Raw genomic sequence first — 54,647 nt, forward strand, 5'->3', positions numbered from 1 at the left:
GGCGGCGCCCCTGATCACTGCAGCGGGCGATGATCAAGGAACAATCCAGGGTCCGCTCGTCTCTGGTGCGACGACGGATGACGCCATACCAATCTTCTCAGGAACAGCAGAACCAGGTAGCAGCGTTGCGTTGTTTGATGGGGGCGTCAGTCTGGGCAGCACAACCGCTGCGGCTGGTAATGGGTCCTGGAGTTTGACGCCAGCAGCGGCGTTAGCCGATGGCAGCCATAGCGTCACGGCGATCGCAACGAATGCCGTTGGCTTGAGCAGCGGCGCCTCCTCAGCGTTTCTGCTCACAATCGATACGATCGTTCCAGTATCGCCACCGCAGGAACTCTCCCCGGTCGAGCCGCTGGGGCGAACCATCAGCGGCACCGAAGGGCCCGACTTCATCGCGTCCGGCGATGGAGATGATGTGGTTGATGGTCGCTCCGGTGATGACGACCTACGCGGTAATGCTGGCGATGATCTTCTCCGGGGCGGTGATGGTGATGATCTTGAGCGCGGTGGGAAGGGGCGAGACACATTGGAGGGTGGGTCTGGCAACGATCGGTTGCTGGGCGACAGGGGGTCGGATACGGTGATTGGTGGGGAGGGCAATGACATCCTCAATGGAAACATCGGTGCTGATGTGCTGATTGGAGGTGCGGGAGCTGACCAGTTTCTTCTCTCGAAGGGAGATGATGTGATTCGTGATTTTTCCTTTACAGATCCTGATGTGATCGCGATCCTTTCTGGTCAGGCTTTCTCCTTGCTTGAGGATGCGGATCGCAATACGGTGATCGTTCGTGAGGGCTTCGGTACGACAACCCTGTTGGGTGTTTCCCTGTCGGCTTTTCAGCAGGCCAATCCCATCCTCTTTCTCTGAGGGCGGCAGCCAGCTTTGCCTAGCCGCCGGCCCTATGCCAGTCCAACTCCGGCGTTCTGCCCGAAGGCAAAGGCCAGGGCGCCGGTCAGGCCGGCGTTGTAATCCAGGGCCACCTCGTTGCTGATGTAGTCATCGCGGCGGTCGGTGTAGGCGAAGTCGTTGGCCTGGTTGGGGCCGCCCACGAGGGCGCCGGTCAGAACGTGGGCATTAGGCTGGCCATTGCGAAAACCATCCCAGCCCACGCCGGAGGCGGCGCGATGGTGCGGCTGTTGGGGATAGGCGTTGCCGTAGCCCACCATGTAGCTGAACTGGCGGGGGTTGTCGCCGAGGATGTAATCCACCGTGTCCGTCGCCAGTTGTCCGTAGCCGCCCTCCGGGTCGATCACGGCGTCGGCGTAGAAGCCGGCCATCAGGGCGGTATTGGCGGCATAGCGGAGTGATCCCCAGGGGCTGATGAAGCGCAGTCCGCCGTCGGTGATGCTCACGCCGTTGCGGCCATCCACCCAGCTGTCCAGCCAGCCCTCCACATCGCTGCGCACTGTGGCGCTGCCGGTGTCTTCCGCCAACAGCACGGCAGTGGCGTAGGAGGCGTCATCCCAGTTGTGGGTCCAGCCATTCGAGAGGCCACCGACCTTGGAGGTGTAGATCGACATGGCCTGGTTGCGATAGTCGCTGCCATCGCCGCCGGCCGCTTCCACAGCCCGGGCCAGCCAGGCTGCGCTATAGGCGAGTTCGTCCTGGTATCCACTCCAGGAGTTGTAATAGTCGCGCACCTCCGTGATCGCGTCGGAATACTTGCCCTGGTAGCGATTGGCGAATGCGTCGAGCGCAATCGCATTGTCGAGCAGTTCATCGGCATAGGCCGTTTCGCCGTTCTCGCGAAATAACACCGAGGCCGAGGCCAGGGCCGCTGCCGTGGCCCCTGCCAGATCCGATCCCGGCTTATCGGGGGTCACCACCATGGCGGGTCTGGCGATCGTCTGGACTTCCGGTGCGCTCCAGAGGGCGTGGTCCGCCGCCACATCACCCACCTGGGCCACCAGGTAGGTGGTCTGGCCGGAGGCATCGCGGCCATGGGCCTTGAGCAGATAGTCGGTACCCCAGCGCACCGCCTCCATCAGGTCGTCGAGCTGGCCGGTGGCGGCGTAGCTCTCGTTGAACTGAATGCCGCCCCAGGCGAGAGTGGAGAGGCTGGAGGCCAGGGGCAGGCCGAATTTGCCGTGATCGCCGGCATCGTGGTAGCCGCCGCTCAGGTCGAGGCTGAGACCCGCCTGGAAGTTCTCGGGGCGCCGATCACCGAACCAGACCCCGTCGCGGCCATCGCCCAGACCGGAATCACCGCGCCAGGGCACACGGTTGCTGGCTTCATCCAGATCGCCGGAGCGGTTGGCCTCGTAAAACAGAAACGAGAGCCCGAGGGCCGTGCCGTAGTCCGGCGCCGCATTGGCTCCGCCCGTCGTTCCGCCATCCACCCCACCGGTTGAACCGCCATCTCCAGGAGCTCCAGGATTCCCGTTTCCCGGTGGTGTGGGGTCGGGGGTCACCGGATCGGATGGGGGGGTGGGGTTGGGGCTGACGGGATCGGATGGTGGTGTGGGATTCGAGGTCCCGCCTGATCCCGTGGTCGTTCCAGGCAGGAGGCTGTCCTGGCGGAACAGCAGCGAGGCATCGAGCGTGCCGGAGTTGCCAATGGGTGTGCCCTGGGTGCCGTTGAATCCCACCGTCACGGATCGGCCGGCAGGGATCGCCGCGGCCCAGTCACGGCCGCTGACGGTGTAGCGGGTCAGGCCGCCGCCCAGATCGGTGGCTTCAACCCCAGCTCCCCAGGGATCGCCGGAGATCCGATGCACTGTCTCGAAGCTGAAGCTCCAGTTCGGCAGGGCCTGGCCGGTGGTGTTGGTCACCGTCAGCTCGGCCGTGAAGCCATCCCACCAGCGGCTGCCGCCGACGCTGACCGTGAATGGTTGGCTGGTGGTCCCAGTCCCTCCTGTCTGCGGTGGGCTGGGATCCGTGGGGCCCACAGGGTCAGTGGGGTCCATGGGATCCATCGGGTCCATGGGATCGGCGGGATCGTGGTTGTCGTGGTCGTGCGGCTGGCCGTGCCCGCCCGCGCTGCCGTTGAACGCATCTCCGCCGATCGGTGTCAGGCCTGTGCCCCTGCGGCTCTGCAGTCCGTCGGTGACCTGGCCGGCCGGCCCCTGTGGGGTCAGCAGCCCGGCGCGGCTGACCAGGCTCACCTGATCCACTCGCACCCCGAAGGCATCCTCCAGCCGGTCTTCCACCACCTGATCGTTGTGGAACTCGAGGTTGGCCGGGATCAGCTGGCCGCGGCGGATGCCGACCAGCAGGAGGCTCTGGCCGGTGGGTTCCACCGCGATCAGCAGACCCTCCGCCGTGTCGGACACCGTGAGCCGTTCCCTGGTGCCGAAGTAGAGGAAGCTGAGCTTCATGGTGGCGGGGTCGAAGCCTTCGACCCGTTCCTGCACGCCGGTTTCATGGGAGCGCACATAGACGGTGTCTGCGTCCCGTTCGCCCACACCCTTTTCCCAGGACAGGGCCCCACCGATGTCCTGGCGCAGATGCTCGTTGGCAACGATGCCGAAGTTGGCGGGGTTCAGGTCTTCGAGGCCCACGCCCCGGATCACCTGGTCTTCGGGTGTCCAGGCCCAGGGATTGATGATCGTCGCTTCTCCGGCGGCGGTCTTGCCCACGATCAGGTTGTGCACCGACACGTCACCAAAGTCGAGCCGGTCCCGGGAGGGATCGAAGCCTTCGATGTCCGCCCCGGCCGGATCGGCCCGGAACACCCGTCCATCCCGCGGGGCCGGGTCCGGTTCCGTGGGTGAGGGAGAGGGTGTGGGGCCTGGGGTGGGCGTCGGAGTGGGTGTCGGTGTGGGAAGCGGGGTGGGCGTCGGTGCTGGCGTGGGTGCCGGCGTTGGGGTGGGTATGGGCGTTGGATCGGTCGGGATGGCGCCGCCTGCCCCCAGCAGCAGGGAGCTGTTGAGGGCGCCGCTGTTGCCGATCGGCCGTCCCTGGGTGGCGTTGAATCCCACGCTCACGCTTCCCCCAGCTGGCAGGCGGGTGGCCCAGCCGGCGCCGGTGAGGGTGTAGCGCCAGAGCCCGTTGCCCATGTCGATCCGTTCTGCCGTGGCTCCCCATGGCGTGCCGCTCAGCTGGTGGGGGCTGTCGAACACCACGCTCCATCGCTCCAGGGCCACCGCTGAGGTGTTGGTCAGGGTCAGCTGAGCGGTGAGCCCGTTCCACCAGACGTCGCCGGAGATGGCAACGCTCACACCGGGTGTACTGCTGAGGGGGGGACTGAGGGGGAGAGCGTCAGGCTGGGCCATGGGTCGGACTGGAGTTGATTCAGGTGTAGGCCTGGCCCTGGCAACTCCTCAATCCTTCAAATGACGGAGATCTGACCCTGTTGCCCGGCAATTGCTGTGGCCCGGCAAGTGCCATGGCCCGGCACGTGCTGAGGCCCCGCAAGAGAACCGCTGGTCATCAGCGCAGATAGCCAAGCCGGAAGGCCTCGACGGCGGCAGCGGCCCGGTTGGTGACGCCCAGGCGCCGCAGGATGTTGTGCACGTGGTCGCGGGCGGTGCTGGGGGCGATGTGCAGACGGGTGCCGATCTCCCGGTTGCTCAGGCCTTGCGCCACCAGCGCCAGGATCGAGAGCTCGCGGGGTGAGAGGGTTCCGCGCCCGCTTCCCGCCTCGCGACCGGGAAGCTCAGAGGAGTCCTCTCCTGTCTCCAGGCTGGTGGCGATCGCCGGATCCACGAAGGTCTCGCCACGGCAGAGGCGCTCGACGCCGTAGACGAGTGCTCCCCCTTGTCCCAGGCTGCCTTCCAGCACGATCACATCCGTGCCGGCCTCGATGGCGGCCTCGACCAGCCCCCTGCGGGAGTGGGTCAGCACCAGCAGACAGCGGTGCGGCAGGGTCTGGGCCTTGGCCAGCCGGATCAGGTCCAGCCCATGGCCATCGCCCAGCAGTTCAGTGGCCAGGATCAGCAGGGGCCGCTCGGCCTGTCGAACCAAGGCGTCTGCTTCGGCCAGGGAGGCGGTGATGCGCAGCCTCGGCGCGGTGTTCTGGGGGCGCAACCCGCTTTGCAGGGTGAGCACCAGCAGCCGCGGGTACATGCACACCAGCACGGGATGGGGGCGCAGCAGCACGCGCAACAGATCTCCGCGGGCCTGAAGCAGGGCCAGGGATCGATCGCCCCCCTCGTGTTCCGGAGTGCCCATCACGCCGCCAGGGCCGGCAACCGGGGGCAGGCGTCCACCAGCACGCGGGTGATCGCCGCCTGGGGATGCCGCAGCAGCTGGGCGCCCGGCCCCTCCTCCACGATCCGTCCGCCGTCGAGCACGATCACCCGGTGGCAGAAGCCGCTGGCCACGCTGAGATCGTGGGTCACGAACAGCAGGCCCAGCCCCAGGTCCGCCTGCAGCCGGCGCAGCAGGGCCAGCACGTCGGCCTGCACCTCGGCATCGAGCATGCTGACGCTCTCATCGCACAGCAGCACCTTCGGTTCCAGGATGAGGGCGCGGGCGATCGCCACCCGCTGCTGCTGACCGCCCGAGAGCTGGCGGGGGCGTCGATGCTCGAAGTCTTCGGCGGGGGTCAGCCCCACGGCCTCCATCAGCTCCCGGGCCCGCTGGCGGGCCGCATGGCGGCTGGCCAGGCGGTGGATCAGCAGCGGATCCGCGATTGCCTCCCCAACCGGCATCTGGGGGTTGAGGCAGGCCAGCGGATCCTGGAACACCATCTGGATGCGCCGGCGAGCCCGTCGCAGCTCCCGGCCGCGCAGCTGGCGCAGATCCCGCCCCTGCAGGCGCACGGCGCCGCCCCGCACCGGGGCCAATCCCATCAGGGCCCGGCAGAGGCTGCTCTTGCCGCAGCCCGATGCCCCTACCACGCCGATGGTTTCGCCCTCCAGCAGGCGCAGGCTCACCCCGTCCACCGCCTTGAGCCAGCGCTGCTGCCAGGGCAGTGACGGCAGGGGATGCCAGCTACGCAGTTCCTCCAGTTCCAGCAGCAGCGGGGCGCCCACGGGGCCGCTGCTGTGGAGGCCTTCGCGGGCACGGGCCTTGCTCACCAGGCGACGGGCCAGGGGGGAGGCCGGCGCCGTGAGCAGCTGGTGGGAGGGGGCCTCCTCCACCAGCCGCCCCTGATCCAGCACTGCAATGCGATCACACCAGCGGCCCGCCATCGCCAGGTCGTGGCTGATCAGCAGCAGGGCGCTGCCCGCTTCCTTGCAGAGGCCGGTGAGTTCGGCCATCACCTGCGACGCCACCGCCACATCCAGGCTGGTGGTGGGTTCATCGGCCACCACCAGTTTCGGGGCCAGCGCCAGGGCCAGGGCGATGGCCAGGCGCTGGCGCATGCCGCCGCTGAATTCGTGGGGGTAACTGCCGTAGCGGTCCAGGCCGATGCCCACGCGGGTCAGCAGCGCTTCGGCCCGTTGCCGCACGGCTCGGCGCCGCCGGGAGGCGCCCATCGCTGCCCCCGTGAGCCAGTGGGCACGGTGCGCCTCGAGGGTGTCGCTGAGGTGCTCGCCGATGGTGAGCAGGGGGTTCAGCCGGGTCATCGGGTCCTGGAACACCAGGCCGATCGCCTCACCCCGCAGCCGCCGCAGGGCTGGGCGTTTCAGCTGCCGTGGATCCACTCCTGCCACCTCCAGGTGCCCGCTGCAGGTGCTGCCCTGGGGCAGCAATTGCTGAACCGCCCGGGCCACGGTGCTCTTGCCGCAGCCGGAGGGGCCCACCAGGGCAAGGCGATCTCCCGGTGCCAGGCTCAGATCGAGGCCATTCAGGGTGGGGCGCTCGCTGAGGGGGTAGCGCACCACCAGGTTCGCGATCCGCAACACCGGTTGGCTGGCTGGCGGTGGTCCGGCAGGGGCAGAAGGCTCGTCGACCATGGGGTTGGACAGCTGGGTTGGACAGCGGCGTTAGGCAGCGGCGTTAGGCAGCTGAGTTGGGCAGTGGCGTTGGGCAGTGAGAGATGGCCGTTCTGCCCACCAGCTTGCTCGCTGATCCTGTCGGATCCTCTACGACCTGACGCAGGCTGCATACCATGGGGTGGATTGCGGGGATGCATGCCCAAGGCCGCCTCCGAACCGATGTCTCCTGTGGGGGCGGCAGTCAAGGCTGCAGCTGCGGGCGCGAGGCGGCCCAGCGGGCCGGTTGCAGCGGAGGTTGGAGGGCTGGTGGTGGACAGGAGCGGGGCTGTGGAAGCCGCGGCGGCCCGGCCGCGAATCCTCAGGCCGGCCGATTACGGCGTGCCCCTGCCCGAGTGGTTGCAACGCTGCATCGAGCACGTCCCCCCTGGTGTGGGCGATGTCTGCCCCACGGACGCCGAGGCCTTGCTGGCCTCGGCGTTTGACTTTGCCTACCAGCTCCACGATGGCCAGTACCGGGCCAGTGGCGAGCCCTACATCATTCATCCGATCGCCGTCGCGGATCTGCTGCGCGACATCGGTGCCAGCGCCGGGGTGATCGCCGCCGGCTTCCTGCACGACGTGGTGGAGGACACCGACGTCACCCCCGAGGAGATCGAGGCCCACTTCGGCCCTGAGGTGCGGGCCCTGGTGGAGGGCGTCACCAAGCTGGGTGGCATTCACTTCACCAACCACACCCAGGCCCAGGCGGAAAACCTGCGCCGCATGTTTCTGGCCATGGCCAGCGACATCCGCGTGGTGCTGGTGAAACTGGCCGACCGTCTGCACAACATGCGCACCCTCGGGGCGCTCAAGCCCGAGAAGCAGCAGCGCATCGCCCGCGAGACCCGCGAGATCTATGCCCCCCTGGCCAACCGCCTCGGCATCGGTCGGTTCAAGTGGGAACTGGAGGATCTGGCCTTCAAGATGCTCGAACCGGAGGCCTTCCGGGATATGCAGCAGCAGGTGTCCACCAAGCGCAGCGAGCGGGAGCAGCGGCTGGCGGTCACGGTGCAACTGCTGCGCGATCGTCTTGCCGCCGCCGGTCTGCAGGACTGCGAGGTGAGCGGCAGGCCGAAGCACCTCTATGGCATCTGGAGCAAAATGGAGCGCCAGCAGAAGGCGTTCCACGAGATCTACGACGTGGCGGCGCTGCGGATCCTCTGCCCCAGCCTGGAAGCCTGCTACCGGGCCCTGGCGGTGGTGCATGACACCTTCCGCCCCATTCCTGGGCGATTCAAGGATTACATCGGCCTGCCCAAGCCGAATGGCTATCAGTCTCTGCACACGGCCGTGATCGGTCGGCATCGGCCGGTCGAGGTGCAGATTCGCACCAGTGATATGCACCAGGTGGCGGAGTATGGGATCGCCGCCCACTGGAAGTACAAGGAAGGTGGGTCACCGGCCTCCACCGGTGGTGACACCGAACGCTTCAACTGGCTGCGCCAACTGGTGGATTGGCAGAAGGAGGATGGGGGAGAGGACAGCAGCGATTATCTGGCTTCGATCAAGGAAGATCTCTTCGATGAGGAGGTGTTCGTGTTCACGCCGAAGGGCGATGTCGTGGGGTTGCGCAAAGGGTCCACGGCGGTGGATTTTGCCTTCCGCATCCATTCGGAGGTGGGCAATCACTGCCAGGGTGTGCGGATCAATGACCGCCTCTGTCCGCTGGCCACGCCGCTGCAGAATGGCGACTTCGTGCAGGTGATCACGGCCAAGAACGCCCATCCCAGCCTCGACTGGCTCAATTTCGTCGCCACCCCCACGGCACGCAATCGCATTCGCCAGTGGTACAAGCGCAGCCACCGCGAAGACAACATTCAACGCGGCACGGACATGCTGGAGCGTGAGCTGGGCCGTGAGGGATTTGATGGTCTGCTCAATGGCGAGGCTATGGCCCGGGTGGCGCGGCGCTGCAATCTGGTCGGCACCGAAGACCTGCTGGCGGCCCTTGGCTTTGGCGGTGTCACCCTGCACCAGGTGCTCAACCGGCTGCGGGAGGAGATCCGGCTTGCGACCGAAGCGGCGACGCCCGTGCTCAGCAACGAGCAGGTGGCTGCCGGGGTTGGGTCCCAGGCAACCGCTGTCCCTCCGGGGCCAGGCAGCGGCGCCGGCAGTCCGATCCTCGGGGTGGAGGGTCTGGAATATCGGATGGGGGGCTGCTGCAGCCCCCTGCCTGGCGAACCGATCCTGGGCAGTGTGGCCCTGGGCAACCACGGCATCACCATCCACCGGCAGGATTGCTCCAACGTGGCCCAGGTGCCGCTGGAGCGTCGGCTGCCGGTGCGCTGGAACCCAGCCATCGATCAGGGCAAGCGCCGCTATCCCGTGCAGCTGCGCATCGAAGTGCTGGATCGGGTGGGCGTGCTCAAGGACATCCTCACCCGCCTCTCGGATCACCGCATCAACGTCAGCGATGCCCGGGTGCGCACCGCTTACGACAAACCGGCCCGGATCGATCTGCGGGTTGAGCTGATCAGCGCCGGCCAGTTGCGCACCACCATGGATCAGATCCGCTCCATGGCTGACGTGCTCGACATCTGCCGCACGGGCATTGGCTGAACGGCCCCATTCAGTTCCGGCTGGCCAGGCCAATCCCCTGCTGAGCCTGCCCTTCGAGCCCTCCATCGAGGGGCTCGGCCCTGAGTACTGGGATGTGGTGGAGGCGGCCCGCTTCCCGCGCACGACGCTGCGCTTCCGCAACGATGTCCTGCTCGAGCAGCTGGGCATTGAGCCCAGCGCAGTGGCCAACGCCCACCTTGAGGCCGCCTACGGAGGCTTCGAGGCCCGCCAGCCGCTGCTGGCGCTGCGGTATCACGGCTACCAGTTCGGCACCTACAACCCCTTCCTCGGCGATGGGCGCGGCTTTCTCTACGGCCAGCTGCGGGATCGCCACGGCCTGCTGCAGGACCTGGGAACAAAAGGCAGCGGCACCACCCCATGGAGCCGGGGTGGGGATGGACGTCTCACCCTCAAGGGCGGTGTGCGGGAAGTGATCGCCAGCGAGGCGCTGCAGCGCCTTGGCGTCACCACCAGCCGCACGCTCTGTCTGCTGGAAACGGGAGAAGCGTTGTACCGGGGTGATGAACCGTCGCCCACCCGCAGTTCGGTGATGGTGCGGATGGCGCGCACCCACCTGCGCTTCGGCACCTGCGAGCGACTGCTGCATCGGCGCCGCCCCGATCTGCTGGAGCGGTTGCTGCGCCATGTGGTGGCCGTCTATTACCCCGCCATCGCTGCTGCCCATCCGATCGATACCCGGCCGGGTGCCGGCTCGGACGCCGCTTCCGGCAATGCCGAACCCCAGCTGCTGGCGTTCTACGGCGAGCTGGTGGAACGGGTGGCGCGGCTCGCTGCCGAATGGATGGCCGCCGGCTTCACCCACGGTGTGCTCAACACCGACAACATGTCGCTGGCGGGTGAGAGCTTCGACTACGGCCCCTTCGCCTTCCTGGAGCGCTGGGATCCCGGCTTCACCGCCGCCTATTTCGACCACAGCGGTCTGTACGCCTATGGCCAGCAGCCACTGATCTGCCATCACAACCTGCGCCTGCTGCAGGAGCCCCTGGCCATGCTGCTGCCGCGCGCCGAACTCGAGGCCCGGCTGGAGCGCTTTGCCCCCTCTTACGACACCCACTACCGCCTTTGCCTGCTGCGCCGGCTCGGGCTGGTTGCCGCAAGGGCAGAGCTGCCCGACCCGGTGCTCCCCACCCTGCAGCTGTTGGCGGCCTGGCCGGTGGGCTACGGCAGCTTCTTCTCCGGGCTGGCCGCCCATGTGGCCTCCCACGGCTTGCCGGCGGGGCCTGAGGATCTGGTTCCCTTCCTGCCGGGGGCTCCCGAGCCGCCGCGATCTGAATGGCTCGCCTGGCGGGACACCTGGTGGAGCTGGAGCCACTGCGCTGACTCTGCTGGCGCGGGAGAGGCCGGCATGGGCGATGGCGGCAGCGTGGCTGCCCGGCTGCAGCGCTGGAACCTGCCCGAAACGCCCATCCGTCCGGTGATCGAGCGGATCTGGGAGGCGATCGATCAACACGACGATTGGCAACCGTTTCACACCTGGCTGGCCGGCACGTGAGCATCCCCCCACAGCATTCGGGCCGGGTGTCTGCCGCTACAGCCGCATGGGGTTGGTTTCCCTACAAACGGCCCATCAACGGGGTATCGGCCCCTCCGCAGTGTGCGACATGACCTCCGAACAGGCCGCCCAGCTGATCGATAACACCCTCGATCTGGTGCATCAACGTCTGCAGGATCTGCAGGCTCAGTCGTTGCCCCAGGAACAGCGGGCCCTGGCCGCCGAATTCCGCGAATGGCGCCATCCCAATGGCGGCCACATCGATCTGATGGTGTTCCCCGGTCTCACGAACTTGTGAGGTCGTTCAGGCTTGCCGGGGCGTTGCCATGGCGCTGCAGCCAGCGCCAATAGGTCCAGCCGCACAGGCTGGCCGCCACCAGCCCGATCAGCAGCGAGCCCAGCAACATCCGGTTCACGAAGGACCAGCCCAGCTGCCAGATCGCTTCGCTGCGCATCACCTCCAGCCCCGGCCATAACTTGCCGGGGCCGAGCAGCAGTGAGCCGATCTTGTAGTTGAGCCAGTAGAGCGGCACATAGGTGAAGGGGTTGCTGATCCAGGTGCCCGCCGCTGCCAGCAGGTGGTTGCCGCGCATCACGCTGGCCAGTGCAATCCCCAGAAGGGTCTGCATCCCGAAGAACGGGAAACAGCCGCAGAATACGCCGGCCGCCAGGCCGCGGGCCCGCTGGCCGGCGCTGCCCTCCTGATGCCAGAGCCAGAGACCGGCGCGCTGGATCAGGCGCACCAGGGAGCCGTGCGGTCGAAACTGGGAGAAGTGCGGCGCCATGAACGGTTGGACGGCGGACAGGGGAACGGCAGTCAGGGTCATGGCGTCGACACCATCGCGGCGGTGGCGACCGCGATCGCGGCGGGTCAGGGCAGCGTGGCGATCGTAAGAATGTCTGGACCCGAGGCGGAGCCGATCGGCCGGTCGCTGTTCCGGGCGCCGGGCCAGCAGACCTGGGACAGCCATCGGGTGCTCTACGGCCACGTGGTCGACCCGGCCAGTGGCGAGCGCGTCGACGAGGCCCTGCTGCTGCTGATGCGCGCTCCGCGCAGCTTCACCCGCGAAACTGTGGTGGAGCTCCACTGCCACGGGGGGCTGATGGCGGTGCAGCGGGTGCTGGAGCTGGTGCTGGCGGCCGGGGCTCGGCGTGCCCTGCCGGGCGAATTCAGCCAGCGGGCCTTCCTGAACGGTCGCCTTGATCTCACCCGCGCCGAGGCCGTGAGCGAGATGATCACCGCCCGCAGCCGCCGGGCCGCCCAGCTGGCCATGGCCGGTCTGGACGGGGGGCTGCAACGCCGCATCGCAGAGCTGCGTGAGCAGCTGCTCGATCAGTTGGCCGAGCTGGAGGCCCGGGTGGACTTCGAGGAGGATCTGCCACCCCTGGATGCCGCTGCCGTGGTCGCCGCCCTGGCGGGGGTGCGCGAGCAGCTAGAGGCCCTGGTGCGGGAGGCGCGCCAGGGGGAGCTGCTGCGGGAGGGTCTGCGGGTGGCGATCGTGGGCCGCCCCAACGTGGGCAAGTCGAGTCTGCTCAACCGGCTCAGCCAGCGGGAGCGGGCGATCGTGACCGATCTGCCGGGCACCACCCGCGATCTGCTCGAAAGCGAGTTGGTGCTCGACGGCGTGCCCCTCACCCTGCTCGACACGGCCGGCATCCGCCCTACCCAGGACCGGGTCGAGCAGCTCGGCATCGCCCGCAGCCGCGCCGCCCTGGCCGCGGCGGACGTGGTGCTGCTGCTGTTTGATCTGGCGGCCGGCTGGGCCCCCGCCGATCAGGAGTTGCGGGAGCAGGTGCCCGAGGGGGTGCCGCTGCTGGTGGTGGGCAACAAGGCCGATGCGGCCGATCTGGAAGCAGGTGCGATCCATCCGGGGAATCTGCCCACGGCGTCGCCTGCCGATGTGGCGATCAGCGCCCTCAGCGGCGACGGTTGCGAGGCCCTGGCCCAGCTTCTGCTGCAGCGCTGTGGAGCCGGTGAGGCCCAAGGCATGCAGGTGGCCCTCAATGCCCGCCAGCGGGATCTGGCGGCGGCGGCGGCGGCCAGCCTGGAGCGCAGCCTCGAGGCGGCGGATCAGCAGCTCCCGTGGGACTTCTGGACCATCGATTTGCGGGCGGCGGTGCGGGCCCTCGGCGAGATCACCGGTGAGGAGGTGAGCGAAGCGGTGCTGGATCGGGTGTTTGCGCGCTTCTGCATCGGCAAGTGAGGCGGCGGTGATCGTGCCCTGGGGTGATCGGCTCAGGCAGGCTTTGCCGATGCCGCTCCGCTGCCTGCGCCATGCCGCACCTGCCTGTCACGCCAGAGCTCGAGGCCCAGCTGCGCGCCTGGCTGGCGGAGGACATCGGCCGCGGTGATCTCACCGCACCGGCGCTGCGGGGGCGCCAGGGGCAAGCCCACTGGATCGCCAAACAGCCCGGGGTCCTCTGCGGAGCCGTGCTGGCGGAGGCCCTGTTTGGCCTGCTCGATCCCCAGGTGCGGGTGCGGCGCCTGGTGGAGGAGGGGGAGGCGGTGCAGGCGGGCCAGCGGCTGCTGGAGCTGGAGGGTGCGGCCGAGGCCCTGGTGGCCGGAGAGCGCACCGCCTTGAACCTGGCGATGCGGCTCTCCGGCATCGCCACCGCCACCGCCGCTCTGGTGGCGACGCTGGCGGGCACGGGCGTGCGCCTGGCTGACACCCGCAAGACCACCCCCGGCCTGCGGCTGCTGGAGAAGTACGCCGTGCGCTGCGGGGGTGGGCTGAATCACCGCCTCGGCCTCGATGACGCCGCCATGCTCAAGGAGAACCATCTCGCCTGGGGCGGTGGTGTGGCCGCCGCCGTGGAGGCGGTGCGCGCCCAGGCGCCCTGGCCGGCGGCGGTGATCGTGGAGGCCGAAACCGCCCGCGAAGCCGAGGCCGCCGTGGCCGCCGGTGCCGATGGGGTGCTGCTGGATGAATTCAGCCCCGATCAGCTGCTGGCGCTGGTACCCCGCCTCCGCGAACGGGCGCTGGCCGCCGGCTCCGCGGGCCTCGGGCGGGGCCGTGTGGTGCTCGAAGCCTCTGGCATCGCCCCGGAGCAGCTGCGGGCCTACGCCGCCACCGGCATCGATCTGATCTCCACCAGTGCTCCGATCACCCGCTCGGCCTGGCTGGATCTGAGCATGCGGTTTGAACCGGTTGTGGCTTGACGGAAAACCAGCCGATGCGTCTGACCTGCTGCTTGTCTCAGCCGTTTGGTGAAGAATCGCCCCAACACCCGCCGCCAGCGTGGCCAGGTGGTCCATCCCTCCCCACATTGGACAGTGGCCTCCGCTGCGCCTCCTTTTGCCGCGACCTCTCCGTTCCGGCCGCCGCCGCTGGCTGGCCCCCGCCGCTCTGATCCTGCTCACCCTTGCCTGGGCGCCGCTGGCCCGTGCCCAGACCAAGGTTCAGCCAGAGGGTGTCGTCGATCGGGTTGCTCGCACCGGAGAGCTGGTGCTGGTCGGCCCGTCGGATCTGGCGCCTCTGGTCTCCGTCGACGCCCAGGGCCAGCCGATCGGTTACGGCGTCGAGGTGGCGCGGCGCATTCAGGCCGAGCTGGCCTCCGCGGTGGGGCGCCCGGTGAAGCTGCGCTTCGAGGCGGTGGCGAATCCAGGCGACCTGGGCCAACGCCTCGCCGAGGGGAAGGCTGATCTGGCCTGTGGGCTGCCGTTCAGCTGGGAGCGGGACATGTGGATCGATTACTCCCTGCCGATCGGCATCTCCGGCCTGCGACTGCTTGCCCCCCCCGGGCGCCTGGATGGCTCGCCTGAATCGCTGGCGGGCCGACGCATCGGCGTGGTCAGCGAATCCCTGGCCGCGACTGAACTGCAGGGCATCCAGCCCGCGGCCAAGGCCGTGGACTTCCCCTCCCTCGCTGAGGCGGTGGCTGCGTTGAAGACCGGTCGGGTGGATGGGGTGATCGGCGATACGGCCCTGCTGGCCAGCCTCGCGGTGGGCGCGGCGTCTCCCCCCTTGGTGCTGACGCCCGAGAGCCCTTACGAAAACTATGCGCTGGCCTGTGTTCTTCCCGAGAACGATTCCGCCTTTCGCAATCTGGTCAACCTGGCGATCGCCCGCTTCCTGCAGGGCTACCTCGATGGCCAGCGTGACGCGGTCACGGCCGTCCATCGCTGGGTTGGCCCGGGCAGTGCCCTGAACCGCTCGCCTGAGCAGATCCGCACGTACTACGAGTCCGTGTTGCTGGGAGTGGAGGCCATCCGGCCGCTGCCACCGGCCAAGCCGTCGGCACAGCTTGCTCCCTGAATCAGCCTGCTCCCAACCAGGCCGTCCCCTGAGGTCGGCTGCCTCTGGGTCGTTCCTCCGTTCCTTCGTCAGCCCCTGCTTCGATGGCGTTCCTTTCCCGATCCCGTCTGTTCGGCCTCCTGCTGATCATGGCGTCGTTGCCCATGGACCCCGGGACGGCCCTGGCCCTGGGGTCCGGCAGTCGTCAGGAGCCGCTCGAGGATCCGCCGCCGCAGGGAAGCGTTGAGGCTCGGTTGCGCCGCATCGCCGCCGCTGTGCGGGAACGGGAGGGAGAGCTGATCGACACTTCAGCGACCTCCACCTCCATCCCAGAGGGGGCGATGTCGCAGGTGTTTCTGAACGCTCCCGGGATCGGCTGGGCCAATGGCGGCGGCTTCCGCAACGGCGGTTTTTATAACGGTGGCTTCCGCAATGGCGGTTTCCGTAATGGTGGCTTCGGCAATGGCGGTTTCCGCAATGGCGGCTTCCGCAACGGGGGGGGATTCCGTAACGGGGGCTTCCGCAATCACTGGTGAATCAGCCCTTGCATGAGCCGTTGCCGGGACGATTCGGCCCCGTGCGTCTGCTGGTGGTGCAGCCCACCCCGTTCTGCAATCTCGACTGTGACTACTGCTATCTGCCCAACCGCGACGACCGCAGCCGCATTCCCCTGGAGATCCTGGAGGCGGCGTTGGAGCGGGTGCTGGAGAGCCCCTATGTCGATGGTGGTTTCACCCTGCTCTGGCATGCGGGGGAACCGCTCACCATGCCGATCGCGTTCTACGACGCGGCCACCGAATGTATTGAGCGTGTGCTGGCGCGCCATGGCCTGCCGCCCGACACGATCCAGCAATCGCTGCAGACCAACGCCACGGTGATCGACGACGCCTGGTGCGATTGCTTTGAGCGCAACGGCATCCATGTGGGCGTGAGCATGGATGGTCCCGCCTTTCTGCACGACGCCCATCGCGTCACCCGCACCGGCAAGCCCACCCATGGCGCCGTGATGCGCGGGATCACCCATCTGCAGCAGCGCGGCATTCCCTTCCAGGTGATCTGTGTGCTCACGGCCGACGCCCTGGATCACGCCGAGGCCATTTACCGCTTCTTCACCGATCACGGCATCGAGGATGTGGGCTTCAACATGGAGGAAACCGAGGGCGAAAACCTCCAGTCCACCCTTGAACGCCCCGATGGGGAGCGTCGCTATCGCGTCTTCCTCGAGCACCTCTGGCAGCGGAGCCGGGCCGAACCGGAGCGGCTGCGTGTGCGCGAGTTCGATGGTGTGACCAGCCTCGCCTGCGCCGACGCCCGGATGGAACAGACGGATATGAACACGCCGTTTGTGATCGTGAATGTGGATGCCAGGGGCAACTTCTCCACCTTTGATCCGGAACTGTTGTCGGTCTCCACGGCGGAATACGGCGATTTTTCTTTTGGCAATGTGCTCAGCGGCAGCCTCGAAGCGGCGGTCGCCACCGACAAGTTTCAAGTGGTCCACCGGGAGATCGCCGCCGGTGTGGAACGTTGCCGCCAGGGCTGTGATTACTTCGGCCTCTGCGGCGGCGGCGCCGGCAGCAACAAATACTGGGAGCACGGCAGCTTCGACTGCAGCGTCACCCAGGCCTGCCGCTACCGCATCCAGCTGGTGGCCGATGTGGTGCTGGCCGGCATGGAGGAGGAGCTGGGCCTCAGGTCGCCATCAGCTCTTCTTTGAACCTCGCCCGTGCCGCAGGGCTATGCCGACGGCCTCGAGCAGTTCCTCCATCCGGATGGGCTTGGTGAGATAGCCGGTGCAGCCCGCCGCCAGACAACGCTCCTGGTACTCCTTCAGGGCATGGGCCGTCAGGGCGATCACCGGCACGGGGGGGCTGTGGCGGGCCCGTTCGTCGGCCCGGATCCTTCGGGTGGCCTCCAGCCCGTCCATGTTCGGCATCTCCAGATCCATCAGCACCAAATCACAGCGATGGGCGGCAGCCACGGCCTCCAGTCCGTCATGGGCTCGCTCCAGGCTGTAGCCCCCCTTGCGCAACACCGCCTTCACAACCGTGAAGTTCACGTTGCTGTCTTCGGCCACCAGGATGTGGCAGCCGCTCTGCGACTCCGGCCGGGAGCTGCCGCTGCCCTCCTCCCGCCGGTTGGGCTCGATGTCTGGGGCGGGCTCCGCCGGCACCAGGGGCAGGATCACCCGCAGCTCGGTGCCCGTACCGGGCTGGCTGTGGAGGTGCACCGTGCCTCCCATGGCCGACACGATCGAGCGCACGATGTTGAGCCCCAGCCCGACCCCGCTCTTGCGCCGGGTGGTGGAGCTGTCCCCTTGCTCGAAGGGCTCGAAGATGCGCGCCTGGGTCTCCGGAGCGATGCCCAAGCCCGAATCCCCTACGGCCAGTTCGAAGGCCTCAGGATGCCCCCTGCTTGCAGGCAGACGGCTCACCTTGACGCGCACATGGCCTTCATCGGTGAATTTGACCGCGTTCTCCACCAGGTTGGTGAGGATCTGACGCAGCCGGTCCCGGTCGCTGATCACGAAGAGCGGCAGGCTGTCATCCCAGTCAAATGACAGATTGAGGCCCTTGGCGCGGGCTTTGCTGGTCATGGGAGCCAGGGCCTCCTCCAGCACGAAGCGCAGCCGCAGCCGACTGGGTTCGATGTCGATCTGGCCGGCCTCGATCTTGGAGACGTCGAGGATGTCGTTGATCAGCCGCAGCAGCAGATTGCCGCTGTCGCGGATGCGCAGCAGATGGGCATTCAGGGCGGTCGGGTCATCCCGGTCCACCAGGGCCAGTTCGCTGGAGACGATCACCCCGTTGAGCGGGGTGCGCATCTCGTGGCTGATGGTGGCCAGGAAACGGGACTTGGCCTCGTTGGCTTCCTCGGCGCGAATCTTGGCTGCTGTGAGCTCGTCCTGGGTCTGATGCAATTCTGTGGAATCTTTCTGCACCGAGATGAACCGCTCGATCTCCCCAGAGTCATCCCAGACCGGGGTGATGTTCAGGTTGACCCAGTAGGGCTCCCCCGCTTTGGTGTAGTTCTGCAGCTCGCTTGAAAAGGAACGACCCTCCTTCAACAGTCTTCGGATGCCAGCCACGGCCTCTGGATCCGTGCCTGGCCCCTGGAGCACATCCCCGGGCTTTCGCCCCAGCATGTCATCGAGGCTGTAGCCGGTTCGCTCAATGAAGGCCTGGTTGACCCACTCGGTCAAGCCGTCGCGGTTGGTGATCAAGACCAGATTCTGGGTGTAGCTGGCCACCAGAGACAGTTTGACCAGCTCATCTTTGATTGCTTTGCTCTGGGTGATGTCTCGCATGGCCCCCACCAATCCCCCCTGGGGGATCTGGGCCACGGACAGATCCATCCAGGCGATGCTGCCATCGGCTCGAACGATGCGAAGGTTGGGATCGGCCAGGAGTGAACCTTGATGGGAGGCGTTCACTACGGCTATCCAGACCGGATGGTCATCCGGATGGATAAACGTGCCGATCGACCGGTTCAGGGAGGTCTTCTGCGGGTGGCCGGTGATGGTTTGCCAGGCATGGTTCAGGAAGACGAAGTTGTCTTCTGCGTCGGTTTCGAAGACCACTTCTGAGAGCATGTTGATGCGCCTGCGCATCCGCTCCTCCGCCTCGACCAGGGCCTCGGTGAGCCGGTAGGTGGCCTGGATGTGGAGATCGACAGAGTTGTGTGGCTCGTCGATGGGATCGGGCAGGGTCATCACACCCCGCTAGCTCACGGCCTGGGGAAGGGGGTTGAAATTGAGCTCGACGCTTGCGGCCACCTGGCCGTAGAGCGGGAAGACAGACTCGCAGAAGAAGGACTGCTCCGTGTTGGTGCGGGCCGAGGTGCAGTCCGAGAGGATCGTGACGTCGTAGCCCCGTTCGTAGGCTGCCCGTCCGGTGGAGTCGATGCAGAGCGAGGTGACCATGCCGGCCACCAGCACAGTCTTGATCGAACGGCGAGCCAGTTCCTCTTCCAGGGATGTGTTCGAGAAGGCGTTGAAGCCCACCTTGCCACTCAGATAGAGGATGCGCTCACCGAAGGGCAGCAGCTCGGGGATGGTGTCGGCCCCGATGCTGCCTGCCTTGAAGGCCCCCGATTCCTTGATCGTGTGCAGGATGCCCACCGGGCTGGACAGGGCGCGGTAGGTGGGCTCCAGCACGATCGGGGTGCTGATGATGGTGGCGGCCGTCGGGGCGAGCCGCTGGATCAGCGCCAGGGTGTGATCCAGCACCTGATCGATCCGCTCGGGGTCTTCCACCACCCCCCGCAGAATGCCGTCGTGGGCGAAGTAGTCGTTCTGGTACCCGACCAGAATCAAGGCGGTGGTCCGGGGATCCATGCGCGGGGCGCGACGACTGGCTGGCTCACTGCAAGCCTAGGAGTTTGGTGCCTGCAGGCCAGCAGGATCGCGCCTCCAACGCCGAAGCGGCCCCCTCCCCTGGTCCGTCAACGGCATCAGCACAGACAGGGTGGCTGGTGCCTTGATCAGCGCCAACGAAGCCTATGGCGACTGGGTAGAGGCAGCGTCGAGCAGCGCCTCGGCTGCGTCACGGGCGTCGTTGGCGGCGCGGGGATCGCGCTCCAGAAAGGTGAGCACCAGGGCGCCTTCGAGCAGCAGGTGAAGCTGGCGGGCCAGGCGGGCCGGATCGGGGATGGCGAGGTCGCGGCAGAGAGTCTCCAGCAGCTCGCGACAGCCGGCCTTGAAGGCTTCGGCCGCCTGGCGGGGCCGATCGCCCGGCTCGGGGTATTCACTGGCCGCCTTGATGAACAGGCAGCCGTGGTACGAGGGTGAGCACACCCAGTCCGCCAGCCAGTCGAACACCGCCAGAACCTGGCCGCGGCTGCCTCCGCTGGCGGCCGCCAGCCTGGCGGTGAGCGATGTGCCGATCTCGCCGGCCAGGCGCTCCAGCACGGCGGCGATCAACTCCTCCTTGGAGCCGAACTGCTTGTAGAGGGTCATCTTGGCCACGCCGGCCTCGGCCAGAAGCGTGTCGATGCCCACGGCCCGGTAGCCCTGGCGGGAGAAGAGGTTGTGGGCGGTGCTGAGCAGGGCATCCCGCTTGGCTGAGGCGGGTCGGGCGCGCGGGCCCCGGCTGCCGGTCATGACTGTCAGATCCTTGCGTCGAGCCTAGTCCGTAGACAGAACGGTCTGCTATCTTTTGGAAGGCAGACGGGTCTGTCTACTGCTGAGTGCCCCGGCCTTTTCTTCTTTCTGTCTTCTGTCTTCTGTCTTCTGTGCTCTTTGCTCTGTGCTCCGTGCTCCGTGCTCCGTGCTCGGCCCACAGCTCACAGCTCACGTCCCAAAGCCCACAACCCTTTCGCGCTTCACTGCCATGCTTCGTCTCCACGGCCACGAACTCTCCGGCAACAGCTACAAGGTGCGCCTGCTGCTCGCGTTGCTCGGCGTCCCCTACGAATGGGTGCGCGTTGATCTGATGCAGGGGGAGCACAAGCAAGCCGCTTTCCTGGCGCTCAATCCCTTCGGCCAGGTGCCGTTGCTGGAGGAAGACGGCACCACCCTGTCCGATGCCCAGGCGATCCTCTTTTATCTGGCCGCTCGCCAGGGCGATGGCCAGTGGCTTCCCGCCGACCCGCTTGAGCAGGCTCGGGTGGTGCGGTGGCTCTCCACCGCCGCCGGTGAGGTGCGGCAGGGCCCTGAGAGTGCCCGCCTGCACCATCTGTTCGGTGTCAAGGCGATTCCGATCGAGCGTGCCCAGGAGAAGGCCGCCTTCATCCTGGATCAACTGGAGCGGCACCTGGGCGATCGGGATTGGCTGGAGCTGGATCGCCCCACCATCGCCGACGTCGCCGTGTTCCCCTATGTGGCGCTCGCTGGTGACGGCGGCATCGATCTGGCCCCCTACCCCAACGTTCTGGCCTGGATCGACCGGATCCAGGCGCTGCCGGGCTATGTGCCGATGAAGGGGCTGGACGCCACCGCGGAGACCCAGCCATGAGCCAGCACTACCTCCACCGCCATCTCACCCCTGCCGTGGGGGAGGCCCAGGAGCAGGCCTATGGGCAGAAGATCTACGGCGTGCCGGACGCCCCGGAGCCCGATCGTCTCGGCGCCAAGGAGATCGCTTTCATCGGCGCCCGTGACAGCTTCTATCTGGCCAGCCTCACCGAAACTGGGGCGCCTTACCTCCAGCATCGCGGCGGTCCGGTGGGTTTTCTGCGGGTGCTCGATGAGCGAACCCTCGGCTTCGCCGATTACAGCGGCAACCGCCAACTGCTCACCACCGGCCATCTGCGCCGCGATCCGCGGGTGGCCCTGTTCCTGATGGATTACCCCAACCGCCGGCGCCTGAAGCTCGATGGCATCGCCGAGGTGTTGCCGCTGGATGCTGATCCTGCCCTGCGTGCCCAGCTGCTGCAGGAAGATCCAGGTGCGGGTGCGGTGGAACGCCTGTTCCGCATCGCGGTGGACGGCTTCGACTGGAACTGCCCGCAATTCATCACGCCCCGCTTCACGGCGGCGGAGGTGGAGCATGCGGCGCAGCCACTGCGGCAGCGCATCGCCGACCTTGAGGCCGAGCTGCTTCGGCTTCGATCTTTCGACCGCAATGGGGAGCCTGTGGATGGGGGCTGACGGCTCGGTGCCAGCGGTTGGGCCTGGCTGCGGAGGACCTACGACCCCAGCAGAGCCGTGCACTCGAGCCGCTCATGGCGGGCGTCCGTGAGCTGCAGGCGCAGCCGGATGGTCTCGGCCAGATGCTCGGCATCATCCGCAACGCCGCTGAAGCGCGCCGAACCCCAGGTCTGCAGCCAGGGCAGACCGATGAAATACAGCCCCGGGCTCTGGGTCACCCCGCGTTCATGGGCCGGATAGCCGGCGCCATCGAACACCGGTACATCGATCCAGCGGAAATCGGCCGCGTATCCCGTGCACCAGATCACCGCCGCAAGGGGCTCCTGGATGAGATTGACCCGGTCATCGGCGATGGTCGGCGGCTGCCAGCAGGGCTGGTAGGGCGGTTCCTGAGGTGCCTCGATTCCTTCCCGCTCGATGTAGGTGTCGATGCTGTCGCGGATGCGGCGATACACCGCATCGGCCTGGTCGAGATTGCTCGCTAGATCGTCGGCAAAGGCAATCGTCTCCGCAGCGAGACTGAGCAGCCGACCATGTAGCACCATCCCTTGGTGGGCATGGTGGCGCAGATCAATCTCCCGCCCCCCATCCCTGCCGGTGAGGTAGTGATTGGTCTTGCCACGTACCAGCCTGGGGTCGGGGTGGTGATCGATCGGCATGGCGTAGTAGCCCATCCGATCCAGCCAGTCGACCACATCCTTGCCGCGATAGCGACGGGGTGAACGGGGTGCCGAGCCCACACTCAGATGCACCCTGCGGCCGGCGAGGAACAGGTCTTCGGCGATCTGACAACCCGACTGGCCACTGCCGACCACCAGCACGGGCCCGGCCGGCAGTTGGTCTGGATTGCGGTAGTTGCGGGCATCCAGCTGAATCACAGAGGAGGGAAGCCGCTCCGCCTGCGGATGCCGCTTCGGTTTGTGGTAACCACCGGTGGCCACGATCACATGATCGGCTTCAATTTCACCGGCGCTGGTGGTGAGCGCGTAGCTGCCACCACACCAGCGCAGGCGCTCCACACTCACCCCTTCCTGCACATCCGCAGCGATGGCATCGGCGAATCGGCGCACGTAGGCCACGATCTCGTCACGCACCATGAAGCCTTGCGGATCATTCCCGTCATAGGGAAAGTCCGGCAGCCGGCATTGCCAGTTCGGGGTGACCAGGCAGAAGGAATCCCAGCGCTGCTGGTCCCAGGCGTAGCCGATGTGGTGCTTCTCCAGCACCAGGGGGGAGATGCCGCGGCGCTGGAGGCAGGCAGCCGCCGAAAGGCCCGCCTGTCCGCCTCCCACCACCACGACCGGATGCTTGGGCGGCAAGGACTGTCTGGGCGGCAGTGCAGCCGAAGCAGGCAACGGTGACCCGATCAAACAGAGGAACCAGTGTCCGCGGCAGCGGACGAAAGGCCGGTAGCCATTGCCACATCAGCGCAGAGAACGTCCTGTTCCGGCTGGCCGACGATTCGGTTGCATCGGTCACACAAAACAAAAGTAAACGCGTGGGAGGGTTCGGGCCGGATTGCGCTCCCAGACAGCCCCACCCCCATGCCTGAAGTCACCCGTCCCGCCAACCAGCCGGGCGATTTTCTCGTTGATTACGAAGAGAAAGTCTTTCCTGATGTCAAAGCGGAGCCTGGGGAGAAGGCCTTGGTGACCTTTCACACAGTCGCTTTCGAAGGTTCGATCGGTCTGGTCAATCTGCTCCAGGCCAGCCGCTTGATCACCAAGGGCTTCGAGACCTCGATCCTGTTGTATGGCCCGGGGGTCACCCTGGGTGTTCAACGGGGATTCCCCAAGCTGGGCGATGCGGCCTTTGACGGCCATCTCAACTTCAATGCCCGGATCCAGAAGTTCATGGGCCAGGGCGGCAAGGTCTACGCCTGCCGCTTTGCCCTCCAGGCTCTGTACGGCCACGGCGAAGGGGCCCTGATCCCAGGCATCACCCCCATCAATCCCCTCGACGTGCTGGACATCGTCTTGATGCACCGCAAGGATGGGGCCTTCATCCTCGACACCTGGACCCTCTGAGGTCTTTGCTTCGGACCTTTCGGATGTCTCCCATGGCCAGCACGATCACCGTTGCGGCGGCGCAGATTCGTCCGGTTCTGTTCAGCCTTGAGGGGTCCGTGGCCCGGGTGCTCGCGGCCATGGCGGAGGCTGCCGCTTCAGGAGTTGAGTTGATCGTCTTTCCGGAGACGTTTCTTCCCTATTACCCCTACTTCTCCTTCGTGGAGCCGGCCGTGCTGATGGGTGCCTCCCATCTGCGCCTCTATGAGCAGGCCGTGGTGATCCCCGGACCGGAGATCAGTCAGATCTGCTCAGCCGCCATCCAGCACGGCATGCATGTGCTGCTCGGGGTGAACGAACGCGATGGCGGCAGCCTCTACAACACCCAACTGCTGATTGATGCCTCCGGCACGATTGTGCTGAAGCGCCGCAAGATCACCCCCACGTACCACGAACGCATGGTCTGGGGACAGGGGGATGGCGCCGGTTTGCAGGTGGTGCCGACGGCCCTGGGCCGCATCGGTGCCCTGGCCTGCTGGGAGCACTACAACCCCCTGGCCCGCTTCGCCCTGATGACCCAGGGGGAGGAAATCCACTGCGCCCAGTTCCCCGGATCGCTCGTGGGTCCGATCTTCTCCGAGCAGACCGCCGTGACCCTGCGGCATCACGCCCTCGAAGCAGGTTGCTTCGTGGTGTCGTCCACCGCCTGGCTGGACCCGGCCGACCATGCCGCGATCACTCCCGACCCTGCCCTTCATCGCGCCTTTCAGGGGGGCTGCCACACCGCGGTGATCAGCCCGGAAGGCCGCTATCTGGCCGGCCCACTGCCGGAGGGTGAAGGTCTGGCGATCGCCACCCTCGACACCGCCCTGATCACCAAACGCAAACGCATGATGGACAGTGTGGGGCACTACAGCCGTCCCGATCTGCTGGGGCTGCGCATCAACGCAACTCCGGCCAGCCAGGTGGACCCGATGCTGATCCCAGGGGCAGCGCAGGACAGCTTCGCTCCGTCAGGCGCCTCGGTTCTGCTATCTTCCGCCGAGGCCCAGGCCCATGGCTGAAGCCTCCAAGTCGGCTCTGGTTGGCCAGAGTCTCGGACGTTTCGTGACTGAGCTGCAGGTGCAGGGGGTGGTGGACCCCGCCGTTGCCGGCAACCAGGGGCGCCGCGGCGGAGCCGGTCCCTCGGACCATCGCGCCCTCACGATCGCGGGCACCACCGTGATGGTTCCCGTCTACAACGCGGTGTCCCAGGACTCCCCGTTCCGCCTGGAGCAGGCTGCCGATGGAGCGGTTGCCGTGACCGACCGGCCCGGCACAAGCCTGGCCGCCGTGGAGCCTCCGCCGCAACCACGCTTCTACGGCCTCTCCACCGCCGACGGCACGCCCTATAGCGCCATCGCTCTGCTGCATGGCCGCGATGTGCTGGCCACCACCTTGCTCCAGACCTGCATCCGCTTTCGGGATCGCAGCCAGTCGTGCCAGTTCTGCGCCATTGAGCAATCCCTCGAGAACGGACGCACGCTGGTGCGCAAGACCCCCGAGCAGGTGGCGGAGGTGGCCGAGGCGGCCGTGCGGCTCGATGGTGTGCGCCAGCTGGTGATGACCACCGGCACCCCGAACAGTGACGATCGGGGGGCCCGGCTGATGGCGGAAACGGCGGCGGCGGTGAAGGCGCGATTGGACCTGCCGATCCAGGGCCAGTGCGAGCCCCCGGAGGATCCGATCTGGTATCTCCGCATGAAGCAGGCCGGGATTGACAGCCTGGGCATGCACCTGGAAGTGGTGGACGAGGAGGTACGCCGTCGCGTACTCCCCGGCAAATCGGAGCTCAGTCTGGAGCGCTATGTCGAGGCCTTCGAGCAGGCCGTGGCCGTGTTCGGCCGCGGGCAGGTGAGCACCTATCTGCTGGCGGGCCTGGGCGACAGTGCCAGCTCCCTGATCTCCTGCAGCGAACGGCTGATTGCGATCGGCGTCTATCCCTTCGTGGTGCCCTTTGTACCGATCTCGGGTACTCCTCTGCAGCACCACCCGGCCCCGAGTACCGACTTCATGGTCGAGATCTACGAGGCCGTGGGCAGGTTGCTGGCCCAGTCCGACATCCGTTCGGACCGCATGGCCGCCGGCTGCGCCAAGTGCGGTGCCTGCTCGGCCCTCTCCCTGTTTGAAAACGCGTCCTGAGCCATCCCGGTTCCATGTTGTTCATTGATCCCAGCAGCCACGACATCGGCCGCAGCACTACCTCGGCTCCGGCCGCCTTCACCCCATCGGTGCGCTGGGGCATGGCTCTCGATGCCGAGGATTTCCAGCTCTCCCCGACGGCCAGTTCCGAGGAGTTTTCCTTCCATGTGCTCGGATCTGGCTCCAGGCTGCTGGCGAGCTACTGGGATCTGCGCAGCAGGATCTTCTGCGAGGAGCAGCACCTCTTCGAAGACTCGGATCGCGATGAGCTTGATGCCCGCGCCTACCCGATTGTTGCCCTGTCCCACAGCCATGCCCGCGCCGGTGAGGCCGTTGGTGTGGTGCGGATCGTGGAACTCAGCCCGCGGGTGTGGCAGGGCGGCCGGCTCGGGGTCGATGCCGATTTCCGCCGTCACAATCAGATCGGCAAGGGGTTGATCTGGAAGGCTGTCACCACCGCCCATGGCTGGGGTTGTGATCGCTTTCTGGCCACCGTGCAGCGTCAGAACGTTCCCTTCTTCCGGCGGCTGCACTGGCGCTCGCTCGAGCAACTCGACATCCGCGGCATCTCCCATCACCTGATGGAAGCCGATCTCTCCTATTACCGGCCCTCGCTGGAACGGCGACCGATCGCCCAGGCGGCATGACCCCCGCAGACCTGCAGGCACTGACGCTGCGGCTGCGTCAGCACCCAGGCCTGCTGGGAAAGGAGGAGATCCAGGCTCCGGCGCGCACCTTCCCGCCGTTGCCCTTTCCCGAACTGGGGCCAGCAGCTGCCCTCGGCGATGACGCCGCCTTGATCCCCGGCGTGACCGGACCCCTGCTGCTGGCCTCCGAAGGGATGGATCCCCAGCTGGTGGACGACGACCCCTGGTTCGCCGGATGGAGTGCGGTGCTGGTCAATCTCAGCGATATCGCGGCCATGGGCGGTAGCCCGCTTGCTGTGGTGAACAGCCTGTGGGCGACCGGTGACCAGCATGCCGAGCGACTGCTGGCGGGGATGCGCTTCGCCTCCGACACATTCGCCGTTCCGATGGTGGGCGGCCACACCAATCTGCACAGCCCCTACAACGCGCTCTCGGTGGCTGTGCTCGGCACCACGCCAGGCCCCGTGCTCTCGGCTCGGGCCGCCCGCCCGGGAGATCGCTGCCACCTGCTGGTGAACATCAACGGACACTTTCATCGCCATTACCCTTTCTGGGATGCCGCGACTGAGGCGGATCCCGTCCGGCTGCGCCGCCATCTCGCTCTGCTGGTGGAGCTCGCCGGTGCCCGCATCGTGCACGGGGCGAAGGACATCAGCATGGGCGGCCTGGTGGGCACGGCCGTGATGTTCGCCGAGGCGGCGAATTGCCATCTGGAGCTGGATCTTGAGGCGCTTCAGCCGCCCGACGGTGTGGAGCTCGAAGCCTGGCTCACCTGCTTCCCCAGCTATGGCTATCTCCTGGCGGTGGATCCGTCCCAGTCGGCAGCGCTGCGGCATGCCACCGCGATCGATCCCGATCTCCTGTGCGTGGAGATCGGCAGGTTTCAGAGCGGGGATGCGGAGCTGCTGCTGAGCGCCGGGGGGGCACAATCCTGTCTGTGGCACCAGCAGGACCCGCTCACCGGTTTTGGCGCCCTGGACGATCTGGGCCAGGAGCCTCTGTGACCATGGGCACGGCGATGCCCCTGGGGGCCTGGGAGCATGGCCTGAGCCATTGCCCGATCACCTGGTGCCAGAAGTTCACCTCACCCTGCAGTGGCCCGATGGCCTGAGCTCCCAGCTCTATTCACCCTCCACCGTGATCCTGGAGCACCTTCCCCCCGGCGAACAACTTTCCGTCGGCGAGGTGCAGACCCGGGGGCTGGAGGGTCTGAAGCAGGCCTCTGAGCGGGTGAGGGCGCGCTATGGATTCGCCTGCACGCGCACCGATGAGGAGGCCATGAAACTGCAACATACTCTGGCGGCCTACCGGGCCGACCAGATGGTGGTGATCCAGTCGGGCGACTGAAGGGCCCACGACTCCCTTCACCACCCCCACATCTCCTGAGCGACCTCGCTCTGACCTGCTCGCTGAGACTCCCCTCGTTGTGACATCGAAGCCACCCCTGCCCCCGTTTGATCGCGATGGCGCGATCCAGAAGGCCCGCATGGCAGAAAATGCCTGGAATTCCCGTGATCCCGCCAAGATCGCCCTGGCCTACAGCGAAGACAGTGTCTGGCGCAATCGATCGGAGTTCATCAAGGGGCGCCAGGAGATCGAAGCGTTTCTGAAACGCAAATGGGCCCGCGAACTCGATTACCGCCTGATCAAGGAAGTCTGGGCCTGGCACGACAATCGAATTGCCGTGCGTTTTCAGTACGAATTTCACGACGACTCCGGCAACTGGTATCGCGCCCATGGCAACGAGAACTGGGAGTTCGATGATCAGGGTCTGATGCGTCGTCGTGAGGCCAGCATTAACGACGTTCCGATCCGCGAATCCGAGCGCCTTTTCCTCTGGCCCCAGGGCCCGCGCCCGGATGATCACCCGGGTCTGAGTGAACTGGGGCTGTGAAACCGGCGGCTTCAGGCCTGCAGGACCACCCCCTGGCCGGCGCCATCACGGACCTGCCGGCACTGCGGCTGTTCATGGAACACCATGTGTTCGCCGTGTGGGACTTCCTCCTGCTGGCGAAGGCACTGCAACGGCAGCTTGCCTTGGTTTCCTGCTCCGGTCTGTCGCCCGGCTCAGATGCGGCCGTGGCGGTGATCGATCGGATCGTGGCGGAGGAGGACTGCGATCAGGCACCGGCCAATCCTCTTGGCGCCAGCCATCTCAGCCATCTGGAGATCTACCTGCTGGCCATGCGGGAGGTGGGGGCCTGCACGGCACCGGTCGAGCATCTGATGGCCCGATTTCAGGGACTTGCGGCCTGGAGGATGGGCGCCGCCGAGCTCGCTGCTGCCCTGGAGGGTCTTCCCATCCCCCAGCCCTCACGGCGCTTCATGGCCTTCACCTTCGAGGTGATCGGCAGCGGTGAGGCGCTGCCGATGGCGGCGGCCTTCACCCATGGCCGTGAGCTGCTGGTGCCGTCGTTGTTTCAGGCTCTGCTGGAGCGGGCCCTGATTTCTCCGCAGCGGGCCCCCTCCCTGCACTGGTATCTGACCCGGCACATCGCCATGGATGGCGACGACCACGGCCCCGGGGCCCTGGCGATGCTGAGCGCTCTCTGCGGCTGCTCCCCCTCCAGGCTTCAGACAGCCCAGGCAATGGCCGATCGAGCCGTGGCGGCCCGCAGGCAGTTCTGGGATGGCATCCACCGGGCGCTGGTCATGGCGCCGTGACCCAGCACGTTTGCCACTACCAATGCACATCCGGCAAGTCGCGGAACACCTGGCGCACGCCCACACCCCAGGCGCTGCTCAGTTCCGCGAACTCGGCATCGCCCTCACCGAAGCGGCGGCGGTGGGTGATGGTCAGACTGTCGCGCTCATAGGCAATCAGATCGATCGGCATCCCCACCGAAAGATTGCTGCGCATGGTGGAATCGAACGACACCAGCACACATTTGGTCGCTTCCGCCAGCGAGGTGTCGGCGTGAATCACCCGGTCGATGATCGGCTTGCCGTATTTCGCTTCGCCGGTCTGCAGAAACGGCGTGTCTGCGCTGGCTTCGATGAAATTTCCCTCGGCATACATCCGGAACAGCCGCGGCGCTTCGCCCCTGATCTGGCCGCCCACCAGAAACGACGCATTGAACCCATTGCCTGAGGCCTCCAGGTAGGCGGCATCGCGCTGCTGGACCTTGCGCACCACATCCGACACCAACACCATCACATCGAACATCGTGCGCGCCGTCCACAGGTTCTCGCCCCCATTGCTGTCGTCGGCCCGCTGGCGCAACAGGCTGATCACCGCCTGGGTGCCCGCCAGACTGCCGGAGCTGAGCAGCACCAGCACCCGATCGCCGCTGCGCTCGAACACGGTCATCTTGCAGAAGGTGGCGAAATTATCCAGACCCGCATTGGTGCGTGAATCCGAGCCGAACACCATGCCGGCCTGCAGAAGCACAGCCACGCAATAGGTCATGCCGTCCGTACCTGGAAGGATTCCAGTCTCGAGGGACCGAAGGTGGTGGTGAGGGCCACATCGGCCGCATCCCGGCCACGGGCGATCAGGATCCGCCCGATCCGCGGCGTGTTGTTGCGCGGGTCGAATACATGCCAGCCATCACCGAGGTAGGCCTCGAACCAGGCTGCGAAGTCCATGGCCGAGTGGGGCGGCGGCACCTCGAGATCACTCAGGTAACCGGTGCAGTAGCGAGCCGGAATGTTCATGCAGCGGCAGAAGGCAATCGCCAGATGGGCGAAATCACGGCATACCCCCTCGCCGCTTTGATAGGTCGTCAGGGCTGATTGGGTTGGGCTCGAACGGTTGTAGTCGAAGCGCACATGGCGGTGCACAGCATCACAGATCGCCTGCACCCGGCCCCAGCCGGTGGGCGCCCGATCGAACAGCGACCAGGCCAGGTCGGTGAGTAGGTCGCTCTCGCAATACCGGCTGGACAAGAGGAACAGCAGCACCTCGTCCGGCAGATCATCCACCGGCCGCTGCGGCAGCGCCGGCAGCACCGGATCGGGGCGACCGGAATCCGCCACCAGCCCCCTGGCGTGCAACCGCAGCAGACCGGCCGGAGCCACCAGCCGCTGGCATTGGTTGCCGAAGGAATCCACATAGGAGCGCAGCGGCACCGCTGGGGTCGACTGCAGCGTGTCGTTCTGCAGCAGATCCGCCGCCCGGCTCGCATGCACGCCGAGGGTCACGATCATCGGCGTCGGCTGCGGGCAGCGGAGCTCCAGGTCGAAGCCCACGCTGATTTCGATGGCCTCAGATGGGAGTGGGGCGGGGTTGGTTAAAGCGCTCATGGCTCAGGCTAAGGGCGCCACAGCGCCTTGCAGAGGCGGAAATCCCTCCGCCAGGGACGTCTCCAGCACGGCGGCAAGTCGCTCGGCCCAGTCCTGCTGCCCCGCTGCCGTGGTCAGCAGGTCCTGGCGGACCTCCAGCTCCACGTGGGGAATCCGCCGTTGCTCGCCATGCACCACCACGGTGTGGTCGCTGGCGTCACTCACCGCGTAGGGCTCGTTGTCGCCCACCTGCAGGCCCGGTTCACACCTGAGCTGCCGCAGCACCCGCCGGGCCAGGCGCCCATCACGGCCGTGCAGCACGCCCACCTGCCAGGGCCGCACCTGCCCCGCATGCACCGGCGTGAAACTGTGCAGGGCCACCAGCACGCTGGGCTGACCCTGGCGGGATCGCCTATCGAGCTCGGCGGCGATGTGGCGGTGGTAGGGCTCGAACAGCGCCTGGCGCCGTTGCTGACGCTGCTCGGGAGAGAGGTCGCGATTGGAGGGAATCGGCGTGTGCTCGCTCAGGGTCACGATCGAGTCCGGCGCCCAGGGCGGTCGGTTCACGTCGATCACCAGCCGCGAGTAGTTGTGCAGGAACAGGACGGCATCCAGCCGCGCCGAGAGGCGCTCGGCCAGAGCCGCCACACCCAGATCCCAGGCCACATGGGTGTCGAGCACCGCATCACTGAGCTGAAGCTTGGCCAGAGAGCGGGGAATGGCGCGGCCGGCGTGGTCGGCGGTGAGCAGCACGGCGGAGCGGCCGCCGGAGCGAACGATCCGAAACACGGCCGGATCATCGGCCCCCAGCAAGGGATCCGGAATCGGCATGGCAGGCAGGTGTGGGGGTGTGCTGCAGGACCTCAGGAGCAAGGTCTGGCTGTGGGACAGTGACCATTCCTCCCTCCATGCTCGTGCCGAACGACAGCAAGTCCTTCAAGTCGGTGATCGCTGGCCTGCTGGTCGTGATCGGTTCGCTCGGAGGCCTGGCCCTGCTGGTCTGGCTCACGGTCGTGCTGCTCGATCTCAAGCACCTGAATACCTCTGGTTTCACCTTGCCCTGAGGGTGAGCCGTCTGCCAGCAGGTGCATGGCCCGATGCTCGGGTTCACTCCGGCCGCGGATGGAAACGGCTGCTGAAGCCGAGCAGGTCGAACCCGGTGAACAGGAAACTGATGCCCACCAGGAGACCGATCACCGAGAGCAGGCCGGCCGGGCTCATGGTGAGGATCAGCAGACCAAGAGCCAGGGTGACGATGCCGTTGGCCAGTCCCCAGCCCCAGCCCCGGGTGGAGCGATGGGTGAGCGACGCGATGGCCGTCACCACCCCTTCGGCCAGGAACACGATGCCGACCGCCGTGGCCAGGGCCTTCACCTGCAGGGCGGCGGGCACGATGCCGGCTTTGAACTGGAGCACCATCCAGAGGCCGGTGACCAGGAACAGGGTGGAGACCACCAACCGCCAGAAGCAGTGCCACCGCCCGAGCCGCCTCGACCGCGCGAGGTTGTCGATCCAGCCCACGATGCCGCCCACCAGGAAGGCGATCCCCACCATGAAGGTGACCGAGGCAGAGGCCACCACGGGGAAGCTCAGGGCCAGGATCCCAAGCACGATCATGAGGATGCCTTCGGCCTGGATGAGGCCCCGCAACCGGCCCTCTTCCGCAGCCCTGTGATCGGGGGGAAGGGCGGCGGGATCGTCGTCGGGAGTGTTGAAGGCCGCGCCGGAGGGCATGGGATCCACGTGACACATCAAACTTGAACGTAGGCAGGGCCTTTGCCGCAGACCACGGCCTGTCATGCGCTGAGATCAGCAGCCTGGTGATGTGGAGGTGCCGCTGCGATCCAGCCCCAGGGTTTGCTGCGCCGCCTGATCTGTCTTTGCTGTCAGGCCGGACCGACGGCCACCCCACCGGCCTGACACGGCAGCCGTGACCCATTGGCGCGATCCTGGGGACAACGACACACCCCTCTGCGATGGGCTTTCCTTCCGATCAGCCGCTGAACTCCTCGTCGGGGGAGCCCCAGCGCCGCAGCGGCCGTTACCGCTACCACGGCGGCAAGCCCGCTGATCCCAACGAGGGCGTGCATCCCGAAATGGTCGACTCCGACCCGTCTCAGCCGCCGGCGACCGGCATTCCCGGTAGCCCCGATGAACTGATCGCCATGCAGGCCAGGTCTGAGCGTCCGGAGAAGCCCGACCGGGAGCTGAGTGCCAAGGTTCAAGAGGTGCTCGATCTGATTGAACAGCTCGATACCAGTGCCGCCGAAGACCAGCAGATCGCCCTGACGCTGGTGCGCCACCTGGAGGGTTTCCACGATGAGGTGGTGGAGGAGATGAAGGATGACGAGCAGGCCAAGCACAGCCAGATCGTTGCCTGGTCGATCGATGCCGACCGGCTGATGCGCAGCCGCATCCTGCTGGAGTCCGTCGATCTGGAGTGAGACGGAAGGGAAGGATCCAGGCTGACCGCTCGGTTCGAGTCGGCTCAGCGGCAACGCCCCTTGGTCAGGTCAGCGGAGAGGATCCCGTTCTGGGCAGATCTCAACCGCTTGACTCTGTCCTCCGCAACACAGTCACGATTCCCTCGCTTGCACACCCCCACCCCCTATCTGGAGCTTGAGGCGGTTGAGGCCTGGCTCGGACCTCGCCGCGTCTTCGACGACCTCTCCCTGCAGCTGCACCTGGGCGAACACACGGTGATCCTGGGCCCCAATGGCTCCGGCAAGAGCTCCCTGATCAAGCTGCTCAGCCGCGAGCTCTACCCCGTGGTCAAGCCTGGCTCCCGGTTGCGGATCTTCGGCAGCGAAACGGTGAATCTCTGGCAGCTGCGCGGCCGGATCGGCCTGGTGTCTCAGGATCTGCAGGCGGGTTACGTCGGCCGCGTTCCCTCCGCTGATGTGGTGCTCTCCGGCTTCTTCGGCTCGGTGGGGATCGGCCGCGCTCAGCAGCCCACCCTCCCCCAGCGCCAGCGGGTGGCCGAGCTGATGGAGCAGATGGGGCTGGCCGATCTGGTGGAACGGCCCTATGCCCAGCTTTCCGATGGTCAGCGGCGCCGGCTGCTGCTGGCCCGGGCCCTGGTGCACAACCCCGAGGTGCTGGTGCTCGATGAACCCACCAACGGCCTCGATCTCCAGGCGAAGCACCAGATCCTGGCGATCCTGCGGCAGCTGGCCCAGTCCGGCACCACTCTGCTGCTGGTGACCCATCAGATCGAGGCGATCCTTCCCGAGATCAGCCGTGCCGTGCTGTTGCGCCAGGGACGAGTGGTCGACGACGGCCCTGCTGAGGACCTGCTGCAGGACGCTCCCCTCAGCGCCCTGTTCGACACCCCCTTGAAGGTGTGCACCGCCAACGGCTACCGCCAGGTGGTGCCGGCCTGAAGGCCCTGATCGCGTTTGTTGGCATCACGATCAGCTTGATCGGCGATCAAGCCTCATCCCGATCGATGCGCCGGTAGCCGAACCAGTCGGGCACCAGGGGCTGATGACGCCCTTGCGGATCGGCGATCAGGTGCACATGCAGCGCTCCCACCTGCGCCAGGGGGAGGCAGTCGTCCGCCTCCGGCAGCACCTCGAGCAGGGAGAGGTCGTCCTTGTGCTGCTCGGTTGCTCCCACCAGCCAGCGGGTCTTGGCCCTGGCCTTGGCGGCCTGGGGTGAGCGGGCCACCACGAGCCCGAAGTGGTGCAGCTCCGCCAGCTGCCGAGGGTCGTAGGCACCGAGGTTCACAAAGTAGAGCCGTTCGACGGTTCCCTGCTGGGGCTCGGGCCGCAGCACCACCTGGAAGCCATCCACGCGATGCACGGCCACATAGCTGTCGATGTGCAGCCCGCGCCGCTGCCCGAACCACTGGGCGCGCAGGGCTGGGATGGTGGCCTCGATGCAGTCGCCCGCCACGAAGCGCACGTCGTGCAGCTCCACATGGCAGCGGGCCGTCCGGCCGCCCAGCACCACCAGGAACAGGAGGGGAGTGGCTGGCGCGTCGGTCACGATTAACAGATCTTTACATTAGTCTGAGGGGCCAGCGGAGCGTCCATGGAAATCCTCTTCCCCATCCTCTATCTGATTGTGTTTGCCGCGCTGCTCGGTGGCTCCTTCGCCCTGATGAGCCAGGGATTCCGTCGCCCCAGTCCCCCAGCGGTGCCCCGTCATCCCGAAGCTCCCAAGCCTGGTGAGCCGGTGCTCTACGTGGACCTTCAGCGCGAGCGGCTGGAAGCGCTCTATCAACAAGCTTCCTGATCGAAGCGCTCGATCTGCAGCCCTCTTGATCCTCTGGAGCCGGATGGACGCCAGGCCAGCTGCCGGCAGGGCAGGCTGGATGCCCGGGCGATGATCCGGCATCAGGTCGACGCGCGCCATCTCCCCGATGGATCTTGAGGGCACCTTGCAGGCCATGGACGACCCCTTCTGGATCCGTCCGATCGAAGTGGTTGTCGTGCATCCCGGCTCCTTCTCGGAGGGATGCGAGGCGCTGGTGCTGGTGCGCGAGCAGAAAACCATCCTGGTGGACCTCTCCCAGCTGGACGAGGATGTGGCCCAGCGGGTGATCGACTTCCTCGCCGGTGGGGTCTACGCCCTCGATGGCTCCTCCGAACGGGCCGGCGATCAGGTGTTCCTCTTCGCTCCCGAGAGCGTCTCCATTCAGCGCGACTGATTGCGCGACGTTCAGCGCCATGGCCAGCTCCACGTCCAGCGCGACATCCAGCACGACGCAACGCTCCCCCATGCCCTCCATCCAGCTCGTCACCCTCGATGACTGCGGCCTGGCGATCGGCGGGTTTCCCCGGTTCCGCTACGACGCCCGCGGTGGTGGTGCGCTTGGCCACCTTTCCTCCCCGGGGGCTGAGGGTCTGCAGGAGGTGCATTTCGATCCAGCCGGCGTGGTGATCCCCGAGCTGTGCAGCCGTAACACCCGTCAGCTGGGGCTTCCCCTGCCGCCGTTTCTGCACATCGCCATCGTGCCCACCGCCCTGGCCGGTCAGCTGGATCAGGCCAGCGGCCAGCTCACCCTGCAGTTCCAGGCCCGCTTCCGCTTCCGCATCGGCAGCGTCTATGCCGCTCCCGATCTGCTGGTGGACACCAGGCTCAGCACCGGGGCCGTGGCCAGCCGGCGGCATCGCCTCGCGGGCCAGTCCCTGGATGCCGCTGGGGAAGGGGTGCTGGTGGGGGTCGCCACCGTGCCCCCCTGCGGCGATCCGTGGCTGGATCGCTTTCTCGGCCTGCCGGATGAGGCGCTGGCGCTGCTGCGCTGCCGGCTGCAGAGCGTCTGAAGGCCGGCAGCGGCAGGTGAGGGGGAGAATGCCTGCCTGCGTCCTCCTGTCCCGCGCCGCCCGATGACCGCCAGCCCCGCCTCGAATCCCGCCTACGGCGAGCTCACCAGCCGGGGGGCTTCCACCAACATCGTGTGGCACCACTCCACGGTGACCCGGGCGGCCCGGGCCCATCAGCGCGGCCACCGCAGCGCCATCCTCTGGTTCACCGGGCTGAGTGGTGCCGGCAAGAGCACCCTGGCCAACGCCGTCAACTCAGCCCTGTTTGAGCAGGGCCTGGCCTGTTACGTGCTCGATGGCGACAACATCCGCCACGGGCTCTGCAAGGACCTGGGCTTCTCCGATGCCGATCGGGAGGAAAACATCCGCCGCATCGGGGAAGTGGCCAAGCTCTTCCTGGATGCCGGCGTGGTGGTGCTCACCGCCTTCGTGTCGCCGTTCCGGGCCGATCGCGACAAGGCCCGCTCCCTGGTGGAGGCCGGCGATTTCATCGAGATCCACTGCGCCGCCGACCTGGGCATCTGCGAAGACCGCGACACCAAGGGCCTCTACGCCAAGGCCCGAGCCGGCGAGATCAAGGAATTCACCGGCATCTCCAGCCCCTACGAGGAACCCGAGAACCCCGAACTGCGGGTCGACACCGGCGGCCAGAGCCTCGATGACTGCGTCGCCCAGGTGATCAGCCACCTCGAAGTGCAGGGCATCATCCCGGCGGTCAACTGAGCAGTCAACTGAGCGGTCCGGCCGGCGGAGGCAGGGTGGTCATCTCCTCCGCCACCAGTTCCCCCGCCCGCAACCGCTCACCCCAGGCATCGAGGAAGGTCTTGACGCAGCTGGCCAGGGGCACCGCCAGCAGCAGGCCCAGCAGCTCCCCGAAGCCCATCAGGCTGCCCACCCGCGCCCCGATCGGCAGGCTCACCAGCAGCCAGGCCGGCTGCAGTCCCACGATGCTGCCCATCAGCCGCGGCTGGATCACCTGATCCACCACCTGGCCCACGCTGATCGCGGCCGCCAGCACCTCCAGACCGGTGCGGGGGTCTTCCAGGGCCAGCAGCACGCTCACCAGCACGATCGTGAGGGCACTGGCGTAGGGGATCAAGGTGGTGAAGCCGATCGCCACGGCGAACAGCACGCCGTAGGGAATGGCCAGCAGGGTGAACACCATGATCTGGGCGCCGCTGAGGATCAGGGCGAGCACCACCTGGCCGGCGAAGTAGCCGCGGAAGGTGCGTCCCAAGGTGGTGAGCACCAGGGAGCGCACCCCCGCCGGTAACCAGATCCCGAGCCCCGCCACAATGGCGTCGCCGCCCAGCAGCAGGAAGGCGGCCAGCACCAGCACAATCAATGTGTTGATCGTGATCCCCAGCGTGGTGCCCAGCAGGGCCAGCAGCTGCTGGCTCACCTGGCTGGCAATCCGGCTGGTGCGGCTGATCAGGTCACTGCTGAGATTGCCGAAGTCGCTGGGCAGACCGCGCTGCACGGCCCAGTCCTGCAGGTGTTGCAGCAGCAGTTCCCCCTCCGCCAGCCAGGAGGGCAGGGCATTGATCAGATCGCCGAGCTGCTGCACCAGCCGCGGCACCAGCCACAGCACCGCCAGGGCCGCCAGCCCCAGGGCGCCCCCCAGCACCAGCGCCAGGGCCAGCAGGCGCGGCATGCCGCGATCCTTCAGCCAGCGGGCCGGCAGATCCAGCAGAAAGGCGATCAGGGCCGCCCCCAGGAACAGGGCCGGAAACGGCGCCAGGGGGAGCAGCAGCTGCCGCAGCACCCAGAGGTTGAGAACCAGCAGCGGCAGGGCGAGGCCGAACCGCAGCCAGGGGGGCAGCACCAGGCGCTCAAGCATGGGGCATCTGCTCCAGATACGTGCTGCTGCCGAGCTCCTGCAGGCGGGTGTCCTTGGCCACCACCTGATCGTGCAGGTCGCTGCGGTAGGCCTCCAGCTGGGCGCTCAGCTCCGCATCGGCGGTGGCCAGGATCTGCAGGGCCAGCAGGGCGGCGTTGGTGCCATTGCCGATCGCCACCGTGGCCACCGGGATGCCGGCGGGCATCTGCACGATCGAATGGAGGGAATCCACGCCCCCCAGGGCCCGGGTCTGCACCGGCACGCCGATCACCGGCAGGGTGGTGAGTGAGGCCACCATGCCGGGCAGGTGGGCGGCGCCGCCGGCGCCGGCGATGATCACCTTCAGGCCGCGGCCCGCCGCCTCGCGGGCGAACTGCACCATCTCCAGGGGCGTGCGATGGGCCGAGAGCACCCGCACCTCCGGCCACACCCCGAACCGCTCCAGCATCGCCACCCCGGGCTGCAGGGTCGGCAGGTCTGAATCGCTGCCCATGATCACCGCCACCCGCACGGGCTGGGCCTGAGGCGCCACCGCATCGGCAGCGGCCCCGGCATCGGCAGTGGAAGGGGAAAACACCAAAGGGCATCGCCCGACGACGGGCCGAGGGAGCAAGCCAGAGAGGATGGCATCTTTCCGCCTGCCCCGCTGCCGGGTCGGCTTTCGCCATGCGCTGGCTCAGCCACGTCCGTCTGCCCCAGGCTTCCCCCTGCCGCCATGGCCACAACCGCTCCTGGCGGATCGGCATCGATGATGCCGGCCAGATTGCGGCGGTGGAGCCGATTCCGGCCGGCAGCGCCGCCGCCGGTGAGGCCTGGGGGGGCGACTGGCTCAGCCCGGCCGGGGTGGATCTGCAGATCAACGGTGGCCTCGGCCTGGCCTTCCCGGAACTCACCCCGGCGGATCTGCCGACCTTGCTGCAGTTGCTGGAGCGGCTCTGGAGTGATGGGGTGGAGGCGATCTGCCCCACCCTGGTGACCTGTGGTGTCGCCCCCCTGCGCCAGGCCCTGGCGGTGTTGGACCAGGCCCGCCAGCAGCACCAGCCCGGGCGCTGCCGGCTGCTGGGCGCCCACCTGGAAGGGCCCTTCCTGGCGCCCGAACGGCGTGGCGCCCACCCCGCCCTGCACCTCTGCCCGCCCAGCCTGGAGGCCCTGCAGGAGCGCATCGGCGGCCATGAGGACGCCATCGATCTGGTGACCCTGGCCCCGGAGCTTGCCGGCGCCGAGGCCGTGATCGACGCCCTGCGGGCCCGGGGGATCGTGGTGAGCCTCGGCCACAGCGGCGCCGATGAGGCGGCGGCGCAGCGCGCCTATGGGGCCGGCGTGACCATGGTGACCCACACCTTCAATGCCATGGACGGCCTGCAGCACCGCAGCCCCGGGCCAGTGGGGGCGGCGATTCTGGCGGGCACGGTGGCCCTGGGCCTGATCGCCGACGGGGTGCATGTGGCCCCGTCGATGGCGGTGCTGCTGCAGCGGCTGGCGCCGGATCGGCTGGTGCTGGTGAGTGACGCCCTGGCGCCCTACGGACTGGGGGAAGGCGCCCACCGCTGGGATGAGCGGCTGCTGCTCGTGGCGGACGGCTCCTGCCGCCTGGAGGACGGCACCCTGGCCGGTGTGACCCTGCCCCTGCTGGAGGGGGTGCGGCGGCTGGCCAGCTGGAGCGGCCGGCCGGAGCAGGCGATCGCCGCCGCCACGGTGTCGCCGCGGCGGGTGCTCGGCGACGAACGCTCCGTTGAAACGATGCTTGTGGGCACCCCGCTCGGCGAGGCGTTGCGCTGGCATCAGGACAGCACAGGTCTGACCTGGCGACGCGCTGCCTAAGATCCGCGCCACGATTCCCAGCGACGAATTCCAGCCCCATGCCCACGAAAGAAGCCGAGAAAGCCGTGGTGGAAGCCTATTTCAACAGCACTGGCTTCGAGCGCTGGAATCGCATCTACAGCGACAGCTCGGAGGTGAATCGGGTCCAGCGCAACATCCGCATCGGCCACCAGAAAACCGTCGATCAGGTGCTGGCCTGGCTGCAGGAGCAGGGTGATCTGGCCAACCGCAGCTTCTGTGATGCCGGCTGTGGCGTGGGCAGCCTCAGCCTGCCTCTGGCCCAGCTGGGGGCAGGGTCAATCGCCGCCAGCGATCTGTCCGCCGCCATGGTGGAAGAAGCCAGCCGCCGTGCTGCAGCCGCGGGAATCTCCGGCGAGCAGTTGCGCTTCACCGCCTCCGATCTGGAGAGCCTCGAGGGCCACTACGATACGGTGATCTGCCTGGATGTGTTCATCCACTACCCCCAGGCGGCTGCCGAGGAGATGGTGCGCCATCTGGCCGGCATGGCGCAGAAGCGCCTGATCGTGAGCTTTGCCCCCTACACCCCCCTGCTGGCCCTGCTCAAGGGGATCGGCCAGCTGTTCCCCGGCCCCAGCAAGACCACCCGCGCCTACACCCTGCGGGAAGAGGGCATCGTCCGGGCGGCGATGGCCTGCGGCTTCCAGCCGATCCGCCGCAGCCTCAACAAGGCCCCCTTCTACTTTTCGCGGCTGATCGAATTCGAGAAGCGGGGCTGAGGTTCCAGGCCGCAGTCCTGGCCTGAGCACTCAGCGTGCCAGGGGCTCCAACAGCAGCGCCTGACTGTCACTCAGCGCGATCGAATCGCCAGCCAGGTCGACAGCCGTGAGCTCCAGGCCCGGTGAGGCGAGCAGCAGCTTGCAGCCACTGGAGTGGCTCGGGAAGAGTTCCTGCAGACGGATCTCCATGGTCTCGCCGCCCATGTGGGCCACGAAGGCCACCCCATGCCGGGGCATCATGTCCAACGTCCAACGTCCAACGTCCAACGTCCGACGGCAGGTGGACGGGAGCTGTGCCCCACCCACCGTTACACGCCTACAAAGGCTGCGTCAGCCGGCCCCATAGGCGATCTGACACACCGCATTGAGCAGCTGGGCCTGGTCCACCGTGCTGGGGGGCTGGCCCTGCAACAGGCCCTGGTCGCAATCCGCCTGGCCATAGCCATAGCTGCCGCCGCTGATGGCGTAGGCGAAGCTGGCGCTCTTCGGCGGCACGGCCTGCACCGAGGCGTAGTCGAGCTGAATCGAGGTCTGGGGCACCACGATCACGCTGTTGTGCTCCTCCACCGCCGCGTTCACCAGATCGGTGACTGCCGCCGCCGTGGCCAGGCTGGCGACACCCCACGCGGCAGATCGCGCTCCCCACCAGCCCCAGCCTGCTGGGTTGACGCGGTACCAGCCGGTGGTCCATGGCCTGGCCTGCCAGTAGCGGCCGCCCTGCCAGGCGGGATTCCAGGCGCCGACGCCAGGCCCCCGCACCACGCCGGCACCGGGCGCACCCCAGCCAGCGCCCGGCCGCACGCCCCGCCCTGAAGCCGGTCCTCCCACGCCACCGCGGTTGTACAGGCCGGGTCCGGCCTCACCAAAGCCGGCACCAGGACGCACCCCGGCACCGGAGGCGGGTCCGCCGACCCCGCCACCGCGCATGGGCCTGGCCGCGGCCTCGGATACCGGCAGCAGCAGGGGCAGCAGCAGCAGGGGAGCCAGCAGCAGAGGGTTGAGCCGCAGGCCGAGGGGCCGGGTCCCCCAGCAGGATCGGCAGGAAACGGACATGGCGGCAGAGGGGGGCTGTCCCTTGTTAGCCAGGCATGGGCTCAGGTGACGCTGTTGCCTCCGAGGAGAGTCCCCTCAGGGCGATGGCGCCGTTGCGCCACAGCACGGCCGGCAACGGCGCCTCCAGCTCCAGGCAGCCACCCTCGGGCAGGGGCAGGCTGAGCCGGTGGGCATGGAGGTGATAGCCGCCGGCGCCTGGCAGGATCGCCGGGTGGGCGCTACCGCCGGCTTGGTAGAGCGGATCGCCCAGCAGGGGGGCACCGAGCGCGGCGGTGTGGATGCGGATCTGGTGGGGCCGGCCCGTGGCGATGGCCACCTCCACCAGGCAGGCGCCGGATCGGCATTGGAGCAGCGTCAGGCGGCTCTCGGCCGCCAGGGCGGCGGGGTCGTCGGTCGGCTCGGCGGCACACCAGATCGTGCCCAGCAAGGGATGGGGACGCCGCCCGATCGGGGTGGTGATGCTGAGGCTCTCCCCTGGGGCCAGCCCCGCCAGCTCCGGCGGCAGCGGAGTCGTGAGTGCGCGGTAGATCTTGCGGCAGCGGTTCTGTCCCTGCTGGCCTGTACTTGTCCGCTGGCTGCTGCTGTCGCGCAGCAGGGCGCTGAGCCAGGCACGGCTGGCGGGGCGGCGGGCACAGACCAGCAGGCCGGAGGTGGAGCGGCCCAGGCGATGCACGGGCCGGGGCACCCCAGCGGCATCACCGCCATGGCGCCGCTCCAGCAGCCGCAGCAGGGTGTGCTCCGAGAAGCCACCGGCGGGCAGCACCGGCAGACCGCTGGGCTTGTCGATCACGCAGAGGTCGCCGTTGTCGAACAGAACGTTCCACGACCCCGGCACGGCCTGCTCCTTCCAGGGGGGCCGATGCCAGTCCAGCCGATCCCCGGCTGCGAGGGGCCCATCGGCCCGGAGCTGGTGGCCGTTCCTGCACAGCTCACCGGCGGCGAGCCGCTGGCGCCACAGCGCCGCCTCTGAATGGGTGAAGTGGGACGCCAAGTAAGACAACACGCCTGCGGGGTAAGCCGTCGGCACCCCAGCCGCCGATTCGGGGCTGGAGACGGTCTCCAGCTGGCGCAGATCCTCCGCCCTGATCCGCTCCCGATACACGTGGCCCTGATTGAGGCTCTCCGGCAGCCAGTCCGGAGGCGGAGCTTCCGCTGACAACGATTCCGCTGACAGCGCTTCTGCCGACGGAGCTGCCGCCCTCGAAGACGCCTTGCCCGGAGGGGCCCCGGACCTCACTCCACCAGGCCGTGCTCGAGGGCGTAGCGCACCAGCTCGGTGCGGCTGGAGGTGCCGGTCTTGGTGAACAGCCGGCTGACGTACTTCTCCACGTTGCGGATCGAGGTTTCCAGCCGCCGGGCGATCTCCTTGTTCATCAGCCCCTCCGCCACCAGCTGCAGCACGCTGGCCTCGCGGGGCGTGAATTCCAGCCGCACCGCCGCCGGTGGCTTCTTGCTGCCGCTGCTGGAGAGCAGGGAGCGGATCTCGGTGATCTGCTTGGCCATCTGGCCGATGTCGGCATCGGCAAAGCGGGCCGCCTCGGCCAGCAGCCGCTCCTGGCGCCGCACCACGTTGTGAACCCGGGCCACCAGCTCGTCGGGATCGAAGGGCTTGGGGATGTAGTCGTCGGCGCCGGCATTGAAGCCGGCGATGCGATCGGCGGTCATCCCCTTGGCGGTGAGGAAGATCACCGGGGTACCCCCTAGGCGCTCGTCGCCCCGCAGACGCTGCAGCAGCCCGTAGCCATCGAGGCGGGGCATCATCACGTCGCTGATGATCACATCGGGGAGCAGATCCTGGGCCAGGGTCCAGCCCTCCTCACCGTCGTTGGCGGTGGTCACCACGAAACCCTCGTCTTCGAGGTAGGCCTTCACGGCGGTGCGCAGCCCGGGTTCATCGTCCACCAGCAGCAGCCGGGCCGGTGCCTGCGGAGCCGGCTCGGTGGCCTCGGCGGGAACGGCTGCGGCGGAGCTGGCCGCTGCGGAGCTGGCTCCAGCGGAGCTGGCTCCAGCGGGGCTGGTTCCGGCCGCATGGGGATCGGCGGGCCGGGAGCCGGTGGGGTCGGAGGTCATGCGATCAATCTATCGACGGCTTCCCGGCAGCACCTGGCGGCGCTCCTGCAGATGGCCGGGATAGCCCAGCTGGCGGGCCACCGCCCCCAGGGTGGCCGGATCCTTGCCGGCCTGCTCCGGGAAGCAGGTGGCCCACCAGATCATGTGGTGGAGCCTGTTGCCGGGGGTGATCTGCCCGCCGGGGTTGAGGTCCAGCACGATCAGGTTGCGACCGTCGCTGGTGATCCGCATCGGCGTGTCGGGGTTGCAGCGGATCGACTCGGTGCGCACCTTGATGTCGTCGGGGAGCTCCTCCCACACCTTGATCCGCCAGAGGCCGGGCTCGGAAGGATCGGCCGTGGCGCCATAGACGCCGGTGGCCTGCTTGCCGCCCCGCACCTGCCGTTCCTCCAGCAGGATCAGATTCTTGGGCCGCGCTTCCGACGGGATCGTGTTGAGGCTCTGGGCGGAGGCCGCCGCGGCCAGAACCCAGCTGGAAAGCAACCCCGCCAGAACTGCCAGCCTGCGGGTCAGCAACCCTCCGGTCAGCCTGGGTGTCGCGGTTGTCCGTGCAGTTGTCAGCATGAATCCATGCTGGCCTACCTCGACCACCACGCCACCACCCCCTGCGATCCGGCCGTGGTGACCGCCATGGCGCCCTGGTGGAGTGAGGCCTTCGCCAATCCCGCCAGCCGCCTCTACCGGCCGGCCCTGCAGGCCGCGGCGGCGGTGGAGCAGGCTCGTGCCCGCCTCGGCGCGGCCCTCGGCGTGGCTCCAGACGCCGTGTGTTTCACCAGCGGCGCCACCGAGGCCAACAACCTGGCCCTCAAGGGGGTGGTGGAAGCGGCGGCGGAGCGCGGCCTCTCCCGCCGGCGGATCGTGAGCCTGGTGAGCGAACACCGGGCGGTGCGGGATCCCCTCGCCCATCTGCATCGCCACGGTGCGCCGCTGACGCTGTTGCCGGTGCAGGCCGATGGGCTGCTCGATCTGAACCTTCTGGAGCAGGCCCTCACCCCGGACGTGCTGCTGCTCTCGGTGATGGCCGCCAACAACGAGATCGGCGTGCTGCAGCCCCTGGCGGCGATCGGCCGGCTCTGCCGCGAGCGGGGGGTTCTGTTTCACTGCGATGCCGCCCAGGCGGTGGGCCAGATTCCGCTCACCACCGAGGAGCTGGGGGAGGAGCTGGGCATCGATCTGCTCAGCCTCAGCGGCCACAAGCTGTATGGGCCCAAGGGGGTGGGGGCGCTGCTGGTGCGCCCCGGCGTGCCCCTGGCGGCCCAGCAGCACGGCGGTGGCCAGGAGGGGGGGCTGCGGGCCGGCACCCTGCCGGTGCCGCTGATCGTGGGGCTGGGGGTGGCGGTGGAGCTGGCCCTGGCCGACCGGGAGGCCAGGGCCCTGCGGCTGGCGCCCCTGCGCGACCATCTGCAACAGGCGCTGGAGAGCCTCGGGGGGGTGACCCTGAACGGCTGCGCCACCGCCCGCCTGCCCCACAGCCTCAATGTGAGCGTGGCGGGGCTGGACGGCACTCGGCTGCACCAGCGGCTGCGCCGGCAGATCGCGGTGAGCAGTGGCTCGGCCTGCAGTCAGGGCAGTCCGTCCCACGTGCTGGCGGCCCTGGGGCGCAGCCGCGCCGAGGCCGCCGCCTCGATCCGCTTCGGGCTGGGGCGCGGCACCACCGAGGCCGACATCACAACGGCGATCACCGCGGTGAGCGAGGCCGTCAACCAGCTCCGCTCGGGCCCCACAGGGTGGTGAGCAGCACGAAGCCCACCACCCCCACCACGGCCAGCAGGGCCTGAGCCAGCCGGCTCACCAGCATCCCGGTCACCACCGCCAGCCCCACCAGCAGGCAGCGACGCAACCGCAGCAGCACGGTGGGTGCCAGCGAGGCCGGAGCGCTGACCAACTCCCCCACACTGGCCCCCAGCAGCGGCCCCACCAGCGCCCCGAGCAGGGGTCCCCCGAAGGGCAGGGCGGGCAACAGGCCCAGCAGCCCCACCAGCAGCCCGATGCCGGCGCCGACGTAGGCCCAGCGCGTGGCCTGCAGCCGCGCCGGACCCAGCACCAGCCCGAGCGCCTCGGCGCCCCAGCCGAGCAGCAACAGCACCACGGCCAGCGCCAGCGGCGGCCAGCCCACGCTCCAGCCCACTGCCAGGGGCCAGAGCAGCGCCCCCAGGGGCAGCAGCGCCAGGCCGGGCAGCAGCGGCAGCAGGGTGCCGGGCACAGCCGCCAGCTGAATCAGGAACGCCAGCCACCAGAGCAGGTCGGTGCGGGCCGTGGCCGTCAGGGCTGGCAGGGCGATCGCGGCCAGGGCCATCAACCGTCCTCCTGGGCCCGTCGCCGGGCCACTCGGAACTTGGCGGAGCGGCTGCGGGGATTGGCCTCCTGTTCCGCTTCGCTGGCGACCAGGGGCTTGCGGGTGATCCGCTCCAGCCGCTCATCGGCGAGGAAGGCGGTCTTGACTCGCCGGTCTTCGAGCGAATGGAAACTGATCACACCCAGCAGTCCGCCGGGCATCAGCCAGTCGGGGGCGCGCTGCAGCAGGCGATCCAGCACGGCGAGTTCGCTGTTCACGGCGATGCGCAGGGCCTGGAAGCTGCGGGTGGCGGGATGGAGGCGGCCGCGCCGCGCCTTGGGCGGGTAGCAGCCGGCGATCGCGTAGGCCAGGGCGGCTGTGCCCCTCCCCTCCGGTCCGGTGGGATCACTCCAGGGGCGCAGTTCCACCAGCTTGCGGGCGATGCGGCGCGACAGCCGCTCCTCGCCATAGGCAAACAGCAGATCAGCCAGCTCGGTTTCCGTGAGCCGATCCAGTAGCGCGGCGGCCGGCTCGCCGGCACCTGGATTCATGCGCATGTCGATCGGGCCATCGACGCGGAAGCTGAAGCCCCGCTCCGCCACGTCCAGCTGGGGGCTGCTCACCCCCAGGTCAGCCAGCACCAGGGCAGCGGGCTCGGGGGGCAGGAAATCGGCGAAGTTGGTGGCCACGATCCGCACCCGATCGCCGTAGGGGGCCAAGCGCTTTGCGGCGGCGGCGCGGGCGGTAGGGTCCTGGTCGAGACCGATGAGGCGCAGGCCGGGATGGGCCTCCAGCAGCAGGGCGCTGTGGCCTCCGCCGCCAAGGGTGCAGTCGATCAGCAGGCCGTCTTGCGGGCCCGCCGCCGCCGGGAGCGTCGCGAAGCTGGCGAGCACCGTCTCCGCCAGCACCGGCACGTGATCGAAGGCCTGTGCCAGAAGAGGCCATGCAGCGGGCGCTCCCTTCCTAAGATCCCGCCATTCGATCCGCAGGCCACGGCCCCATGACGCAGCTGGAGACGCGCACGGAGCCGATGGTGGTCAACTTCGGCCCCCATCACCCCTCGATGCATGGGGTGCTGCGGCTGGTCGTGACCCTCGACGGGGAAGACGTGGTGGATTGCGAGCCGGTGATCGGCTATCTCCACCGCGGCATGGAGAAGATCGCCGAGAACCGCACGAACGTGATGTTTGTGCCCTATGTGAGCCGCATGGACTATGCCGCCGGCATGTTCTACGAGGCGATCGTGGTGAACGCGCCCGAGAGGTTGGCCAACGTGCTGGTGCCGAAGCGGGCCAGCTACATCCGCGTGCTGATGCTGGAACTCAACCGCATCGCCAACCACCTGCTCTGGCTCGGTCCTTTCCTGGCTGACGTGGGCGCCCAGACGCCGTTCTTCTATATCTTCCGCGAACGGGAGATGATCTACGACCTCTGGGAAGCGGCCACCGGCCAGCGGCTGATCAACAACAACTACTTCCGCATCGGCGGAGTGGCAGCCGACCTGCCTTGGGGCTGGCTGGAGAAGTGCCTCGACTTCTGCGATTGGTTCGGCCCCAAGATCGATGAATACGAGAAGCTGATCACCAACAACCCCATCTTCCGGCGCCGCATCGAGGGGCTCGGCACCATCGAGCGCGAGCAGGCGATCAACTGGAGCCTCTCGGGCCCGATGCTGCGCGCCTCCGGCGTGCACTGGGACCTGCGCAAGGTCGATCACTATGAGTGCTACGACGACTTCGACTGGAGCGTGGTCTGGGCCAGTGAAGGTGATTGCTACGCCCGCTACCGGGTGCGGGTGGAGGAGATGCGCCAGTCGCTGAAGATCCTGCGCCAGGCCTGCACCATGATTCCCGGCGGCCCCACGGAGAACCTGGAAGCCCGGCGCATGGCCGAGGGCAAGAAGAGCGAGTGGTATGGATTCGATTACCAGTACGTGGCCAAGAAGGTGGCCCCCACCTTCAAGATTCCTTCTGGCGAGCTCTACACACGTCTTGAATCCGGCAAGGGGGAGGTCGGTGTCTTCATCCAGGGCAACGACGACGTCACCCCCTGGCGCTTCAAGATCCGCGCCGCCGATTCCAACAACCTTCAGATCCTGCCCCACCTGCTCAAGGGCAACAAGGTGGCCGACATCATGGCGATCCTTGGCTCGATCGACGTGATCATGGGCTCGGTGGACCGCTGACCTGCGGTTGCGCTCTGCGGGTGGAGTGACAAGTCTGTCCTCGGCCTGCAGAGTCTGGAATCGGCCTGGAAACAGCCTGGTTCTGGTTCGGCCAGGAGGAGACCATCGAGCAGCTCTTGGTGATCCCGTCCCCCGTCGCTGCCCACGGCAGCAGCTCGGGTCAGCAGCAACTCGGATCAGAGATAGAAGCCCACGGTGGTGACCACGCGGGTGCCCTTTTTACGCAGGGCCTGTCGCAGCAGGATTGTCGACTGGTTATGCAGCAGGTTTTCCCAGCGATGTCTGGTCACGAACACCGGTAGCACGATCATGCAGAAGCGGTTGCGATCCTTGCGGTGCTGTTTCTCAAAGCCGTGAACAAACTCCACCACTGGATCCACCAGGGATCGATACGGTGATTCCAGAATCTGCAACGGCACGTCGGGAATCTGCCGCTCCCACTGGAGCCGGAAGGCCTCGGCACGGCCTCCGCCCAGATCCACGTGCACGGCCACCAGATCGCTGGTGACGCTGCGGGCAAAGCAGATCGCCTCAAAGGTGCCTCGGTGCAGCTGCCCCACCAGCACCACGGTGGGGGGACCGCTGCCCTGCGGCGCTGCGGGGGGAAGGTTGAGGCGCACGTCCGAGGCCATGCGCAGGCGGCGCGCCACATGGTTGTAGTGGGTGCGGATCCGCAGGTACATCGACACCAGCAATGGGATCGCCAGCACCACCAACCAGGCCCCCTGGGTGAATTTGCTGAACAGAAGCACTCCACCCACCAGGGCGGTGATCAGGGCGCCGAAGCCGTTCAGCAGGGCATTGGAGATCCAACCGCGCTCCCGAAGCTTCCACCAGTGCATCACCATGCCGGCCTGGGAGAGGGTGAAGCTGATGAACACCCCTACCGCGTAGAGGGGGATCAACCGACTGACGCTGCCGTTGAAGATCACCAGCAACAGGCCGGCCAGGCCGCTGAGGGCATAGATGCCGTTGCTGAACACCAGCCGGTCCCCCAGGGAGGAGAGCTGACGGGGCAGGAAGCCGTCCTGGGCCAGGAAGGCCGCCAGCCGCGGGAAATCCGCGTAGGCGGTGTTGGCCGCCAGCAGCAGGATCATCAGGGTGGCCATCTGCAGCACGAACAGGAGGATGCCGTTGCCGAAGATCCGCTCGCCCAGCTGGTAGAGGAGGGTGGGGCCGTTCTCCGCGTACACCACGCCGCTCTGGTGTGCCAGGGCGCTGATGCCGCTGAACATCAGGGCCAGCATCAGCACCATCACCACCAGCACCCGGCGGGCGTTGCGCCATTCCACCGGCCGGAAGGCAGCGACGCTGTCGCTGATCGCCTCGATCCCTGTGAGGGCGGCACAGCCGGAGCTGAAGGCCCGCATCAGCAGCAGTGGACCCAGCACGTGCATGCTGTTCGCTCCGTGGTGGGCGGCCTCCAGCAGCCGTTGCTGCTCCGATAGCGGCAGGGGGGGGAGCTGACCCAGACCGGTCTTGATGGCGCCCGCCACCAGCAGGGTTACCACCATGCCCATGAAGAGATAGGTGGGCATGCTCAGGAACTTGGCGCTGGAGCTCACGCCGCGCAGATTGGCGAGCATCACCAGCACCACCGCCAGCAGGCAGAGCGGAATCCGCTCCGCCTCAAGCGCAGGGAAGTAGGAGGTGAGGGCGGCGATGCCGGCGGCCACGCTCACCGCCACGGTGAGCACGTAGTCGATCGAGAGCGAGGCCCCCGCCACCAGCCCGGTGATCTGTCCGAGGTTCTGCTGTGAAACCCTGTAGGAGCCCCCTCCCTGGGGATAGGCCTTGATGGTCTGCCGGTAGCTGGTGGCCACGATCAGCATCAGCCCCACGATCAGGGCCGTGATCGGCAGGGTGTAGGAAAGAGCGGCGGCGCCGGCCATCCCCAGCACCAGCACAATCTCCTGGGTGGCATAAGCCACGGACGAGAGCGCATCGGAGCTGAGGATCGCCAGCGCCTCGGCATTGTTGTAGCGCTCCTCGTGGTGCGCGCTGGTCGGCAGAGGAGTTCCAATGAGCCTGCGCCGGAGGATGTCGAGGCCGGGCATCGTTCTGAGGCTCTGTTCCTTTGTGGATACGAACGGTAGGTCGCGATCGCTGCAGGTTGATGGCTGCAGCTTGATCGGTGCGGCTTGATCGGCGCAGCTTGATCGGCGCAGACCAACGGATCCTGACGATGCTCTCCTGCACCTTTTCATTGTTCCAATGACAGGCTTCAGTCCAGATTGATCCGTGGGAGTGCTTTCTCTGCTGTGGTCGCTCCTGACCTTGCTCTCTGCGGTCGGTCTGCTCCGTTGCCTCATTCCAAAAGGCCTTCCGGGTCTGGACTTCGCCTCAACGGCTCAGAACCAGGACCTGATTGACCGCCTACGCTCGCCTCACCGCTTCAGCCCTGGGATTCGTTGACTGCGTGATGGAAGCGTCAACGCCGCCGAACACGCGACCCAGGTCTGCCAGACGGCGTTGGCTGGAGCGGCTGCGTCATGGCGGCTTCCTCCTGCCCGCCGCGCTCACCGGGTATCTGGGCCTCAAGGGCTGGCTGGGCCATGGCCTCCTGCCCGGCTGGTCGTGTCCGCTGCGGGCTCTCACCGGCATTCCCTGCCCCACCTGTTTCCTGACCCGGGCTGTGTGCGCCAGCCTGCAGGGCAACCTCAGCGAATCGCTGCGCTGGCATGCCTTTGGGCCTGCGGCGGCCGTGGCACTGCTGGTCTGGTCCGTGGTGTCGATCCGCAGTCGGCGGCTGGTGCCACTGCAGTTGGAAGGGCGCCATCTGGTGGTGATCAGTGTGGCGCTGCTGCTCTATTGGGGTGTGCGCATGGCCCTCCACTACGGCCTCGGCCTGCCGGCCTTCCCGACGCGCTGAGGGTTCCGCAGCAGGAGAGGCCAAGAGTGACCAGATTCAGATCAATGGACTCAGATGAATAGACAAGTTCAGATCAGCAGCCTGGTTCAGATCTGCAGACCAGAGCAGACCAGCAGACCGGCCTTGATCGGAGCCGGGTTCAGGAGATCACGCCCTGGTGATACGCGGAGTTCTGGATGTAGAAGTTCCCCACCGGTACCGCCACCAGGGCCGCCAGACCGCAGGTGCAGATTGACACCACCAGCACCACCGTTCCCACCAGGGCCTGCACCCCCACAAAGGCCATGCCATGCGGTGAGCGGAACACGGCCTGGAAGGAGCTGGAGAACGCGTCCAGTACCCCCTGATCGGTGGCGAAGATGCGGTTCACATACACTGGCGCCACCAGCAGCACCGCAAAGCCGGGCAGCAGGCAGAGCAACAGGCCGACGCAGGTGACCAGCGCGAAAAAGAGGCCCGCCAGCAGATAGCGCATCGGCCGATCCTGCAGGATCCGCAGGGCCTCGGACACGGTGACGGTGGTGCCTGTTTCGTAGTACAGGGCCGGCACCGCCACCAGCAGCACCCCCACCAGGCTGGAGAGGATGGCGAAAGGCACCTGACCCAGCTGGCCGAGCAGCAGGGCCATCTGGGCTGCCGCGCCGGTGGGATCGAGGACTCCCTGGGTGAGTGCCGCAGGATCAGCGCCGCCGAGGCCCACGCCCAGCAGGGCAAACATCAGAGCCACCCCACCGCCCACCGCAGAGATCGCCATGGTGATCAACCAGACCACCAGCAGGGTGGGGAGATGGGCCACGAAGGCCTCCCAGGCCCGATTCAGGCTGGGTGGTTCGTAGGCGAACGCAGCGGCCACACCAGCGGGGCGAAGATGGCCGGAATGTAAAGGGCCCACCGAAGCCGCACAAGGGAAACCCGGGGACAGGATCGATGCCATCGAGTCACTGGCTGCAGATCGAGCGCACCGTGCGCTTCGGCGACACAGATGCCGCCGGGGTGATGCACTTTCACCAGCTGCTGCGTTGGTGCCACGAGGCCTATGAGGAGAGCCTCGAGCGCTACGGCATCAGCGCCGAGGAGATCTTTCCGCGGCCTGGCCAGCTGCTCGCCGTGGCGTTGCCGATCGTGCATTGCAGCGCCGATTACCGCCGCCCGCTGGTGTGTGGCGATCAGGTCGGCGTGCGGCTGCAACCGGAACGCCTCGATCCCGGTTGCTTCGAGGTGCGTTACACCTTCCGCAGCGACGGCCATGACGTCGCCATGGGCCTCACGCGCCATGTGGCGATCACGGCCGCAGACCGGCGGCGCTGTCCGCTACCGCTGGCGATTCAGCGCTGGTTGGAGGCCACCAGCCTCAGCGCTGCCGGCTGAGGGCCCACAGCAGGGCCGCGAGCTGGAGAGGCAGCAGGCTGGCCATCCAGGCCAGGGGATGGATGCCCTGATCGGGCACGGCGTCGAAGGCTGCGAGGCTGATCAGGCTGGCCAGCACCAACAGCAGCAGCGGCAACCGGCGCAGGGCCATGGGGAAGGAGGTCAACGCCGGGGAGCTGGAACGCGGTTCGGAACGGGGTGACACCGCGAGCGACGCCTGCCCGAGCGATGCAGGGGTGGCAAGAGGAAGTCCCAACGGCATCAGAACCATTCCCGCTTGGCGTCGAGATAGGTGGCCTTGAACTCCTCAGGTGTTTTGGAGAGATAGATAATCCCTTCAACCAGGCCGATCACACCCATCACGAAGCCACCGAATCCGCAGGTCACAACCGTGACAACGGCCATGATGATGCCGGCATTCGTATAGCCCAGCACGAACTTGTGGATTCCGAATGCACCCAGGAAGATCCCGAGCAGGCCAGCCGCGAGCTTCTTGTTGCTCACTTCCGGATCAACGCCGTTCATGTCTTGAGGGCCTGGGTCAAAGGTTTTGTAGCGAGGCGAGGCACTGCTGCCAATGCCCCCGTTGCCATTTGCCGGCAGCGGAGGGCGCCAGATCGGGGCAGTGCAACCAGCGGCGCGGCCGTTCAGCCGCCCGCCAGTCGGCCGTGAGTGCCGGGAGGGCTTGCTGCAGCGACCCCCAATCCTCCGGGGAGTGGCCGCGCACCAGCGCCACCAACCGCTGCCCCCAGGGGGGCTCCTCCACGCCGAGCAGCAACACCTCCTGCAGGGGCAGCGCTGCCGCCAGCAGCCGCAGCCGCTCCTCCAGCTGCTCGGGAAACACGGTCTCACCGCCGCTGTTGATGGCGCCATCGAGACGGCCTTGGATGCGCAGGCCCTGGGGGGTCAGCACCCCGCCATCCCCACTGGTCCACCAGCCGTCCGGGGTGCGCGGCAGCGGCTGCAGACGGCCCTGCGCCAGCCAGCCGGGGCTGAGCCGTGCGGTGCGCAGCTGCACGGCGCCGGTCTGGGGCGCCAGCCGCAGTTCCACATCCTCGAGTGGGAAGCCGCAACCAGGGTGGGCTGGATCGCCGGCCAGAAACTGTTGCGGCGACAAGGCGCAGACCATGGCGGCGGTTTCCGTGGCGCCGTAGCAGGGGGCCAGCGGCAGCTCCCAGTGCCGGGCCCTCCGGGCCAGATCCTGCGGCAGGGCCGCACCGCCCACCCAGATCACGGCACAGCCCCGCAGCCAGGCCACGGCAGCCGGATGGTCCAGCAGCCGCGCCAGCTGGGTGGGCACAAGTGAGAGCAGCACCGGTCGATCGCCAGGGTGCGGCAGGGCATCGGCCAGGTGCTGGGGCTGGCGCAGCAGGGTCGCTGGCAGCCATCGGTGGCTCTCCCCCCAGGGTTGCTGCCCTGCCCATGGCTGCTGCCGCTGCTGAGCCCACTGCCGTGCCCGCAGCAGCGGCAGCAGCCCACTGACGTGATGCAGGGGCAGGGGATTGAGGTGCAGACAACTGCCCGGATCAATCTGCTGCCGTTCCAGCCAGCGCGCCGTGGCCGCGGCTGAGGCCTGCAGGTGGGCCAGGGGCTGCAGGCACCAGCGGCGCCCGCCGCTGCTCCCGCCGCTGCCCACCAGTACGCCGGCGCCGACCGGCAACTGGGCACCGATCAGCTCGCTCTGCAGCTGCTGTGCCTCAGCGGGATCGGCCAGGGCCACCAGGCGCTGCTCCTGCCAGGCGGTTTCGAGTGCCGCAATCAGCTCCGCCGGGTCGCCGCCACCACAAGCACCGCCACCACCATCGCCGCTGTGCAGCAGCAGCGGTTCCGCGCCACGTTTCAACTCCGCATCCTTCATCGGGCCGCCGCCTCCCACACCTCCTCAGGGTCCCTTCTGCCGAGTCCCGTGCCTGGCAGCCAGCCTGGCGCCAGTCCGGGGGCGGGGGCATCGCCCTGGCGAGCCTGCAGGGCCGCCAGATGGCCCAGCCAGCGCTGGCCGATACCGGTCTCGAAGGCGGTGCTGAACACCAGCGGCGGCACTGGCACGCCCGCGCCCCCTGCCAGTGCCGCCAACAGGGGGCGCGGGTCCCCCTCCTGCGAGGGGCGCCGCACTTGCCAGCCGGGCCAGCGCTGGCGCAGCTCCGGCCGGCGCTGCAGGGATTCATCCAGCGCCACTGGCAGCAGCCGGGCCAGGGCCTCATGGCCCTCCAGGTCGAAGGGTTCGAGCGGCTGCTCCAGCCATTCGAGTCTTGGCTCCTCCGCCAGCCGCTTTGCCCAGGCCGTTGCGGTGGCGCGGCTCCAGCCGCCGTTGGCATCGAGCCGTAGCCGGGCGTCAGCCGGCAGCCGCTCCAGCAGCTGTTCCAGCACCTGCCGTTCCAGTGGATCGGGGCTGGCG

Annotated in this window: 60 protein-coding genes (1 of these 60 running past the window's edge); 32 read left to right on the plus strand and 28 right to left on the minus strand. The window is 67.6% G+C overall.

The genetic code is table 11. The annotated features are described in order from the left end of the window. Positions 1 to 868: calcium-binding protein (locus KQ310_RS04320; RefSeq protein ID WP_259720555.1), on the plus strand; the 868-nt coding region annotated here is incomplete at its 5' end. Positions 869 to 900: 32 nt separating this feature from the next. On the opposite strand, the gene KQ310_RS04325 is transcribed toward KQ310_RS04320, so the two are convergent. From KQ310_RS04325 to KQ310_RS04335, 3 genes are all read right to left on the minus strand, one after another. After that, positions 901 to 4,215 (minus strand): glycoside hydrolase family 9 protein, encoded by a 3,315-nt coding sequence (locus KQ310_RS04325; protein WP_259720556.1) that lies wholly within the window; start codon positions 4,213 to 4,215, stop codon positions 901 to 903. Between the two features lie 157 nt (positions 4,216 to 4,372). Then, positions 4,373 to 5,113 carry a response regulator transcription factor gene (locus KQ310_RS04330; RefSeq protein WP_259720557.1) on the minus strand — a complete coding sequence of 247 codons (741 nt, stop codon included), beginning with the start codon at positions 5,111 to 5,113 and terminating at the stop codon, positions 4,373 to 4,375. After that, positions 5,113 to 6,786 (minus strand): ABC transporter ATP-binding protein, encoded by a 1,674-nt coding sequence (locus KQ310_RS04335; RefSeq protein ID WP_259720558.1) that lies wholly within the window; start codon positions 6,784 to 6,786, stop codon positions 5,113 to 5,115. Before KQ310_RS04335 ends, KQ310_RS04330 begins: the two co-directional genes overlap by 1 nt. A 201-nt stretch (positions 6,787 to 6,987) precedes the next feature. Here KQ310_RS04335 and KQ310_RS04340 point away from each other — a divergent pair, with 201 nt between their 5' ends. From KQ310_RS04340 to KQ310_RS04350, 3 genes are all read left to right on the plus strand, one after another. Next, positions 6,988 to 9,366 carry a RelA/SpoT family protein gene (locus KQ310_RS04340; protein ID WP_399237640.1) on the plus strand — a complete coding sequence of 793 codons (2,379 nt, stop codon included), beginning with the start codon at positions 6,988 to 6,990 and terminating at the stop codon, positions 9,364 to 9,366. Next, complete coding sequence (locus KQ310_RS04345; protein ID WP_259720559.1) at positions 9,359 to 10,879, plus strand: YdiU family protein; 1,521 nt, start codon at positions 9,359 to 9,361, stop codon at positions 10,877 to 10,879. Before KQ310_RS04340 ends, KQ310_RS04345 begins: the two co-directional genes overlap by 8 nt. Positions 10,880 to 10,988: 109 nt before the next feature. After that, the gene (locus tag KQ310_RS04350; protein WP_197158369.1) at positions 10,989 to 11,177 is read left to right on the plus strand and encodes a hypothetical protein; all 189 of its coding nucleotides are present in this window, start codon (positions 10,989 to 10,991) and stop codon (positions 11,175 to 11,177) included. Here the strand turns inward: KQ310_RS04350 and KQ310_RS04355 are convergent. Further along, complete coding sequence (locus KQ310_RS04355) at positions 11,164 to 11,664, minus strand: DUF2062 domain-containing protein (protein WP_399237618.1); 501 nt, start codon at positions 11,662 to 11,664, stop codon at positions 11,164 to 11,166. The genes KQ310_RS04350 and KQ310_RS04355 overlap by 14 nt on opposite strands. A gap of 6 nt (positions 11,665 to 11,670) precedes the next feature. Here KQ310_RS04355 and mnmE point away from each other — a divergent pair, with 6 nt between their 5' ends. The 5 genes from mnmE (at position 11,671) to grrM (ending at position 16,831) form a co-directional block, all read left to right on the plus strand. Beyond that, positions 11,671 to 13,083: a tRNA uridine-5-carboxymethylaminomethyl(34) synthesis GTPase MnmE gene (mnmE, locus tag KQ310_RS04360; protein WP_259720561.1), complete on the plus strand. Its 1,413-nt coding sequence runs from the start codon at positions 11,671 to 11,673 to the stop codon at positions 13,081 to 13,083. A 71-nt stretch (positions 13,084 to 13,154) separates the two neighbouring features. Then, positions 13,155 to 14,039, plus strand: coding sequence for a carboxylating nicotinate-nucleotide diphosphorylase (gene nadC / locus KQ310_RS04365; protein ID WP_259720562.1), 885 nt, complete (start codon positions 13,155 to 13,157; stop codon positions 14,037 to 14,039). Positions 14,040 to 14,175: 136 nt separating this feature from the next. Then, positions 14,176 to 15,135 carry an extracellular substrate binding-like orphan protein GrrP gene (grrP, locus tag KQ310_RS04370; RefSeq protein WP_259720563.1) on the plus strand — a complete coding sequence of 320 codons (960 nt, stop codon included), beginning with the start codon at positions 14,176 to 14,178 and terminating at the stop codon, positions 15,133 to 15,135. Positions 15,136 to 15,218: 83 nt separating this feature from the next. Further along, entirely contained in the window at positions 15,219 to 15,650 is a 432-nt protein-coding gene (grrA, locus tag KQ310_RS04375; protein ID WP_259720564.1) for a GrrA/OscA1 family cyclophane-containing rSAM-modified RiPP, read from the plus strand. Further along, positions 15,647 to 16,831: a cyclophane-forming radical SAM/SPASM peptide maturase GrrM/OscB gene (gene grrM, locus KQ310_RS04380; RefSeq protein ID WP_259720565.1), complete on the plus strand. Its 1,185-nt coding sequence runs from the start codon at positions 15,647 to 15,649 to the stop codon at positions 16,829 to 16,831. Before grrA ends, grrM begins: the two co-directional genes overlap by 4 nt. Here grrM and KQ310_RS04385 read toward each other — a convergent pair. The 3 genes from KQ310_RS04385 to KQ310_RS04395 all read right to left on the minus strand — a co-directional run bounded on the left by KQ310_RS04385 (position 16,817) and on the right by KQ310_RS04395 (position 20,215). After that, complete coding sequence (locus tag KQ310_RS04385) at positions 16,817 to 18,826, minus strand: PAS domain-containing hybrid sensor histidine kinase/response regulator (protein ID WP_259720566.1); 2,010 nt, start codon at positions 18,824 to 18,826, stop codon at positions 16,817 to 16,819. The genes grrM and KQ310_RS04385 overlap by 15 nt on opposite strands. A gap of 9 nt (positions 18,827 to 18,835) precedes the next feature. Then, on the minus strand, positions 18,836 to 19,450 hold the full coding sequence (locus tag KQ310_RS04390; protein ID WP_259720567.1) for a cysteine hydrolase: 615 nt from the start codon (positions 19,448 to 19,450) through the stop codon (positions 18,836 to 18,838). Positions 19,451 to 19,612: 162 nt separating this feature from the next. Beyond that, positions 19,613 to 20,215, minus strand: a complete 603-nt coding sequence (locus tag KQ310_RS04395; RefSeq protein WP_259720568.1) for a TetR/AcrR family transcriptional regulator — start codon at positions 20,213 to 20,215, stop codon at positions 19,613 to 19,615. A 229-nt stretch (positions 20,216 to 20,444) separates the two neighbouring features. On the opposite strand from KQ310_RS04395, the gene KQ310_RS04400 reads away from it, so the two are divergent. Next, entirely contained in the window at positions 20,445 to 21,068 is a 624-nt protein-coding gene (locus KQ310_RS04400; protein WP_259720569.1) for a glutathione S-transferase family protein, read from the plus strand. After that, entirely contained in the window at positions 21,065 to 21,703 is a 639-nt protein-coding gene (locus KQ310_RS04405) for a pyridoxamine 5'-phosphate oxidase family protein (RefSeq protein ID WP_259720570.1), read from the plus strand. The genes KQ310_RS04400 and KQ310_RS04405 overlap by 4 nt, the downstream gene beginning before the upstream one ends. Before the next feature lie 38 nt (positions 21,704 to 21,741). Here KQ310_RS04405 and KQ310_RS04410 read toward each other — a convergent pair whose 3' ends face one another. Then, on the minus strand, positions 21,742 to 23,022 hold the full coding sequence (locus tag KQ310_RS04410; RefSeq protein ID WP_259720571.1) for an MSMEG_0569 family flavin-dependent oxidoreductase: 1,281 nt from the start codon (positions 23,020 to 23,022) through the stop codon (positions 21,742 to 21,744). A 225-nt stretch (positions 23,023 to 23,247) separates the two neighbouring features. Here KQ310_RS04410 and KQ310_RS04415 point away from each other — a divergent pair, with 225 nt between their 5' ends. The 8 genes from KQ310_RS04415 (at position 23,248) to KQ310_RS04450 (ending at position 29,201) form a co-directional block, all read left to right on the plus strand. Further along, positions 23,248 to 23,730 (plus strand): MSMEG_0572/Sll0783 family nitrogen starvation response protein, encoded by a 483-nt coding sequence (locus tag KQ310_RS04415; RefSeq protein ID WP_259720572.1) that lies wholly within the window; start codon positions 23,248 to 23,250, stop codon positions 23,728 to 23,730. Between the two features lie 32 nt (positions 23,731 to 23,762). Further along, positions 23,763 to 24,773, plus strand: a complete 1,011-nt coding sequence (locus KQ310_RS04420) for a Nit6803 family nitrilase (RefSeq protein WP_259720610.1) — start codon at positions 23,763 to 23,765, stop codon at positions 24,771 to 24,773. Continuing rightward, positions 24,766 to 25,890: an MSMEG_0568 family radical SAM protein gene (locus KQ310_RS04425; protein ID WP_259720573.1), complete on the plus strand. Its 1,125-nt coding sequence runs from the start codon at positions 24,766 to 24,768 to the stop codon at positions 25,888 to 25,890. The genes KQ310_RS04420 and KQ310_RS04425 overlap by 8 nt, the downstream gene beginning before the upstream one ends. A 14-nt stretch (positions 25,891 to 25,904) precedes the next feature. Beyond that, positions 25,905 to 26,537, plus strand: a complete 633-nt coding sequence (locus KQ310_RS04430; RefSeq protein ID WP_259720574.1) for an MSMEG_0567/Sll0786 family nitrogen starvation N-acetyltransferase — start codon at positions 25,905 to 25,907, stop codon at positions 26,535 to 26,537. Beyond that, positions 26,534 to 27,541 carry a sll0787 family AIR synthase-like protein gene (locus KQ310_RS04435; protein WP_259720575.1) on the plus strand — a complete coding sequence of 336 codons (1,008 nt, stop codon included), beginning with the start codon at positions 26,534 to 26,536 and terminating at the stop codon, positions 27,539 to 27,541. Before KQ310_RS04430 ends, KQ310_RS04435 begins: the two co-directional genes overlap by 4 nt. Before the next feature lie 64 nt (positions 27,542 to 27,605). After that, positions 27,606 to 27,884: an MSMEG_0570 family nitrogen starvation response protein gene (locus KQ310_RS04440; RefSeq protein WP_259720576.1), complete on the plus strand. Its 279-nt coding sequence runs from the start codon at positions 27,606 to 27,608 to the stop codon at positions 27,882 to 27,884. 79 nt (positions 27,885 to 27,963) lie between these two features. Further along, the gene (locus tag KQ310_RS04445) at positions 27,964 to 28,431 is read left to right on the plus strand and encodes a nuclear transport factor 2 family protein (protein WP_259720577.1); all 468 of its coding nucleotides are present in this window, start codon (positions 27,964 to 27,966) and stop codon (positions 28,429 to 28,431) included. After that, positions 28,428 to 29,201, plus strand: a complete 774-nt coding sequence (locus KQ310_RS04450; RefSeq protein ID WP_259720578.1) for a DUF3050 domain-containing protein — start codon at positions 28,428 to 28,430, stop codon at positions 29,199 to 29,201. Before KQ310_RS04445 ends, KQ310_RS04450 begins: the two co-directional genes overlap by 4 nt. Positions 29,202 to 29,217: 16 nt before the next feature. On the opposite strand, the gene KQ310_RS04455 is transcribed toward KQ310_RS04450, so the two are convergent. From KQ310_RS04455 to KQ310_RS04465, 3 genes are read right to left on the minus strand one after another with little or no spacing between them, the layout of a single operon-like run. Then, on the minus strand, positions 29,218 to 29,946 hold the full coding sequence (locus KQ310_RS04455) for a peptidase (protein ID WP_259720579.1): 729 nt from the start codon (positions 29,944 to 29,946) through the stop codon (positions 29,218 to 29,220). Beyond that, on the minus strand, positions 29,943 to 30,782 hold the full coding sequence (locus tag KQ310_RS04460) for a transglutaminase family protein (protein ID WP_259720580.1): 840 nt from the start codon (positions 30,780 to 30,782) through the stop codon (positions 29,943 to 29,945). The genes KQ310_RS04455 and KQ310_RS04460 overlap by 4 nt, the downstream gene beginning before the upstream one ends. 3 nt (positions 30,783 to 30,785) lie before the next feature. Beyond that, positions 30,786 to 31,592: an N-formylglutamate amidohydrolase gene (locus KQ310_RS04465; RefSeq protein ID WP_259720581.1), complete on the minus strand. Its 807-nt coding sequence runs from the start codon at positions 31,590 to 31,592 to the stop codon at positions 30,786 to 30,788. Between the two features lie 77 nt (positions 31,593 to 31,669). Here KQ310_RS04465 and KQ310_RS04470 point away from each other — a divergent pair, with 77 nt between their 5' ends. After that, positions 31,670 to 31,825, plus strand: a complete 156-nt coding sequence (locus KQ310_RS04470) for a hypothetical protein (RefSeq protein ID WP_259720582.1) — start codon at positions 31,670 to 31,672, stop codon at positions 31,823 to 31,825. 43 nt (positions 31,826 to 31,868) lie between these two features. Here KQ310_RS04470 and KQ310_RS04475 read toward each other — a convergent pair whose 3' ends face one another. Next, positions 31,869 to 32,495: an HdeD family acid-resistance protein gene (locus KQ310_RS04475; RefSeq protein ID WP_399237628.1), complete on the minus strand. Its 627-nt coding sequence runs from the start codon at positions 32,493 to 32,495 to the stop codon at positions 31,869 to 31,871. Positions 32,496 to 32,737: 242 nt separating this feature from the next. Between KQ310_RS04475 and KQ310_RS04480 the strand changes: the two genes are divergently transcribed. Then, a complete protein-coding gene (locus KQ310_RS04480; RefSeq protein WP_259720583.1) occupies positions 32,738 to 33,205 on the plus strand; it encodes a hypothetical protein in 468 nt (155 codons plus the stop codon). 147 nt (positions 33,206 to 33,352) lie between these two features. Further along, entirely contained in the window at positions 33,353 to 34,144 is a 792-nt protein-coding gene (locus tag KQ310_RS04485; protein ID WP_259720584.1) for an ABC transporter ATP-binding protein, read from the plus strand. Between the two features lie 46 nt (positions 34,145 to 34,190). Here KQ310_RS04485 and KQ310_RS04490 read toward each other — a convergent pair whose 3' ends face one another. Continuing rightward, entirely contained in the window at positions 34,191 to 34,754 is a 564-nt protein-coding gene (locus KQ310_RS04490; protein ID WP_259720612.1) for a DUF1543 domain-containing protein, read from the minus strand. A gap of 42 nt (positions 34,755 to 34,796) precedes the next feature. On the opposite strand from KQ310_RS04490, the gene KQ310_RS04495 reads away from it, so the two are divergent. The 4 genes from KQ310_RS04495 to cysC all read left to right on the plus strand — a co-directional run bounded on the left by KQ310_RS04495 (position 34,797) and on the right by cysC (position 36,754). After that, positions 34,797 to 35,000: a hypothetical protein gene (locus KQ310_RS04495; RefSeq protein ID WP_259720585.1), complete on the plus strand. Its 204-nt coding sequence runs from the start codon at positions 34,797 to 34,799 to the stop codon at positions 34,998 to 35,000. Between the two features lie 154 nt (positions 35,001 to 35,154). Beyond that, positions 35,155 to 35,415, plus strand: coding sequence for a cell division protein SepF (locus KQ310_RS04500; protein WP_259720586.1), 261 nt, complete (start codon positions 35,155 to 35,157; stop codon positions 35,413 to 35,415). Positions 35,416 to 35,434: 19 nt separating this feature from the next. After that, positions 35,435 to 36,031 (plus strand): hypothetical protein, encoded by a 597-nt coding sequence (locus KQ310_RS04505; protein ID WP_259720587.1) that lies wholly within the window; start codon positions 35,435 to 35,437, stop codon positions 36,029 to 36,031. Between the two features lie 63 nt (positions 36,032 to 36,094). Beyond that, positions 36,095 to 36,754 carry an adenylyl-sulfate kinase gene (gene cysC / locus KQ310_RS04510; protein WP_259720588.1) on the plus strand — a complete coding sequence of 220 codons (660 nt, stop codon included), beginning with the start codon at positions 36,095 to 36,097 and terminating at the stop codon, positions 36,752 to 36,754. 4 nt (positions 36,755 to 36,758) lie between these two features. On the opposite strand, the gene KQ310_RS04515 is transcribed toward cysC, so the two are convergent. After that, positions 36,759 to 37,871: an AI-2E family transporter gene (locus KQ310_RS04515; protein ID WP_259720589.1), complete on the minus strand. Its 1,113-nt coding sequence runs from the start codon at positions 37,869 to 37,871 to the stop codon at positions 36,759 to 36,761. After that, a complete protein-coding gene (gene purE, locus KQ310_RS04520; RefSeq protein WP_399237644.1) occupies positions 37,864 to 38,376 on the minus strand; it encodes a 5-(carboxyamino)imidazole ribonucleotide mutase in 513 nt (170 codons plus the stop codon). The genes KQ310_RS04515 and purE overlap by 8 nt, the downstream gene beginning before the upstream one ends. Before the next feature lie 161 nt (positions 38,377 to 38,537). On the opposite strand from purE, the gene KQ310_RS04525 reads away from it, so the two are divergent. After that, positions 38,538 to 39,692 carry an N-acetylglucosamine-6-phosphate deacetylase gene (locus KQ310_RS04525; RefSeq protein WP_259720590.1) on the plus strand — a complete coding sequence of 385 codons (1,155 nt, stop codon included), beginning with the start codon at positions 38,538 to 38,540 and terminating at the stop codon, positions 39,690 to 39,692. 38 nt (positions 39,693 to 39,730) lie between these two features. Then, positions 39,731 to 40,429, plus strand: coding sequence for a magnesium protoporphyrin IX methyltransferase (gene bchM / locus KQ310_RS04530; RefSeq protein WP_259720591.1), 699 nt, complete (start codon positions 39,731 to 39,733; stop codon positions 40,427 to 40,429). 30 nt (positions 40,430 to 40,459) lie between these two features. Here bchM and KQ310_RS04535 read toward each other — a convergent pair whose 3' ends face one another. The 5 genes from KQ310_RS04535 to KQ310_RS04555 form a co-directional block, all read right to left on the minus strand. Further along, positions 40,460 to 40,669 carry a hypothetical protein gene (locus KQ310_RS04535; RefSeq protein WP_259720592.1) on the minus strand — a complete coding sequence of 70 codons (210 nt, stop codon included), beginning with the start codon at positions 40,667 to 40,669 and terminating at the stop codon, positions 40,460 to 40,462. A 90-nt stretch (positions 40,670 to 40,759) separates the two neighbouring features. After that, positions 40,760 to 41,482: a hypothetical protein gene (locus KQ310_RS04540; protein ID WP_259720593.1), complete on the minus strand. Its 723-nt coding sequence runs from the start codon at positions 41,480 to 41,482 to the stop codon at positions 40,760 to 40,762. 25 nt (positions 41,483 to 41,507) lie between these two features. Continuing rightward, positions 41,508 to 42,641, minus strand: a complete 1,134-nt coding sequence (locus tag KQ310_RS04545) for an RluA family pseudouridine synthase (RefSeq protein WP_259720594.1) — start codon at positions 42,639 to 42,641, stop codon at positions 41,508 to 41,510. A 74-nt stretch (positions 42,642 to 42,715) separates the two neighbouring features. Continuing rightward, entirely contained in the window at positions 42,716 to 43,552 is an 837-nt protein-coding gene (locus KQ310_RS04550; protein ID WP_259720595.1) for a response regulator transcription factor, read from the minus strand. A 9-nt stretch (positions 43,553 to 43,561) separates the two neighbouring features. Continuing rightward, positions 43,562 to 44,035, minus strand: a complete 474-nt coding sequence (locus KQ310_RS04555) for a hypothetical protein (RefSeq protein ID WP_259720596.1) — start codon at positions 44,033 to 44,035, stop codon at positions 43,562 to 43,564. A gap of 87 nt (positions 44,036 to 44,122) precedes the next feature. Here KQ310_RS04555 and KQ310_RS04560 point away from each other — a divergent pair, with 87 nt between their 5' ends. Further along, positions 44,123 to 45,286 (plus strand): cysteine desulfurase family protein, encoded by a 1,164-nt coding sequence (locus KQ310_RS04560; RefSeq protein WP_259720597.1) that lies wholly within the window; start codon positions 44,123 to 44,125, stop codon positions 45,284 to 45,286. Here KQ310_RS04560 and KQ310_RS04565 read toward each other — a convergent pair. After that, on the minus strand, positions 45,252 to 45,848 hold the full coding sequence (locus KQ310_RS04565) for a DUF456 family protein (RefSeq protein WP_259720598.1): 597 nt from the start codon (positions 45,846 to 45,848) through the stop codon (positions 45,252 to 45,254). The genes KQ310_RS04560 and KQ310_RS04565 overlap by 35 nt on opposite strands. Further along, positions 45,848 to 46,762 (minus strand): 16S rRNA (cytosine(1402)-N(4))-methyltransferase RsmH, encoded by a 915-nt coding sequence (rsmH, locus tag KQ310_RS04570; RefSeq protein ID WP_259720614.1) that lies wholly within the window; start codon positions 46,760 to 46,762, stop codon positions 45,848 to 45,850. The genes KQ310_RS04565 and rsmH overlap by 1 nt, the downstream gene beginning before the upstream one ends. A gap of 65 nt (positions 46,763 to 46,827) precedes the next feature. Between rsmH and KQ310_RS04575 the strand changes: the two genes are divergently transcribed. Beyond that, positions 46,828 to 48,012 (plus strand): NAD(P)H-quinone oxidoreductase subunit H, encoded by a 1,185-nt coding sequence (locus KQ310_RS04575; protein ID WP_259720599.1) that lies wholly within the window; start codon positions 46,828 to 46,830, stop codon positions 48,010 to 48,012. Between the two features lie 176 nt (positions 48,013 to 48,188). On the opposite strand, the gene KQ310_RS04580 is transcribed toward KQ310_RS04575, so the two are convergent. Beyond that, the gene (locus tag KQ310_RS04580; protein ID WP_259720600.1) at positions 48,189 to 50,069 is read right to left on the minus strand and encodes an APC family permease; all 1,881 of its coding nucleotides are present in this window, start codon (positions 50,067 to 50,069) and stop codon (positions 48,189 to 48,191) included. Positions 50,070 to 50,380: 311 nt separating this feature from the next. Between KQ310_RS04580 and KQ310_RS04585 the strand changes: the two genes are divergently transcribed. Continuing rightward, on the plus strand, positions 50,381 to 50,884 hold the full coding sequence (locus tag KQ310_RS04585) for a DUF2752 domain-containing protein (protein WP_311134698.1): 504 nt from the start codon (positions 50,381 to 50,383) through the stop codon (positions 50,882 to 50,884). Between the two features lie 139 nt (positions 50,885 to 51,023). Here KQ310_RS04585 and KQ310_RS04590 read toward each other — a convergent pair whose 3' ends face one another. Then, positions 51,024 to 51,737, minus strand: coding sequence for a hypothetical protein (locus KQ310_RS04590; protein ID WP_259720601.1), 714 nt, complete (start codon positions 51,735 to 51,737; stop codon positions 51,024 to 51,026). 74 nt (positions 51,738 to 51,811) lie between these two features. On the opposite strand from KQ310_RS04590, the gene KQ310_RS04595 reads away from it, so the two are divergent. Beyond that, entirely contained in the window at positions 51,812 to 52,252 is a 441-nt protein-coding gene (locus KQ310_RS04595; protein WP_259720602.1) for a thioesterase family protein, read from the plus strand. On the opposite strand, the gene KQ310_RS04600 is transcribed toward KQ310_RS04595, so the two are convergent. The 4 genes from KQ310_RS04600 to KQ310_RS04615 form a co-directional block, all read right to left on the minus strand. After that, positions 52,236 to 52,418: a hypothetical protein gene (locus KQ310_RS04600; protein WP_259720603.1), complete on the minus strand. Its 183-nt coding sequence runs from the start codon at positions 52,416 to 52,418 to the stop codon at positions 52,236 to 52,238. The two genes, KQ310_RS04595 and KQ310_RS04600, sit on opposite strands and share 17 nt — an antisense overlap. A 95-nt stretch (positions 52,419 to 52,513) precedes the next feature. Continuing rightward, positions 52,514 to 52,777 carry a TM2 domain-containing protein gene (locus KQ310_RS04605; RefSeq protein ID WP_197158538.1) on the minus strand — a complete coding sequence of 88 codons (264 nt, stop codon included), beginning with the start codon at positions 52,775 to 52,777 and terminating at the stop codon, positions 52,514 to 52,516. A gap of 16 nt (positions 52,778 to 52,793) precedes the next feature. Further along, the gene (locus KQ310_RS04610) at positions 52,794 to 54,095 is read right to left on the minus strand and encodes an AMP-binding protein (protein WP_259720604.1); all 1,302 of its coding nucleotides are present in this window, start codon (positions 54,093 to 54,095) and stop codon (positions 52,794 to 52,796) included. A gap of 11 nt (positions 54,096 to 54,106) precedes the next feature. Further along, positions 54,107 to 54,647: the 3' portion of an o-succinylbenzoate synthase gene (locus tag KQ310_RS04615; protein ID WP_259720605.1), read on the minus strand. 410 nt of this gene lie beyond the right edge of the window; the window shows 541 of its 951 coding nt (coding positions 411-951); the start codon falls outside the window, past its right edge — the gene reads right to left on this strand; its stop codon occupies positions 54,107 to 54,109.

It is taken from the genome of Synechococcus sp. CS-1328, from assembly GCF_025128095.1.
Classification (GTDB): domain Bacteria; phylum Cyanobacteriota; class Cyanobacteriia; order PCC-6307; family Cyanobiaceae; genus CBW1002.

Coding starts and splice junctions, on each gene's coding strand:
- KQ310_RS04415 (WP_259720572.1), top strand. CDS start 23,248: ATGCCTGAAGTCACCCGTCCCGCCAACCAGCCGGGCGATTTTCTCGTT.
- KQ310_RS04430 (WP_259720574.1), top strand. CDS start 25,905: ATGTTGTTCATTGATCCCAGCAGCCACGACATCGGCCGCAGCACTACC.
- nadC (WP_259720562.1), top strand. CDS start 13,155: ATGCCGCACCTGCCTGTCACGCCAGAGCTCGAGGCCCAGCTGCGCGCC.
- KQ310_RS04400 (WP_259720569.1), top strand. CDS start 20,445: ATGCTTCGTCTCCACGGCCACGAACTCTCCGGCAACAGCTACAAGGTG.
- KQ310_RS04395 (WP_259720568.1), bottom strand. CDS start 20,215: ATGACCGGCAGCCGGGGCCCGCGCGCCCGACCCGCCTCAGCCAAGCGG.
- KQ310_RS04525 (WP_259720590.1), top strand. CDS start 38,538: ATGCGCTGGCTCAGCCACGTCCGTCTGCCCCAGGCTTCCCCCTGCCGC.
- KQ310_RS04535 (WP_259720592.1), bottom strand. CDS start 40,669: ATGATGCCCCGGCATGGGGTGGCCTTCGTGGCCCACATGGGCGGCGAG.
- KQ310_RS04565 (WP_259720598.1), bottom strand. CDS start 45,848: ATGGCCCTGGCCGCGATCGCCCTGCCAGCCCTGACGGCCACGGCCCGC.
- KQ310_RS04340 (WP_399237640.1), top strand. CDS start 6,988: ATGTCTCCTGTGGGGGCGGCAGTCAAGGCTGCAGCTGCGGGCGCGAGG.
- KQ310_RS04550 (WP_259720595.1), bottom strand. CDS start 43,552: ATGACCTCCGACCCCACCGGCTCCCGGCCCGCCGATCCCCATGCGGCC.
- KQ310_RS04405 (WP_259720570.1), top strand. CDS start 21,065: ATGAGCCAGCACTACCTCCACCGCCATCTCACCCCTGCCGTGGGGGAG.
- KQ310_RS04385 (WP_259720566.1), bottom strand. CDS start 18,826: ATGACCCTGCCCGATCCCATCGACGAGCCACACAACTCTGTCGATCTC.
- KQ310_RS04470 (WP_259720582.1), top strand. CDS start 31,670: ATGCTCGTGCCGAACGACAGCAAGTCCTTCAAGTCGGTGATCGCTGGC.
- KQ310_RS04595 (WP_259720602.1), top strand. CDS start 51,812: ATGCCATCGAGTCACTGGCTGCAGATCGAGCGCACCGTGCGCTTCGGC.
- KQ310_RS04500 (WP_259720586.1), top strand. CDS start 35,155: ATGGACGACCCCTTCTGGATCCGTCCGATCGAAGTGGTTGTCGTGCAT.
- KQ310_RS04475 (WP_399237628.1), bottom strand. CDS start 32,495: ATGCCCTCCGGCGCGGCCTTCAACACTCCCGACGACGATCCCGCCGCC.
- KQ310_RS04455 (WP_259720579.1), bottom strand. CDS start 29,946: ATGACCTATTGCGTGGCTGTGCTTCTGCAGGCCGGCATGGTGTTCGGC.
- KQ310_RS04605 (WP_197158538.1), bottom strand. CDS start 52,777: ATGAACGGCGTTGATCCGGAAGTGAGCAACAAGAAGCTCGCGGCTGGC.
- KQ310_RS04495 (WP_259720585.1), top strand. CDS start 34,797: ATGGAAATCCTCTTCCCCATCCTCTATCTGATTGTGTTTGCCGCGCTG.
- bchM (WP_259720591.1), top strand. CDS start 39,731: ATGCCCACGAAAGAAGCCGAGAAAGCCGTGGTGGAAGCCTATTTCAAC.
- KQ310_RS04465 (WP_259720581.1), bottom strand. CDS start 31,592: ATGCCGATTCCGGATCCCTTGCTGGGGGCCGATGATCCGGCCGTGTTT.
- KQ310_RS04515 (WP_259720589.1), bottom strand. CDS start 37,871: ATGCTTGAGCGCCTGGTGCTGCCCCCCTGGCTGCGGTTCGGCCTCGCC.
- KQ310_RS04425 (WP_259720573.1), top strand. CDS start 24,766: ATGGCTGAAGCCTCCAAGTCGGCTCTGGTTGGCCAGAGTCTCGGACGT.
- KQ310_RS04540 (WP_259720593.1), bottom strand. CDS start 41,482: ATGTCCGTTTCCTGCCGATCCTGCTGGGGGACCCGGCCCCTCGGCCTG.
- KQ310_RS04575 (WP_259720599.1), top strand. CDS start 46,828: ATGACGCAGCTGGAGACGCGCACGGAGCCGATGGTGGTCAACTTCGGC.
- grrA (WP_259720564.1), top strand. CDS start 15,219: ATGGCGTTCCTTTCCCGATCCCGTCTGTTCGGCCTCCTGCTGATCATG.
- KQ310_RS04505 (WP_259720587.1), top strand. CDS start 35,435: ATGGCCAGCTCCACGTCCAGCGCGACATCCAGCACGACGCAACGCTCC.
- KQ310_RS04420 (WP_259720610.1), top strand. CDS start 23,763: ATGGCCAGCACGATCACCGTTGCGGCGGCGCAGATTCGTCCGGTTCTG.
- KQ310_RS04335 (WP_259720558.1), bottom strand. CDS start 6,786: ATGGTCGACGAGCCTTCTGCCCCTGCCGGACCACCGCCAGCCAGCCAA.
- KQ310_RS04435 (WP_259720575.1), top strand. CDS start 26,534: ATGACCCCCGCAGACCTGCAGGCACTGACGCTGCGGCTGCGTCAGCAC.
- KQ310_RS04330 (WP_259720557.1), bottom strand. CDS start 5,113: ATGGGCACTCCGGAACACGAGGGGGGCGATCGATCCCTGGCCCTGCTT.
- KQ310_RS04480 (WP_259720583.1), top strand. CDS start 32,738: ATGGGCTTTCCTTCCGATCAGCCGCTGAACTCCTCGTCGGGGGAGCCC.
- KQ310_RS04560 (WP_259720597.1), top strand. CDS start 44,123: ATGCTGGCCTACCTCGACCACCACGCCACCACCCCCTGCGATCCGGCC.
- cysC (WP_259720588.1), top strand. CDS start 36,095: ATGACCGCCAGCCCCGCCTCGAATCCCGCCTACGGCGAGCTCACCAGC.
- KQ310_RS04580 (WP_259720600.1), bottom strand. CDS start 50,069: ATGCCCGGCCTCGACATCCTCCGGCGCAGGCTCATTGGAACTCCTCTG.
- KQ310_RS04355 (WP_399237618.1), bottom strand. CDS start 11,664: ATGGCGCCGCACTTCTCCCAGTTTCGACCGCACGGCTCCCTGGTGCGC.
- KQ310_RS04325 (WP_259720556.1), bottom strand. CDS start 4,215: ATGGCCCAGCCTGACGCTCTCCCCCTCAGTCCCCCCCTCAGCAGTACA.
- KQ310_RS04350 (WP_197158369.1), top strand. CDS start 10,989: ATGACCTCCGAACAGGCCGCCCAGCTGATCGATAACACCCTCGATCTG.
- KQ310_RS04460 (WP_259720580.1), bottom strand. CDS start 30,782: ATGAGCGCTTTAACCAACCCCGCCCCACTCCCATCTGAGGCCATCGAA.
- KQ310_RS04390 (WP_259720567.1), bottom strand. CDS start 19,450: ATGGATCCCCGGACCACCGCCTTGATTCTGGTCGGGTACCAGAACGAC.